Source organism: Arthrobacter crystallopoietes, assembly GCF_002849715.1.
Taxonomy (GTDB): domain Bacteria; phylum Actinomycetota; class Actinomycetes; order Actinomycetales; family Micrococcaceae; genus Crystallibacter; species Crystallibacter crystallopoietes.
Genome location: NZ_CP018863.1, coordinates 342176 through 398550 on the forward strand (window position 1 = coordinate 342176; position 56375 = coordinate 398550).

The window sequence follows — 56375 nt, forward strand, 5'->3', positions numbered from 1 at the left end:
TTGCCCGTCTTGTCCGACTTCAGGGCCTTGATCAGCGCGAAGTCGGCGTGGATCGGCGTCTCGTAGACGTAGCCCCGGCCGTCGATCTCGCGGGTTTCCTTGCCCTCGGCCAGCATGGTGCCGTAGCCCGTGGGCGTGAAGAAGCCGCCGATGCCGGCGCCGGCGGCGCGGATACGCTCGGCGAGGTTGCCCTGCGGCACGAGTTCCAGCTCGATCTCGCCGGCCCGGTAGGCGGCGTCGAAGTGCCAGGAGTCGGACTGCCGCGGGAAGGAGCAGATGATCTTCTTGACCCGGCGCTCCTTGATCAGCAGCGCCAGGCCGGCGTCGGCCTGGCCCGCGTTGTTGTTGACCACGGTCAGGTCCTTCGCGCCGCATTCGAGCAGCGCGTCGATCAGCTCCATGGGCTGGCCGGCGTTGCCGAAGCCGCCGATCAGCACGGTGGCGCCGTCATGAACGCCCGCCACCGCTTCTTGGGCTGTTTGTGCAATGTTGAGCATGCTCAAGCCTCTCTTGATTACTTACTTGGCGTTGACGTTTTCAAGCACGACGGCGAGGCCCTGGCCCACGCCGATGCAGATTGCGGCCACGCCCCAGCGCTGGCCGCTGGCCTGCAGGCGGCGGGCCAGGGTGCCGAGAATACGGATGCCGGAGGCGCCCAGCGGGTGGCCGATGGCCACGGCGCCGCCCCAGGCATTGACGATCGCCGGGTCGATGTCCCAGGCGTCGATGCACGCCAGCGACTGCGCGGCGAACGCCTCATTGAGTTCGACGGCGGCAACGTCGCTCCAGCTGATGCCTGCGCGCTTGAGGGCCTGGTTGGCGGCCTCGACCGGCGCGAACCCGAAGAACTGCGGTTCCAGGGCGGCGGCGCCGCGGCCGGCAATGCGGGCCAGCGGCTCCACGCCGAGCACCTCGGCGCCGGCCTCGCTGCCCAGCAGGGCCGCGGAGGCGCCGTCGTTAAGCGGTGACGCGTTGCCGGCGGTCACGGTGCCGCCCTCGGGGCCGTCGCCGACCGGGCGGAACACGGTCTTCAGGCCTGCGAGAACGTCCGGCGTGCTGGTGGGGCGGATGCTCTCGTCCCGCGTGAGGTCGGTGCCGGGGACGGGAACCACGAGGTTCCCGTACTTGCCTTCATTCCAGGCGGCGTCGGCCAGCTTGTGCGAGGCGGCGGCGAATTCGTCCTGGCGTTCGCGGCTGATGCCATGGCGTTCGCGCAGCTGCTCGGTGGCCTCGCCCAGCGAGACGGTCCACTCCTTGGGCATGTTCTTGTTCACCAGGCGCCAGCCGAGCGTGGTGGAAGCCAGCGTCATGTCGCCGGCCGGGTAGGGCTTGGCGGTCTTCGGCAGTACCCAGGGAGCGCGGCTCATGGACTCCACGCCGCCGATCAGCGTGACGTCGGCTTCACCGGCATTGATCTGGCGGGAGGCGATGATGGCTGCGTCCAAGCTGGAGCCGCAGAGCCGGTTCACCGTAGTGCCCGGAATGGAGGTGGGCAGGCCTGCCAGCAGGGTGGCCATGCGGGCCACGTTGCGGTTCTCCTCGCCGGCACCGTTGGCGTTACCGAAGATGACTTCGTCAATGCGCTCCGGATCCAGGCCCGGCGCCCTCGAGACGGAGGCCTTGACCACCTCGGCGGCCAGATCGTCAGGCCTGACGCCTGCCAATCCACCGCCGAATTTGCCGAAGGGGGTGCGGATAGCGTCATAGAGGTACGCCTGGTTCACTACGGGCTCCTTAGACCGCGGCCCTTCGCTCGGGGCGCGGATTCAGTCCCGGCCCCGGCCGCGCAGCCTTGCTCAGACTGTGCGGCCGGGCCGGGTGAAGTGCTGAAAAAGTTCTCGCCTCTGTCCGCCGGCTAACCCTGGAACGGATGTTCGCTGCACGAACAGATGTACGTGATATGAACTATAGCTACTTCGCGTGATCCTCGTCAAGGGTGGCGAACACGCCCTGGGCCACCTTGAAGGCGACATTCGCGGCGGGAACACTGCAGTAAATGGCGGACTGGAGGATGACCTCCTTGATCTCGTCCCGGGTCATGCCATTGGTCAGTGCGGCCCGCACATGCATGGCCAGCTCCTCCCAGTAGCCGTTGGCGATCATGGCGGTCAGCGTGATGGCGCTGCGGGTGGTCCGCGGCAGCCCTTCGCGCGTCCAGATGGTCCCCCAGGCGTACCGCGTGATCAGTTCCTGGAACTCCTGCGTGAACTCGTCGACCGAGCTGTTGGCCCGGTCCACGTGTGCATCGCCGAGCACTTCGCGGCGCACCTTCATGCCGCCGTCGTACACATCCTGCTGGGTCTGGGCCGGATCGAATGTCGGGGTTGTTTCGCTCACCGGTAGTACTCCTTGTTGGCTTGGTGGTGGTGGTTCTCGTGAGGTGGCTTGCGCTGGTTGCTAGCCGGCGAGGAAGAATTCGCGCAGCAGCTTGGCCGTTTCCTCCGGCGCCTCCAGCGGTGCCTGGTGGGCTGCCGAATCGACGACGGCGGCGCGGCCGTTGCGTACGCCGGCCGCCGTTGCTTCGGCGAAGTGCGGCGGGCAGACCTCGTCCTGGCCGCCGGCAATCGCCAGCACCGGGGTGGAGATTTCGCCGAGCTGCTCGCGCACGTCGAAGCCGGCCAGCGCCTCACAGCAGTGCGCGTAGGCAAAGCGGTCCGCGTCCTGCAGGGTGTGCAGCAGGCGGGTGGTGGCCTCCGCGTTCTTCTCGATGAAGCCCGGGGCGAACCAGCGCTGCGCCGATCCGGTCACCATGGTGGGTGTGCCCGAAGCCCGGACGGTCTCCGCGCGGTCCAGCCAGGACTGCGGCTCGCCGATCTTGGCGCCCGAGCAGATGACGCCGATGCCGGCGAAAAACTCCGGGTAGTCCAGGCCAAGCTGCAGCCCCAGGGCGCCGCCCAGCGAGACGCCGGCGTAATAGACCTCCTGGTCCGCGGCGATGTCGCCGGCAGCGCGCAGCTTCTCCACGGCATTGACGACGCCGGCGGCGAGCTCGGCCATCGTGAAGGTTTCGGTGGAGGCAGGGCTGGCACCGTGGCCGGGCAGGTCCATGCCGACTACCTGGAAGTCATCCAGGAACGGCACGGCGTCGATCCATAGGGCCTTGGCGCCGGTGCCCAGGCCGGCGCCGGCAATCAGGACCGGCTTGCCGCGGCCCTCGGACAGCAAGGTGGGGGTGATCTGGGGAATGCTCATGCTTGGCTCCAATCTGAAAAATGTTCGATGATCCGGGTGATCAGTTCGTCGCTTTGGCCCAGGTAGCCGGCCGGGTCCAGCAGCGCCTGCAGGTCCGCATCCGACAGCTTGTCCTCCGGCACGGCACCGCGCAGCAGCTGCGCGAACGGTGTTCCGCCGGAGAGGGACTCGTTGACCAGGGCCTGCACCTTGGGCTTGCCCGTTCCGGGCACTCCGTCGTCCAGCAACGGGGCGACCGTGGCCATGATCTTCTCGCTGACGACCAGCGGACCGGTGATGGCCAGGTTCTCCTGCATCCGGTCCGCGTGCACCACCAGGCCGGCCGAGAGTTCGGCCAGTTTGGCTGCCGCTCCCCCGGCCAGGCGCAGCAGCTGGCGCAGGGCCTGCCACTCCAGATGCCAGGAACCGTCCGGCCGCTCGTCGATGGCTCCCGCCGCGGCGGCCTGGACCTGGGCCAGGTGGCCCGGGGCGGCCAGCGCGGCGCTGCGGATCAGGACGGAGAGCACCGGATTCTGTTTCTGCGGCATGGCCGAGGAAACTCCGCGCCCTTCCGCCCGGGGCTCGGACAGTTCGCCGAATTCCGGTCGGCTCAGCAGCAGCACGTCATTGGCCACCTTGCCGGCCGCGGCGAGCACATCGGCCAGGGCTGCGGCCAGCGCGGTGACCGGCAGCCGGTTGGTCTGCCACGGCGCCACCGGATCGGCGAGCCCCAGACGTTCGGCGAGCTGCGCAGCCAAAGCCAGCGCCCCGCCGTCGTTGTTTGCGGTGTTGTTTTGGGCACCCTTCACGGCCACGGCGGTCAGCGCGGCCATGGTTCCGGCGGCGCCGCCCCACTGCAGCGGCAGCCTGCCGGCGACCTCGGACAGCTGGACGCCGGCCTGGCCGACGCCGGAAAGCCAGTTCGCGGCCTTGAGTCCGAACGTGCTCGGCAGCGAGTGCTGGGTCAGCGTGCGGGCCACCGTGACCGTGCCGCGGTGCGTCTCGGCCAGCCCTGCCAGCGCCGCCGCGGCGGACTTGAGGTCCGCGAGAATGACTTCGAGGGTGCGGCTGGCCATCAGTAGCAGGGCGCTGTCCAGGATGTCCTGGCTGGTGGCGCCCTTGTGGATTGCCGCCGCGGCCGCCGGCGAGGACTCCTTCACCCGTGCGCGCAAGTCGCCGAGCAACGCAATAACCGGGTTGCCGCCGCCCTGGGCGCGTTCGGCCAGGGACGCCGCATCGTACTGCTCGGCGGTGGAGGCCGCTTCGACTGCGGGGATGAGACCGGCGTCGACATAGCCCGCGGCGGCGAGGACGCGGACCCACTCGAGTTCGACGTCGAGCATGGCCTGGATGAACTGGTAATCGCTGGTTAAACGGGACGCTGCTGTCCCGGCCGAAGCCGGGGACAGCAGCCCGAAATCAGCGTTATCCGCTGGATTCATGTGTAGTTATGCTCCCGGGTAGCTCAGGAAGACCGTCTCGTTTTCACCCTGCAGCCGGATGTCGAAGTACAGGTCTCCATTGGCCTCGCGGGTGGCGACCAGGGTCTTGCGGCGCTCCTGGGTCAGCGAGGAAAGCAGCGGATCGTTGGCCAGTGCCTCGGTGTCTTCGGGCAGGTAGATGCGGGTGTGCAGCTTGTTCAGCAGGCCGCGGGCGAAAACCACCAGCGAGATGAACGGGGCTTTGCCCTCCTGCGTGGCGCCCGGATTGACCGTTGTGAAGGTGTAGTGGCCTTCGTTGTCCACCGCCACGCGGCCGAAGCCGGTGAAGGTGTGGTTATCGCGCACCAGCGAGCCGGTCTCCCGGGAAATGACACCGCTTTCGTCGGCCTGCCAGATTTCCAGCAGGGCGTCCGGGATGGGTGTGCCCTGGCCGTCGTAGACCACGCCGTGCAGCCGGATGGAGCCAGCGTGCGCGCGGTGGACCAGCTGGCTGTCCTTCTCGTACGGCAGCGCATAACCGTAGAACGGGCCGATGGTCTGGCCGGGGGTTGCTACAAGCTGTGTGGAGTTCTGCGTCATTACTCTGCGTCCTCGTCTTCCATCCAGGTGCGGTTGCTGCCGGAGAGCACAATGTCCCATGTGTAGCCGGTGGCCCACTCGTGGCTGGTGACATTGTGGTCGTAGGTGGCGACCAGGCGGTCGCGGGCCTTCTGGTCCGTGATGGACTGGTAGATCGGATCCAGGGAGAAGAGCGGATCGCCCGGGAAGTACATCTGCGTGATCATGCGCTGGGTGAAGTCGGTGCCGAACAGCGAGAAGTGGATGTGCGCCGGGCGCCACGCGTTGTGGTGGTTCTTCCACGGGTACGGTGCCGGCTTGATGGTGGTGAACTCGTACGAGCCGTCGTCGCCGGTCAGGCAGCGGCCCACGCCGGTGAAGTTCGGGTCGATCGGGGCCGGGTGCTGGTCGCGCTTGTGGATGTAGCGGCCGGCGGCGTTGGCCTGCCAGATTTCCACCAGCTGGTTGCGGACCGGGCGGCCGGCGCCGTCGAGCACCTTGCCGCGGACCACGATGCGCTCACCAAGCGGCTCGCCGTTGTGCTGGATGGTCAGGTCCGCTTCCAGCGCGTGCACGTCGCGGTGGCCGAAGGCGGGCGACCACAGCTCGATGGTCTCCGGATCCGCATGGTGCAGGTCCTTGGTGGGGTGGCGCAGCACGGAGCTCCGGTACGGGGCGAAGTCGATCCGCGGCTGCGTTTCCTCCGGCTTCCCCTCGGCCTTGCCCTGCTGGTACTCATCGTGGATCTGGTTGATCTGCTTGGTGATGAAGTCCTGGCTGTCAGCGGCTGCGTCGGAATCAATCACGGCGCTGTCATTTTCAATCACGTGGCTCTCGTCGAACGTCTCGTCGGTATTTGCTGTCATGGTCTCGCTCCTTTCCTAAAGTGATTCAGTAGTCTCGGTTAGCTGTGCGGCCAGCCCGTGTAGGACTCGGCAAGGTACTGCTGCCCGTAGCGCGAACTCGTCACGGTCTCCAGCTCCCCGAGCGCCCGCTTGAGCGAGAACGGGTCCGCGTTCGGCGAGGTGTGCAGCATGGAGGTCATCCAGTAGGAGAAGTTCTGCGCCTTCCAGACGCGCTTGAGCGCCAGGTCGGAGTACCCCTGCAGCAGGGCGTCATCCTTCGTGGAGTAGAAGGAATCGATTGCCTCGAAGAGGACCTTCACGTCAGCCAGCGCGAGGTTCAGTCCCTTGGCGCCGGTCGGCGGAACGGTGTGGCCGGCGTCGCCCACCAGGAACATACGCCCGTGGCTCAGCGGTTCGCGGACGAAGGAGCGGAAGCCCAGCACCGTCTTGTCGAAGATCGGGCCGGTCTTCAGCTGGAAGCCGTCCGGGCCGTCCACGCGCTTCTGCAGCTCGGTCCAGATCCGGTCATCGCTCCACTGGTTGACGTCCTCGTCCGGGCTGCACTGGAAGTACATGCGCTGCACGGTCTCGCTCCGCTGGGAGATCAGCGCGAAGCCGTGCGGGGAATTGGCGTAAATCAGTTCCGGGGCGCTCTTCGGTGCTTCGGTGAGGATGCCGAACCAGGCGAAGGGGTATTCGGTCTTGTAGTCTTGGGTGCCGGGGACGGCGCGGCGGCAGAAGCTGCGGGAGCCGTCTGCGCCCACGAGGATGTCGCAGTGCACCTCGAACGTGGCGCCGTCTTTGTCGGTGAAACGGAACTTCGGGGTCTCGGTTTCCAGGTCAAATACCTCGGTGACCTCGGATTCGTAACGGACGTCGCCGCCGTCGCGCTTGCGGGCCGCCGCCAGATCGACGAAAACCTCGTTCTGCGCGTAGAGGGTGACGGTGGCGTCAACCAGATCACGGAAGTCCAGCGGGTGCGACTCGCCGTTGAACCGCAGGTCGATGCCTGCGTGCTCGTCGCCCTCGGTCAGCACGCGTCCGTCCACGCCAGTATCGGTGAGGAGCTTGACCGAGCCTGCTTCGAGAATGCCGGCCCGATGGGTGTGGGTGATCGTGTCGTGGTCGCGGGATTCAACCACGATGTTCTCGACGCCGCTCTTCGCCAGCAGGTGCGAGAGCAGCAGGCCGGCCGGGCCGCCGCCGACAATCCCGACCTGGGTCTTGATGATCTGAGCATTGGCAGCCATAGGAATCTCCTCAGGAATGTGGGGCACGTCTTGAACCAGTGTGACTGCGGCGACAGCCTACCCGCGCCCCTGTTCGCATTGAATGAGAATTACGACGACGGCGGCCGGCCTTCAGTCCGGCAGCTCCCCCACCGCGCGGGCGATGCCACGGGCCCCGGCCATCAGCACCGGAACGATCGCGGGCAGGTTTTCCAGGCCCAGCGGCAGCACCACGCCGATCGCGGCGATGGCCTGCCCGTGCTTGCCCAGGACGGGAACAGCCAGACCGGTAGTGTCCGTGTCCACCCTGCCGTCGAAGGAGGCATAGCCCCGCTTGCGGATGCCCGCCAGATGCCGGCGGAAGTCGAAGGAAACCGCGTCCACCACGGCCACCGCCTCGGGGTGCCGGGCGAGGTAGGACTCCTGGACGTGGTTGGGCGCATAGGCCAGCAGCGCCATGCCCATCGCCGTGCGGTGCACCGGCATCCTGCCGGCGATCTTGGCCTGGTTGACCACCGATCCCCTGCTTGAGAGCCGTTCGATGATCAGCACTTCATCGTCTTTGAGCACTGCCAGCTGGGTGTGCTGGCGGACCACGGACTGGATGTCTTCCATAAAGGGCATGGCCGCCTGGCGCAGGTCCACCGCGGGCGAACTGCGGTTGGCCAGCTCCCACAGCCGCAGGCCGAGCCGGACCTCCCCCGACGGCTCCCGGCTCAGCAGTTCATGACGGGCCATTTCGTCCACCAGCCGGTAGGTGGTGGCCAGCGGCACCTCGGCACGCCGTGACAGGGTGGACACGCTCATCGAGGACCGAGTGGCGTCGAAGGCGCTGAGGATGCGCACAAACCGCTCCAGCATGGAGTCACCCGAACGCGAATTGGCCATGGCAACAGGTTCTCACAAGTGCCAGTTCACGCGGGAACGTCCCTGCCGGTCGGCTCCGCGGTTTAACGCAGAACACCCCTTGCACCCGTTTCCGGGTACAAGGGGTGTCCTGTTGCTACGTGCCTAGCGGTAGTCGTTGCCCATGTCGTAGTCATCCAGCGGGATGGCGTGGAACTCGGGGGTCAGACCGCCGTCGACACCGGGGTAATCGAAGTCGCTGAACGCGCTCGGGCCGGTGAACAGGTTGGCCTTTGCTTCCTCAGTCGGTTCAACGGTGACGTTGTTGTAGCGGTCCAGGCCGGTACCGGCCGGGATCAGCTTACCGATGATGACGTTCTCCTTCAGACCCAGCAGCGGATCCGACTTGCCTTCCATGGCCGCCTGCGTCAGGACGCGGGTGGTCTCCTGGAAGGAAGCCGCGGACAGCCACGACTCGGTTGCCAGCGAGGCCTTTGTGATACCCATGAGCTCGTCACGGCCGTTGGCCGGGGTCTTGCCCTCGGATACCGCCTTGCGGTTCTCCTTCTGGAAGCGGCTGCGCTCTGCCAGTTCGCCCGGCAGCAGATCCGTTTCACCGGATTCGATGACGGTCACGCGGCGGAGCATCTGGCGGACGATAACCTCGACGTGCTTGTCGTGGATACCAACACCCTGGCTGCGGTACACCAACTGGACCTCGTCGACCAGGAACTTCTGTGCCTGGCGCGGGCCGAGGATACGCAGAACCTGCTTCGGGTCGATGGCACCGACCACCAGCTGCTGACCGACCTCGACGTGCTGGCCGTCTTCGACCAGCAGACGCGCACGGCGCAGCACCGGGTAGGCGATTTCCTCAGAGCCGTCATCCGGAGTGACGATGAGACGCATCTGGCGCTCCCCGTCCTCGATGGTGACACGGCCGGCAACCTCGGAGATCGGAGCAACACCCTTGGGGGTACGTGCTTCGAAGAGCTCCTGGATACGCGGCAGACCCTGGGTGATATCGCCTGCAGAGGCAACACCACCGGTGTGGAAGGTACGCATGGTCAGCTGGGTACCGGGCTCACCGATGGACTGTGCCGCGATGATGCCGACGGCCTCGCCGATGTCCACGGTCTTACCCGTGGCCAGGGAGCGGCCGTAGCACAGTGCACAGGTACCGACGGCGGACTCACAGGTGAGTACGGAGCGGACCTTGATGTCGGTGATGCCGGCGTTGAACAGTTCGCGGATGAGCACGTCGCCCACGTCGGAACCGCCCGCAGCCAGTACCTTGCCGTCGGCGTCAACGACGTCGGTGGCGAGGGTACGTGCGTACGCCGAGTTCTCCACGTCCTCATGCAGGTGCAGCTCGCCGTTGGCGTCCGCTACTGCAATCGGGGTGTTCAGGCCGCGCTCGGTACCGCAGTCCTCTTCGCGGACGATGACGTCCTGGGACACGTCCACCAGACGACGGGTCAGGTAACCCGAGTTGGCGGTACGCAGAGCGGTATCGGCAAGACCCTTACGGGCACCGTGGGTGGCGATGAAGTATTCCAGAACCGACAGGCCCTCACGGTAGGAGGACTTGATCGGACGCGGGATAATTTCACCCTTCGGGTTAGCCACCAGACCACGGATACCGGCAATCTGGCGGACCTGCAGCCAGTTACCACGTGCACCCGAGGACACCATGCGGTTGATGGTGTTCTCCTTGGTCAGGTTCTTGCGCATCGCGTCGGCAACCTCGTTGGTGGCCTTGTTCCAGATGTCGATCAGTTCCTGGCGGCGCTCGTCATCCGCGATCAGGCCCTTGCCGTACTGGGACTCAACCTTTGCAGCCTGCGCTTCGTAGCCCTCCATGATGGCGGGCTTCTCGGCCGGCGCCTCGATGTCGGAGATAGCCACGGTCACACCGGAACGGGTAGCCCAGTAGAAACCGGCATCCTTCAGGTTGTCCAGCGTTGCCGCGGTAACAACCTTCGGGTAGCGCTCGGCCAGATCGTTGACGATCGTGGAGAGCTGGCCCTTGTCCGCAACCTTCTCAACCCAGGGGTAATCATCGGGCAGCGTCTGGTTGAAGATGACCTGGCCCAGCGATGTCTCGAGGAGCACCGGCTGGCCGTCTTCCCAACCTTCCGGAGCCGGCTGGTCTTCGCTGGGCACGTAGCCGCTGGAGATCCGGATCTTGACCACGGAGTTCAGGTGCAGCTCCCCGGCGTCGAACGCCATGATGGCTTCGGCCGGCGAGGTGAACACGCGGCCTTCGCCTGCGGAACCTTCGCGCTTGGTCGTCAGGTGGTGCAGACCGATGATCATATCCTGCGAGGGCAGGGTGACCGGACGGCCGTCCGACGGCTTCAGGATGTTGTTCGAGGACAGCATCAGGATGCGGGCTTCAGCCTGCGCTTCGGGGCTCAGCGGCAGGTGGACTGCCATCTGGTCGCCGTCGAAGTCAGCGTTGAACGCGCCACAAACCAGCGGGTGCAGCTGGAGTGCCTTACCTTCAACGAGCTGCGGCTCGAAGGCCTGGATGCCCAGGCGGTGCAGGGTTGGTGCACGGTTCAGCAGGACGGGGTGCTCGGTGATGATCTCTTCGAGCACGTCCCAAACCTGCGGACGGTAACGCTCCACCATGCGCTTGGCGCTCTTGATGTTCTGCGCGTGGTTGAGGTCAACCAGGCGCTTCATCACGAACGGCTTGAAGAGCTCTAGCGCCATCTGCTTGGGCAGACCACACTGGTGCAGCTTCAGCTGCGGGCCGACGACGATGACGGAACGGCCGGAGTAGTCAACGCGCTTACCCAGCAGGTTCTGGCGGAAACGTCCCTGCTTGCCCTTGAGCATGTCGGACAGCGACTTCAGCGGACGGTTGCCCGGTCCGGTGACCGGACGGCCGCGGCGGCCGTTGTCGAACAGCGAGTCAACAGCTTCCTGGAGCATGCGCTTTTCGTTGTTCACAATGATCTCGGGGGCACCGAGATCCAGCAGGCGCTTCAGTCGGTTGTTGCGGTTGATCACGCGGCGGTACAGGTCGTTCAGGTCCGAGGTAGCGAAACGGCCACCGTCGAGCTGGACCATCGGGCGCAGTTCCGGCGGGATCACCGGGACGGCGTCCAACACCATGCCCAGCGGGCTGTTGGTGGTGGTCAGGAACGCGTTGACAACCTTCAGGCGCTTCAGGGCACGCGTCTTGCGCTGGCCCTTGCCGTTCTTGATGGTGTCGCGCAGTGACTCTGCCTCGGCGACCATGTCGAAGGTTTCCAAGCGCTTCTTGATCGACTCGGCGCCCATGGAGCCCTCGAAGTACAGACCGTAGCGGTCACGCAGTTCGCGGTACAGGCCCTCGTCACCTTCGAGGTCGGCGACCTTGAGGTTCTTGAAGCGGTCCCAGACCTGCTCGAGGCGCTCGATGTCGGCATCCGCACGCTTGCGGACGTTGGCCATCTGGCGGTCGGCGGAGTCGCGGGCCTTCTTCTTCTCGGGTGCCTTGGCGCCTTCGGCCTCGAGACGGGCAAGCTCGTCTTCCAGGTCGCGGGCGATCGCGGCGATGTCCGAGTCGCGGGTGTCGGAGAGCTGCTTCTTCTCCAGGTCGTGTTCGGCCTGGAGGTTCGGCAGTTCTTCGTGGCGGCGCTCTTCGTCCACGCTGGTGATCATGTAGGCGGCGAAGTAGATGACCTTTTCGAGGTCCTTCGGTGCCAGGTCAAGGAGGTAGCCCAGGCGGGAGGGAACGCCCTTGAAGTACCAGATGTGCGTGACAGGTGCGGCCAGTTCGATGTGGCCCATGCGCTCACGGCGTACCTTGGCGCGGGTGACCTCAACGCCACAACGCTCGCAGATGATGCCCTTAAAGCGCACGCGCTTGTACTTACCGCAGTAGCATTCCCAGTCCCGGGACGGGCCGAAGATCTTCTCGCAGAAGAGTCCGTCCTTCTCGGGCTTGAGGGTGCGGTAGTTGATGGTTTCCGGCTTCTTGACCTCGCCGTAAGACCAGTCGCGGATTTCTTCCGCGGTGGCAAGGCCAATTCGCATGAGGCCGAAGGAGGATTCGCTGGACATATGGTCCCTGTTCTCTCTTGTTCTCTAAATCTGAATGTCTTGTGTCGGGTACGGAAAGAGGTACGACGGCGGCAGCCGGCACGGGTTCCGAAGGTTCCGTGCCAGCCCGCTCATCTAGACCTCTTCGACGGAGCTGGGCTCTGCGCGGGACAGATCGATACCCAGTTCCTCCGCGGCCCGGAAGACTTCTTCATCCGAGTCACGCATTTCAATCGTGGTGCCGTCGGTGGAAAGGACTTCCACGTTCAGGCACAGCGACTGCATTTCCTTGATCAAGACCTTGAAGGACTCCGGAACACCCGGTTCAGGGATGTTCTCGCCCTTGACGATGGCTTCGTAGACCTTGACGCGGCCGTGGATGTCATCGGACTTGATGGTCAGCAGTTCCTGCAGGGTGTACGCAGCACCGTAGGCTTCCAGCGCCCACACTTCCATCTCACCGAAGCGCTGGCCACCGAACTGGGCCTTACCACCAAGCGGCTGCTGGGTGATCATGGAGTACGGACCGGTGGAGCGTGCGTGGATCTTGTCATCGACAAGGTGGTGCAGCTTCAGGATGTACATGTAGCCCACGGAGATCGGGTCCGGGAACGGCTCGCCGGAGCGGCCGTCGAACAGACGCGCCTTGCCGGAGGAACCGATCAGGCGTTCGCCGTCGCGGGTCACATTGGTCGAGTCCAGCAGACCGGTGATCTCATACTCGGAAGCACCGTCGAAGACCGGGGTGGCCACGGTGGTGGAACCGATTTCGCGGGGCAGGTTCGGCAGGTTCTTGACCCATTCCGGGTCCCCTTCGATGGTCCAGCCCTGCTTGGCGGCCCAGCCAAGGTGGATTTCCAGTACCTGGCCGACGTTCATACGGCCCGGAACACCCAGCGGGTTCAGGACGATGTCGACCGGAGTGCCGTCTTCCATGAACGGCATGTCCTCGATCGGCAGGATCTTGGAGATGACGCCCTTGTTACCGTGGCGGCCGGCGAGCTTGTCGCCGTCGGTGATCTTACGCTTCTGTGCCACGTAGACGCGGACGAGCTGGTTCACGCCCGGGGGCAGTTCGTCGTCGTTGTCGCGCTCGAAGATGCGCACGCCGATGACCGTACCGGACTCGCCGTGCGGAACCTTCAGCGAGGTGTCGCGGACTTCGCGCGACTTCTCACCGAAGATGGCGCGCAGCAGGCGCTCTTCCGGGGTCAGCTCGGTTTCACCCTTCGGGGTCACACGGCCAACCAGGATGTCTCCTGCTTCGACCTCGGCACCGATGTGGATGATGCCGCGCTCGTCCAGCTGGGAGAGGACCTCTTCGCTCACGTTGGGGATGTCGCGGGTGATTTCCTCGGCACCAAGCTTGGTGTCGCGGGCATCAACCTCGTGCTCCTCGATGTGGATGGAGGTCAGCACGTCGTCGGAGACGATGCGCTGGCTCAGGATGATCGCATCCTCGTAGTTGTGGCCTTCCCAGGACATGAACGCAACGAGCAGGTTCTTGCCCAGAGCCAGTTCGCCCTGGTCCGTGGAGGGACCGTCGGCGATGATGCTCTTGACCTCAACCCGCTGGCCTTCGGCAACCAGCACGCGCTGGTTGTAGGCGTTGCCCTGGTTGGAGCGCGCGAACTTCATGATCGGGTAGTGCGTTTCGGTGCCGTCGTCATTCAAGGTGGTGACCATGTCGGCCGAAACCTCGGTGACCACACCGGCCTTGGCGGCAACCACGGAGTCGCCGGCGTCAACAGCGGCGTAGCGCTCCATGCCGGTACCAACCAGCGGAGCCTCCGAACGCAGTAGCGGCACAGCCTGGCGCTGCATGTTCGCACCCATGAGGGCGCGGTTGGCGTCGTCGTGCTCGAGGAACGGGATCAGGGCGGTTGCCACGGACACCATCTGGCGCGGGGAAACGTCCATGTAGTCGATCTCGGCCGGCTCGGTCAGGATCGGCTCGCCACCGCCACCGCGTTCGCGGCAGAGGACCAGCTCTTCGGAGAAGCGGTTGTCCTCATCCAGCGGCGCGTTCGCCTGGGCGATTACGGCCTCGATCTCGTCATCCGCGGTGAGGTAGTCGATCTGGTCGGTGACCAGGCCGTCCACGACCTTGCGGTACGGGGTCTCGATGAAGCCGAAGGCGTTGATGCGGCCGTAGGAAGCCAGCGAACCGATCAGGCCGATGTTCGGGCCTTCAGGGGTTTCGATGGGGCACATACGTCCGTAGTGCGACGGGTGGACGTCACGGACTTCCATGCCTGCACGGTCACGGGACAGACCGCCCGGGCCCAGCGCGGACAGACGCCGCTTGTGCGTCAGGCCGGCCAGCGGGTTGTTCTGGTCCATGAACTGGGACAGCTGGGAGGTTCCGAAGAACTCCTTGATGGCTGCCACAACCGGACGGATGTTGATCAGGGTCTGCGGAGTGATGGCCTCCACGTCCTGGGTGGTCATCCGCTCGCGGACGACACGCTCCATACGGGAAAGACCGGTGCGGACCTGGTTCTCGATCAGTTCACCGACGGCGCGGATGCGGCGGTTGCCGAAGTGGTCGATGTCGTCGACCTCGACGCGGATCTCGTGGTCCTCGCCGTCGCGCTTACCCGGGATGGACTTCTCGCCGGCGTGCAGGGCTACGAGGAACTTGATCATGGCGACAATGTCGTCATTGTTCAGAACCGATGCGTCCGGATCATCCAGCGGCTTGTCGATGCCCAGCTTGCGGTTGATCTTATAGCGGCCAACCTTGGCCAGATCGTAGCGCTTCGGGTTGAAGTAGAGGTTGTCCAGCAGGGACTGGGCAGCTTCCACCGTGGGCGGCTCGCCCGGACGGAGCTTGCGGTAGATGTCCAGGAGTGCGTCTTCCTGGGTCTCGGTGGTGTCCTTCTCCAGGGTGGCGCGGATGGAGTCGTACTCGCCGAAGGTCTCCAGGATCTGGCCTTCGGTCCAGCCAAGGGCCTTCAGCAGGACGGTGACGGACTGCTTGCGCTTGCGGTCGAGGCGTACGCCGACCTGGTCGCGCTTGTCGATCTCCAGCTCGAACCAGGCACCGCGGGACGGGATGATCTTGGCGGTGAAGATGTCCTTGTCACTGGTCTTGTCGGCGGAACGCTCGAAGTAGGCGCCCGGGGAACGGACCAGCTGGGAGACGACAACACGCTCGGTGCCGTTGATGACGAAGGTGCCCTTGTCGGTCATCAGCGGGAAGTCGCCCATGAACACGGTCTGCTGCTTGATTTCGCCCGTGTTGTTGTTCATGAACTCCGCCTTGACGTACAGCGGAGCGGAATAGGTGGCGTCGCGGTCCTTGCACTCCGCCATCGTGTACTTCGGGTCAGCGAACTCCGGCTCGGAGAAGCTCAGGGACATGGTGCCCTGGAAGTCCTCGATCGGGGAGATCTCTTCGAAGATGTCCGCCAGACCCGACGTGGTGGCCATGCCCTTCTGGCCTTCGGCCAGCGCCTGCTGAAGGCGGGTCTTCCAGCGCTCGTTGCCGACCAGCCAATCGAAGCTGTGGGTCTGCAGGGCGAGAAGATTGGGAACGTCCAGAGGTTCGTGAATCTTAGCGAATGAGATCCTGCGGGTGGCGCCATCGTTCGATGAAGCGTCAAGCAGGCTGTTAGCGGTATCAGTATTAGAGGTGCTCGAGGCGACCAAGAGAGGGATCCTTCCACAGACCTTCAGGCTTGTACGCGCTTCCGCACTACCGGCATCATGAGATGCCAAGCACAACCAGACCGGATCCGCTATATGATCCAGGCCCGCCAGGATTCCTGTTAAATACAGGAAGGCGTGGCAAAGCCCACCGCTATATGAAGGCTGAAGGTTAAGAGGGAAGACGCAGATTTATACTCTACGCCACGTCCCCTAAATTGTCCAGCAGGCAGAATATCCCCTTGCCTGCCAGTGCCGGTGAACTGCTTCCGGCGTGTCGGGCGGCGGAAGCCGAATCGTAATCTCCGGTCCCGGCCCTGCTCCCCTGTCAACGGAGGGCTTTGTCTTCCGCGCGGCTCCCCTGCAGCAGCTTCCCTGCTTATCCTGCGGCGGCCATCCTGCGGAACATCTGCGGCTGTTGCCGCGTTCCACAGATTGGAAGCTTATCGAACTCCCGCGCCAGCTAACTGTAGCCTGTCGGGAACAGCTATTTCAAGGATGAAAGCGAGCACAGGACAGTGTCAGGTAACAGAAACGACGTGGTAATTCTCGGCGGCGCCCGCACTCCGCAGGGCCGGCTCAACGGACAGCTGGCGGGTTTCAGCGCCGTCGAGCTCGGCAGCAAGGCCATCGCGGCGGCCCTCGAGCGCTCCGGCGTGCCGGCGGAGAACGTCGACTCGGTCATCATGGGACAGGTAATCCAGGCCGGCGCAGGACAGAATCCGGCCCGCCAGAGCGCCATTGGAGCCGGCATCGGCTGGGACGTCCCCACCGTGACCATCAACAAGGTGTGCCTCTCCGGCCTCGCGGCGATCACCGATGCAGCCCGTTTGATCCGCGCCGGCGAGGCAGACGTAGTAGTTGCCGGCGGCCAGGAGTCCATGACCAATGGACCGCATGTGCTCCCCGGTTCCCGGCAGGGCTGGACCTACGGCAACATCAACGTCGTCGACTCGGTGGCCCATGACGGACTGACCGACGCTTTCGACCACGAGTCCATGGGCGCCTCAACGGAACGCCGGAATACAGAGCTTGCCATCGACCGCACCGCCCAGGACGAGGTTGCCGCGGCATCGCACCAGCGCGCCGCCGCTGCCGCCGAATCCGGAGTGTTCGATGCGGAGATCGTCCCGGTCACGGTCCCCCAGCGCAAGGGCGATGACCTGGTGCTGACCAAGGACGAAGGTATCCGTCCGCAGACCACTGTAGAGTCGCTGGCACCGCTGAGGCCGGCCTTCGACAAGGATGGCACCATCACGGCGGGCAACTCGTCACCGCTTTCCGATGGCGCAGCCGCCGTAGTGCTGGCGACCCGCGGTTATGCCGAAGACAACGGACTCGAGTGGCTCGCCGTCGTCGGCAAACCGGGCCAGGTGGCCGGACCGGACACCTCCCTGCATTCGCAGCCATCCAACGCAATTGCCCAGGCCCTGAAGCGCGCCGGTTGGAGCACCTCGGATTTGGACTTCATCGAAATCAATGAGGCCTTCGGTTCCGTTGCCGTGCAGTCGCTGAAGGATCTGGACTACCCGCTGGAGAAGTGCAACCTCCACGGCGGGGCCATCGCACTGGGGCACCCGATCGGTGCTTCCGGTGCACGGCTGGCGCTGCATGCGGCCCATGAGCTCAAGCGCCGCAAGCAGGGCAAGGCCGCCGTTTCATTGTGCGGCGGCGGAGGCCAGGGCGAAGCGCTCCTGCTGTACCGCGACGAGGAGTAGCCAGTGGCTGACACTGCTGTCGGCAAGGACAGGTTCCTTGCCGACGCGGGCGACCGCGGGCTGGACGTGGAGCTGATTGCACGTCCGGCGGCTCGGAACCTGGCGGAGGCGGCGCAGCTGCTCGGGATCGCACCTGCGGACATCGTCAAGTCCCTCGTGGTTAAGCACAAGGACGGCACGTTCCTGTTCGCGCTGATTCCCGGCGACCGGCAGATCTCCTGGCCGAAACTACGTGCCTTGCTCGGGGTGAACAAGCTGTCCATGCCTGCTGCCGACGTCGCTTTCGAGGCCACCGGCTATCAGCGCGGCACCATCACGCCGCTGGGCAGCACCACGGCCTGGCCCGTCTATGCCGATGCCGCGATCACCGGCCGCCGCATCTCCATGGGCGCCGGGGAGCACGGCTACTCGGCCTTTGTGGATTCGGATGCCCTGATCAAGGCATTGGACGCTACCGTCGCGGACATCAGCGAACCGGAATAACGCCTCGGCCTCGGCCAGTGCAGACAAAAGAGCCCCGCACCTGAGTGCGGGGCTCTTTTGGGTGTTGCGAAAAGCTTACTTGACCGTGACGGTGGCGCCGGCAGCTTCGAGAGCTTCCTTGGCCTTGTCGGCAGCTTCCTTGGTTGCACCTTCGAGAACAGCCTTCGGAGCGCTGTCGACAACGTCCTTGGCTTCCTTCAGACCCAGCGAGGTCAGGGCGCGAACTTCCTTGATCACTGCGATCTTCTTGTCGCCAGCAGCTTCGAGGATAACGTCGAATTCGGTCTGCTCTTCAGCAGCCTCAGCGGCGCCACCGGCAGCGGGGCCGGCAACGGCAACGGCAGCAGCCGTGACGTCGAAGGTCTCTTCGAAGAGCTTCACGAAGTCGGAGAGCTCGATGATGGACAGTTCCTTGAAAGCTTCAATGAGCTCTTCGTTGGTGAGCTTCGCCATGGTTGGCGTCCTTCCTATAGGTGGTGTTCAGCGCATTGGCCGCGCACCAAGAGTTGTGGATTGGGAAGAGAGTCTTACTTCTCTTCGGCAGCAGCCTCGGCCGGAGCCTCGGTTGCCTCGGCAGCGGGAGCTTCTTCAGCAGCAGGTGCTTCTGCTGCCGGAGCTTCGGCAGCAGCAGTGTCTGCCGCACCGCCGTTCTCCTCCTGCTTGACGCGCAGTGCCTCGACAGTGCGGGCCAGGGCAGCCATCGGGGCCTTGAGGACGCCGGCAACGCGTGCCAGCTGGAACTCACGGGACTCGAGTGCGGCCAGCGCTGCAACACCGGGTGCGTCCAGGGCTTTGCCCTCGAAGAAACCGGTCTTGATGACGAGCTGCGGGTTGGACTTTGCGAAATCCGTCAGGGACTTTGCGGCTGCAACAGCGTCACCCTTGATGAAGGCGATAGCAGTGGGTCCGGAGAGCTGGTCATCGAATGCATCGATGCCGGCTTCCTTGGCTGCAATGCCAGTCAGGGTGTTCTTGACGACGGAGAACTTGGTCTCCTGGCCGAGAGAAACACGCAGCTCCTTGAGCTGTGCAACGGTAAGCCCGCGGTATTCGGTTAGGACTGCAGCGTTGGATTCCTTGAAATCAGTGGTGATCTCTTCAACTGCTGCCACCTTGTTTGGCGTTGCCATAACCCTCCTTCCGGGGAATAGTGCCGGTGGTTCGGGTCGCACGCATAAAAAACGCCCCGGGCAGATGCACGGGGCTTGGCCTACACACACCCGGCAGCACCGGATATGGAGGATTGCTTCGTTCACCTGCGCAGGCCGTCCCAGGCATGGGACTTTCGGTTGAATTCTTAGGGGAAATCAACGACCGACGGTCTTTGGTAGTTCAAGGTTACGCGATGGGATGGCCATGGCCAAATCGGGCATAGCCTGGCGACCAGTCAGGCGCTGGCACCCAGCCTTTTCTGCCATGCCGCCTCATACCCGGCGGGGACAAAACCCAAGGCATCGTTGATGGCGAGCATGTGCTCATTCTCGGCCGCATTCCAGGTCAGCAACCGCTGCCCTTCCGGCCAGATCCTGCCGACCCGCAGCAGGTTATGCGCCTTCATAAGCATGCCCAGACTGTGGCCGCGGTGGGCACGCAGGACCAAAGTGTCCTCCTGGTAAATGACGTCGGGCTTCTCCGGGTAGTAATCCAAAAAAGTATGCCCGGCAAGTTCTCCGCTCGCCAGCTGCAGGGCAGCGATGACGAGGGAATGGCCACCTTTACGCCGGAGTTCCTCTTCGCCTTGGCGTACCCTCGCGCGGTCCCAAGCTTCCTCCTGATAATCGATCTCACCCAACGGCACGTCCGTGCTCATTCTCTGCCGCAGCAACGCATACTGGTCCACGAATTCCTCCGGGCAAACGTCTTCCCAGACCACCAGCCGGTACTCCGCCGCCTTCGCAGCCGCCTGCGACTCCAGCGACTCGATCCTGGCGTCGTCCGCCGGCAGCGCAAGTACGCTGAAGCGCTCCACCTGCTCCAACTCATATCCATGGGACCGGGCGAAGCAGACGGCCGCCGAACTGCCCGGCAGTGAGCCTGTACCCGTTTTCGCTCGCAGGACGTCCGCTGCCTCCGGGTCAAAGCCCGCCCGGTGTTCACTATAGGACTGCAGCACCCTTCTGCCGTGGTCCCGGGCGGAGGCTTCAGCAGTCCACAGCAGTTCGCGTGCAATCCCCTGTCGACGGAAGCCGGGATGGACCATGACGTACACAAAGGCACTGTGCAGGTTGTCTCGCTTCGTCATTTCCAGGACGGCGCGGCCAACATGCCTGTCCCCGTCCTTGGCCGCCCACAGCAACGACTGCTCGTAATCATTGGCGCGGGCGCCCTCCAACCGCACGGCAGGGCTGACCCAAAGGTCGTTATTGCCCCACAGCTGGCCGGTCACCAGATTGGCCAGCTCGGAGGAGGCAACGAAATCCTCTGCATCCGAGGTCTCCAACGATTCGGGAATTCGGATGGGCTGTATGGTGATCGACGTCGTCGACATAGCGCCCTTCACTCAGTGATTGATTTTCCCCAATCAGCTTACCTGCTCCACCAATTCGACACCAGCAGCGATCTGCATGTCCAATCTCCTGCGAAGCCTTTCCCCGGCATCCCTCAACGGCCCTACGATGCAGTATGGAGCTCTTGAGCGGACGCGCTGGAAAACGAGCGGTGGCATTCATCGGCCGCGGCATGCTGGCAGGAATGGCCGGAACCGTGGTCATGACAGCCTTCCAGAGGCTGGTAGAAATGCCGATCACCGGGCGCCCGGACAGTTATGCGCCCGCAGAGCTCACGGAGAAGTTCCTGCCGGTGACGGTCGAGTCCATCCGCGGACGCAAGCTGCTGAACTACAGTGCGCATTTCGCCATCGGAGCCATGTGGGGAGCAGCCTACGGCACCGCCGCGGCACTCGGGCTGCGCGGCCAGAAGGCCATCAATACCGTCTTCGCCGTCGTGTACGGGGGTGAACTGCTGGGCGGATCGCTGTCCGGTTTCTCCCGGCCATCTGAATGGAGCGCACAGGACTGGGCCGTGGACGTCGTGGACATCTATGTCCAGGCCCAGGCGACGGGGCTCGTCTTTGACCGCCTGCTGGCACCCAAGTCTTAGCCGCCTTGCGGGAGCGGCGGCCGCGTCAGGGCCGGCTAGTTAAGCGCCACTTAAACGAACAGAACGGCCGCAGCATGATGCTGGGCCGTTCTGTTGTAGAAGATCCCGTAGGGATTGCTTCCTTAGGCTTCGGTGGAAACCTTGGTGACGTTCGGGTCCATCGAGATGCCCGGGCCGAAGGTCGTTGCAACGGTGGCCTTCGAGATGTAGCGGCCCTTGGAAGCGGACGGCTTCAGGCGAAGCACCTCTTCCAGTGCGGCTGCGTAGTTCTCCACCAGCTTGTTGGTATCGAAGGAAACCTTGCCGATGATGAAGTGAAGGTTGGCGTGCTTGTCGACGCGGAAGTCGATCTTGCCACCCTTGATGTCGTTGACAGCCTTGGCCACGTCCGGGGTCACGGTGCCGGTCTTCGGGTTCGGCATCAGGTTACGCGGGCCGAGGACCTTACCGAGGCGTCCAACCTTGCCCATCAGGTCCGGGGTTGCCACGGCGGCGTCGAAGTCGGTCCAGCCGCCCTGGATCTTTTCGATCAGGTCATCGGAACCAACGAAGTCGGCGCCGGCCGCGATTGCGGCTTCAGCCTTATCACCGGTGGCGAAAACCAGGACGCGTGCGGTCTTACCGGTGCCGTGCGGCAGGTTGACCGTACCGCGGACCATCTGGTCAGCCTTACGGGGATCGACGCTGAGGCGCAGTGCAACCTCAACGGTGGCGTCGAACTTGGAAGGATTGCTTTCCTTCGCCAGGGTGATTGCCTCGACCGGGGCGTACTGCTTGTCCGCCTCGATCTTGGCTACAGCTGCCTCATATGCTTTGCTGCGCTTTGCCATCTGCTTTTTCTCCTTGTGCAGTTGTGGTCTGCGGACCGCGCCCGGCCCTGCCACTACGACGGCGTTGCCACCTTGAAAAGGTGACGTATGGCGCCGTCGTTCTTTAGTTTTGTCTTGTTTGCTTCCGGCCTGGGAAACCCTGTGGCCGTTCAGCGGTAACGCCTTGGGGAATTAGCCCTCGACGGTGATGCCCATGGAGCGGGCGGTGCCGGCGATGATCTTGGCAGCAGCCTGGATGTCGTTGGCGTTGAGGTCATCCATCTTGGTGGAGGCGATCTCTTCAACCTGAGCCTGGGTCAGCTTGGCTACCTTGGTGGTGTGCGGGGTTGCGGAACCCTTCTGCACGCCAGCAGCCTTCTTGATCAGTTCTGCAGCCGGCGGGGTCTTGGTGATGAAGGTGAAGGAACGGTCTTCGTAAACCGTGATTTCAACCGGGATCACATTTCCGCGCTGGGCTTCCGTAGCGGCGTTGTACGCCTTGCAGAATTCCATGATGTTGACACCGTGCTGACCAAGTGCCGGACCAATCGGCGGTGCCGGGTTGGCGGCGCCTGCCTGGATCTGCAGCTTGATGAGGCCGGTGACCTTTTTCTTCGGGGCCATATCGGGTCCTTCTCTAATTTACGTACCGCAGACACAGGAGCGTGCCGGCGGTGGTTTGGCCGCCATGGCGTGGCGGCCGCCCGCGCAGTTCCGGCTAAAGCGGGCCGGGCTGCGCGAAATCTTTACTACTGGATCTTGGTGACCTGGTTGAACGAGAGCGTAACCGGAGTCTCGCGCTCGAAGATGGTCACCAGAACCACCAGCTGCTGGGATTCCGGCTTGATCTCGGAGATCGTGGCAGGCAAGGTCTCGAACGGGCCGTCATTGACCGTGACCGATTCGCCGACCTCGAAGTCCACCGTGATCGGGGCCGAAGGCTGTGCAGCCTTGGAGGGCTTGCCACCCTCGGTCTTGCCGGCGGTGACGGTGTGCTCCAGCATGGAGAACACTTCGTTCAGGCTCAGCGGAACCGGGTTGTGGGCGTTGCCGACAAAGCCGGTCACACCGGGAGTGTGGCGCACGGCGCCCCACGAAGCATCCGTCAGTTCCATGCGGACCAGCACATAGCCGGGGATGCGCACGCGGTTGACGATCTTGCGCGTGGTGTTCTTGATCTCCACGACCTCTTCCATGGGGACCTGGATCTCGAAGATGTAGTCCTCCATGTTCAGGGTCTGGATACGGGTCTCCAGGTTGACCTTCACACGGTTTTCGTAGCCGGCGTACGAGTGGATGACGTACCAGTCACCCTCCTGGCGGCGCAGCTTGGCGCGGAACGCCTCGACCGGATCCTCTTCAGGGGCTGCGGCGGGCTCCACTGCGGAAGCTTCCTCTGCGTCGGCGTCGGCAAGCTCTTCGCCTTCGGCCGGCTCTTCGCCTTCGGCCGGTGCGGTTTCAACGGTTGCTTCGTCGGCCGGTTCCGTTTCCTCGGAAACTTCCCCGGGAACGTCGGAAGCCGGTGCCTGATCGGCACCGGTCTCAGTAGCCTGATCCTCGGCTTCCAGATCAGCGGTTTCCTCGGTGGTCTGCGACTCGAGTTCCTGCTCGGACACTTAGCTTCCTGCTTTCTTCTTCAGCTCTGTTGATTCAATGGCGCCTGATTCTCAGGCCCGGCGCGTTGCCGTCTCCGGTGCACACGGCAGAATCCTGAGCAAAGACGCTACCGTTCGGGCGCTCCGTCACCGAAGATGTAGAGCGAGCCCTGGCCGAAAGCCAGATCCAAAACTGTCACGATCAGCATCATGATGACCACGAAGGCAATCACCACGAGGGTGTAATTCAGCAGTTCCTTGCGGGTGGGTGTGACCACCTTTTTCAGCTCACCGATTACCTGGCGGACAAAAAGGACGATCTTGCCGAAGAATCCGCGCTTGTCGGACTTCCTGCCTGAGGGGCGTCCCTTGGAGCTGTTGGCAGCCGTTTCGGTCAACCTGTGCCTCACTCATCTAGTCCGGTACACGGCCCGCCGGCGGAGACCGGCAACGCCGCTAGCTTCTACGTTGGATTGCTGAACTGCTGCTTCCCGTCCAAGACGGTTATGCGCAGGGCAGACAGGACTCGAACCTGCAACCTGCGGTTTTGGAGACCGCTGCGCTACCAATTGCGCCACTACCCTATGCGTTGAAACCAAGAGGTAAGCGTCCGGAATACGGGCGCAAACCATCATGGCGTTTTTCAACACCGAGGTCTAAGTCTACGTCAGGGAAACCCTCACGTCGAACCAGCCCTCATGCCGCCTTCACCAAGCGACTCTCCATTATGCAACATTTCCGCCGTCGTTATTAAACCGAACGGCTTGCAGGGCATTCATCTGGACGCTTTTCCCTGCCCAAGACAGGACAGGCCGCGGGGCAAGCCCCTAAACTGGGCCATGGACCAATTGTTCTGACGCCTCAAAGACGGGAAATCCATGCCTGCCAACGCGCGCATCTCACAGCGCATAGCCTCCATCGCCGAATCCGCCACCCTGGCTGTCGACGCAAAAGCCAAGGCACTGAAGGCAGCCGGACGTCCGGTCATCGGCTTCGGCGCGGGCGAGCCGGACTTCCCCACCCCGGATTACGTTGTCGAAGCCGCAGTGAAGGCCGCCCGCGAGCCGCGGTTCCACCGCTACTCCCCCGCCGGCGGGCTTCCGGAGCTGAAGCAGGCCATTGCCGAAAAGACGCTGCGGGACTCCGGCTACCAGGTCGACCCGGCCCAGGTGCTGGTCACCAACGGCGGCAAGCAGGCCGTCTACGAATCCTTCGCCACCCTGCTGGATCCGGGCGACGAGGTTCTGGTGCCGACGCCGTACTGGACCACCTACCCGGAAGCAATCCGGCTGGCCGGCGGTGTCCCGGTGGAGATTTTCGCCGGTCCCGAACAGGGCTACCTGGTGAACGTCGACCAGCTGGAAGCAGCGGTGACCAAGAACACCAAAGTCCTGCTGTTCGTGTCGCCGTCCAACCCCACCGGTGCCGTGTACTCGCCGGAGCAGGTTGCGGAAATCGGCCGCTGGGCCGCGTCCAAGGGCCTGTGGGTCATTACCGACGAAATCTACGAACACCTCACGTACGACGGCGTGCCGTTCACTTCCATTGCCACGGCAGCTCCGGAGCTCGGAGACAAGGTCGTGATCCTCAACGGTGTGGCCAAGACGTATGCCATGACCGGTTGGCGGGTGGGCTGGATGGTCGGCCCGAAGGATGTCATCAAGGCCGCCACCAACATGCAGTCCCACGCCACCTCCAACGTCGCGAACGTCTCGCAGATGGCTGCGCTGGCCGCCGTCTCCGGACCGCTGACGGCCGTGGACGAGATGAAGGTCGCCTTCGACCGCCGCCGCAAGGCCATGGTTGACGGGCTCAACGCCATCGAAGGCATCGAATGCCCGACGCCAAAGGGCGCCTTCTACGCCTACGCGGATGTGCGCGGGCTGCTGGGCAAGGAGATCGACGGCGTCCGCCCGTCCACCTCGGCCGAACTGGCTTCGCTGGTGCTGGACAAGGTGGAAGTAGCCATCGTTCCCGGTGAGGCCTTCGGTCCGTCCGGCTTCGTACGCCTCTCCTACGCGCTCGGCGACGAGGATCTGGCCACCGGCATCGGCCGCCTGCAGGACTTCCTCGGTACCGCCAAGTAAGCCAAGTTAGCCGCCTCATCGGGTGCCGGTCTCCTTCGGGAGGCCGGCACTCCGGCTTTAACCCCGTTCCTAGAATCCGGCGGTTTACAGGATCCGGCGGTCCACGGCCCAGCGCGTAAGCTCGTGGCGCGAGGACAGCTGGAGTTTCCGCAGCACCGCCGACACATGCGTTTCCACGGTCTTGATGGAGATAAACAGTTCCTTGGCCACCTCCTTATAGCTGTAACCACGGGCGATCAGCCGCATGACCTCCAGCTCGCGGGCCGAGAGCTTGTCCAGCTCGTCGTCAACGGAAGCAACAGCGGCCGTGCCGAAGGCATCCAGCACGAATCCGGCCAGCCGCGGAGAGAAGGCCGCGTCTCCCCCGGCCACGCGCACCACGGCATCCGAAATCTCCGCTCCGGAAATGGTCTTCGTGACATAGCCGCGCGCACCGGCCCGGATGACGGTCACAACGTCCTCGGCGGAGTCCGAAACACTTAGTGCCAGGAACCGGGTGGAGGCCAGCAGATCCGCACAGCCGGCAACCACTTCGGCACCCCCGCCGCCGCGGCCGCCGGGCAGATGCACATCCAGAAGAACGACGGCGGGCCTCACCTCGTGGATGACGGCAATGGCTTCGTCCACGGTTGCGGCCTCCGCAATGACGTCGATCCTGGAATCCAGGTCCGCTTTCAAGCCCGACCTGAAAATGGCGTGGTCATCGACCACGACGATGCGGATGGGGTCGGTCATGAGTGGTTTCCTTCCTCAGGATGCTTCAGGCTCAAATGTACTTCGGTGCCGTTTCCGGTGTTGCGGATACGAGCCTCGCCGCCATGGCGCTCCATCCTGCGGATCAGTGATTCCCGGACGCCCAGCCGGTCGGCGGGCACATTGGCCAGTTCGAAACCGGGGCCGCGGTCGCGGACGAAGACGTCCGTGCTGCCCCGGGTCTTTTCCAGGTAGACCGAGATGCTGCCGCCGGCGTGCTTGGCCGCGTTCTGCACAGCTTCCCGGGTGGCATGGATCAGGGCCTCGTGCTGTTCCGTCATCGGCGCATCGCCCACCGCCACCACGTCGATCGGATGACCGTACGCGTCCTCGATTTCCGCAGCGACGGCTTTGATCCGGTCCACCAGATTGCCTTCTTCCTTGCGCTTGTCCCGGTACAGCCATTCGCGCAATTCGCGTTCCTGGGCACGGGCCAGCCGCGTGACGTCCTGTTCCGAGGCGGCCCGGTTCTGGATCAGGGCCAGCGTCTGCAGTACCGAATCGTGCAGGTGCGCCGCAATTTCGGCCCGTTCAGTCTCCCGGATCCTGCCGGAGCGTTCGGCTTCGAGATCGGTCCAGTACTTGACCACCCACGGGGCCAGGACCAGCCCGACGCCGGCCAGGACGGCCAGCGTGGCCAGCAGCGTCGGCCACATCACGTCCCAGCTGATGGAACCGGAGATCAGGATGAAAATGCCGGCCACCACGAACACGAGTCCTGCGATGAGCCGTACTACCCCCTGCGCGCCGGTGGCCCCCGCACGGTCCATGATGCCGTTGCGCCGGGAGTTATCCAACTGCATCCAGGCGAGCACGGCCCCGGTGACAATGGCGAGCATTGGCAGCCAGGTTTCCCACGGTACGTTGAAGCCTGCCAACTGGGCGACGAAGGCTCCGCCGGCCAGGACCAGCGCCGCGCCGACAGCGATCTCCCAGCCGCCGCGCTGCATGAGTTCGGCGGTGCGGGTCCTGCCGCCGGGGCCAGCAGCAGAGGTAGCCGCAGCCGGAGTGCCGATCGGGCGTTGCGCAGGCGGCACGCCGGTTCCCGGCAGGAGGCCAGTCGGCGTTGGACCCGCCGGCCTCGGTCCGCCGAAGTTGCGGGCGAAGTTTCCGGCGATGTTGCGCGGGTTGAAGGCCGCGTTGTCGGCCCGGGCTGCCTCGTCCGCCGTCGGAACCAGCAGCCAGAGCCAGGCATAGAGCAACAGCCCGGCGCCGCTGGCGAGGGTGAGTACGGCCATCGAAATCCTGACCGACTTGACCGAAAGCCCCAGATGGGCGGCCAGCCCGGAGCAGACGCCCGCAATAATGCGGTCGGCGGGACGGACAAGAGGTGCGTACATGCCTTAATCCAAGCACGCCCGGCGGCGGGTCTGAACCAATCCGCGCGGATCTCAGGGCCCCTCGGCCACCGCTCAGGGAAGCTTCAGGGTAGCCCCCCATAGAACCAACCGGCGCGGCTTGGAATGATCGGACTATGACCTCACACCCCTCTGAACCATCCCGACCGGAAGGCTCCACGGACCGTCCCGGCGACGAGGATGTCCGCGGCACGGAATCGCCGGCGCCTCCTGCCTACACGCCCCCGCAGCCGTCCGGCAGCAACAGCTTCTTCGACTGGTTCCGCAGTCTGGGCACACCGCGCGGACAGGACCGCTGGGTCGGTGGCGTGGCCTCCGGCATCGCCCACCGGGTCGGGCTCGATCCGATTCTGGTCCGCGGCATCTTCGTGCTGCTGTTCATCTTCGGCGGCATCGGCGTCCTGCTGTATGGCCTTGCGTGGGCACTGCTGCCGGAACCGGACGGCAGGATCCACGCCGAGGAAGCCGGCCGGGGCCGCTGGACCTCGGGCATGACCGGAGCACTGATCGTCACCGTCCTCGGGCTGTTTGCCTGGCCCTTCGGCTTCTTCGCCGAAGGCTGGGACTTCGGCGGCTTCCTCTGGGCGGTGATCTGGCTGGGAGCCATCGTCTACTTCATCTACTGGCTCGCTACGCGTAACCGCGCCACGCCGCCGCCGGCATACGGCCCGTACGGTCCTGCACCGCAGGGCTTCGCCCCGGCCGCTCCCGGAGCTCCGGTTCCGCCTGCTTACGGCCCGGCCGCCGGCTCAGCCGCCGGTTCAGCCTATGGCCTGCCCACTGAGGGCGTGACGGGACGGGAGCAGGATCCGACCATCCCGCTGGATCCGGTTGGCATGCCGCACGCCGCCGCCGGCGATCCCTACACCACTGGGGCCCAGCCGGCAACGGAACAGCAGTGGCCCGTTTACACACCCCGGCCGGTTCGTCCTCCGGTGCCGCCGAAACCGCGGCGGCGCGGGCCCTCCGGTGCCGATATCGCCCTCACGCTGGGAGCAGCGCTGCTGGCGGGCGGCATCCTGCTGGCCCTGAACCAGCTGGGCTACCTCACCCTGGCCGGCGCCTGGCTGCCGGTAGCCACAGCGGCCGCACTGTTGTGCATCGGACTGGGCATCGTGGTCCTGGGCCTCCGCGGCCGCACCTCGGGCGTCCTCGGGTTCCTGGCTGCCGTCGGCGTCGTTCTCTCACTGGTCTTTACCGCCGGTGTGCAGTGGCAGACCGCCAACTATGCGGTCGGTACGAACTCCACCTGGACTCCCGAAGCGGGGGCACCTGCCAGCGAGGGCTACAGCGTTGTAGCCGGCAACGGAACCGTGGATCTGACCGACGTCACCGCCAGCACCTTCGGCGGCCCCGTGGTGGTGCCGGTGAACGCGGCGGCCGCGTCCGTGACGGTGATTGTGCCCGAGGACGTTCCGGTAGAAGTCCAGGCCGCCGTGGCGATGGGCAACGTTGAATACGAGGCGGACGGCCAAAGCCGGCAGACCGCTGGCATGTGGCAGCCGGGGTCCTTCATCATCAACGACGACGGCTCCGGGCCGGACATCATCCTGCAGATCAAGGGCGCAGCCAGCGATGTGAACATTGTTGAAGCCCAGGGAAGGGAAGGCTCGCAATGAGTACTGAAAACAACGACGGCGGCATCACCGGCCCGAGCACGGGAACCATTGTTTGGGGCCTGATCGCTGTAGCAGTGGGCCTGCTGGTCCTGCTCAGCGTGCTCTGGGAAATCAGCTTCGACGTCGGCCACGTCCTGATTGCCCTGCTGATCGGTTCCGGCCTCGCGCTGGTGGCCGGGGGCATCTGGAGCGTCCTGCGCAACAAGGACAATTCGGCCGACGCCGACGACAAGTGACAATCGAACCCAAACACGAAAGCATTGATCCCATGGACACCCTTTACAAGACTCTCCGTTCCATCCCGGTCCGCCGCGGCCCCAACCGCTGGGTAGGAGGTGTCTGCGGCGGCATTGCCGAGAAGTTCGGCTGGGACGCCACCGTGGTCCGCATCGTTACCCTGCTGCTCTTCCTCTTTCCCGGCATTGGCGTCGCCGCTTATTTGGTGGCCTGGCTGCTGCTGCCCAAGTATGACGGCAGCATCGCGCTGGAGAGGTTGCTCCAGAGCAAGGGCACCCGCCGCCGCTGAGAGCAGTTATCGCCGGCTGCTGCCGCTGGCTGTTGCCGCCGGGTGCCGCCGACACGGCCGAATGAAGGTCCCCGCGAGATCCGCCGCGGGGACCTTCTGCTGTTCCGGTGTATCGATTTTTTGCCTCTGCAGCAGGCGCATGCAGCGTCAGGGGTGCCCTCGTCAGTGGAGTTGCCTAGAATCGAAGGGAGCCCGACGGTGCGCTCTGGAGACGATCGGCAATTCCCGCGACGAAAGTTGGACCTGAGTGAAAATCGGCATCATGACCAGCGGTGGCGACTGCCCCGGCCTGAACGCGGTGATCCGCGGCGTTGTGCTCAAAGGCATCAAGTCCCATGACCACGAGTTTGTCGGCTTCCTCGATGGCTGGCGGGGCGTCGTCGACGGGGACATTATCGAACTGCCCCGCCAGCGCGTGCGCGGCATTTCCAAACAGGGCGGAACCATCCTCGGTACCTCCCGCACCAATCCCTACGACGGACCCAACGGCGGTCCGGAGAACATTGCGGCCACGCTGGACCGCCTGGATGTGGATGCGCTCATCGCCATCGGCGGGGAAGGGACCTTGGCGGGCGCTCGTGAACTGACGGACGCGGGCCTGCCGATTGTCGGAGTGCCGAAAACCATCGACAATGACCTTGACGCCACGGACTACTCGTTTGGTTTCGATACAGCCGTCCAGATCGCCACCGAGGCCATCGACCGGCTGCGCACCACCGGTGAATCGCACCACCGGTGCATGATCGCCGAGGTCATGGGCCGCCACGTCGGTTGGATTGCCCTGCACGCCGGGATGGCTTCCGGCGCCCATGCCATCCTCATTCCGGAGCAGAAGGTGAGCACCGCCCAGGTCGCCGAGTGGGTCCGCGAGGCTCACGACCGCGGCCGTGCCCCCTTGGTAGTGGTGGCCGAAGGCTGGGTTCCGGAGGGCGACGCCGAGCCCTGGGCCGAACGCGGCACGGACGCTTCCGGCCGTCCCCGGCTGGGCGGCATCGGTGAACACCTCGCGCCGGAAATCGAGGCCCTGACCGGCATCGAAACCCGGGCCGCGACCTTGGGCCATATCCAGCGCGGCGGCGTTCCCTCGGCCTATGACCGCGTCCTGGCCACCCGGCTCGGCATGGCTGCCGTCGACGCCGTTTCGGACAAACGCTGGGGAACCATGGTCTCCCTGCACGGCACCGACGTCGTCGTTGTTCCGTTCGAAGAGGCGCTCGGAAACCTGAAGACCGTGCCGCAGCACCGCTACGACGAGGCGGCAGTTCTCTTTGGCTGAGCCGGTCAGGAACTGGGTAGATGTAGGGTGGCAAACATGAAACTGGACTCAGGCACCGCGGATATTGTGATGCTGGCCTGGGCACGCATGCTCGGCTTCGAGGATTCCGCCTTCGCGTCGCCGTCGGGCCGGTTGACCCGGATAGACAACGACGCCGACACCCTCACCTTTGTGCGGCTGTTCGGCAGATCGGCGCTGGTCGGTCCGGAATGGGCCGTGGAGGCCGCGGCAGGCCATACCGACGCCGAGCTGGCCGAGTACCAGACGCTGCTCCAGCTGACCAAGGGCCACGGCGGCCACGGCCTGGGCAAGTCCCGGCTGTACTTTGCCGATGACCTGCCGATGGTCCAGCCGGACGAGGAAGTCACGGTTTCCACCGCCGTTCAGGACGCCTCCCGGCTGGAGTCGCTGTGCCCGCCGGATGACATCCACGAGGTGGCACTCACCGCGATGGACAAGTCCTTTGTCCTGGTCAACGGAACCGAACCCATAGCCGGCTCCGGTTACAAAGAGTGGCAGCAGATCCTGGGCCATATCGGGGTGCTGACCGCGCCGAGATACCGCCAGCGCGGGATCGGAACGTTGATCGGGGCCATTGCCGGCCACGAGGCGCTCACGGCCGGACTCATCCCGCAATGGCGCTGCCACGAAACCAACGAGGCCTCTCGCGCCACCGCGCTGGCACTGGGCTTCATTGAATCCGGCACACAGACGTCTGCCCACCTGCAGGCAGGCGGCCAAAGCTAGATCCCGGCCGCCGCCTGCACGGGTGGGTCAGCGGGGTCCGCCGCGCAGCAAGCCCTTGGGCCGGCCTACTACCGAGCCGGCGTCCGGCGCCACGATGACCTCCTGGGCCGCGTCGTAGTGCGAGTCCTCGTCTACCACCAGCAGCTGGGTCTCCGGGTCCACGGAGCGCTTAATCACGGCCAGCGCCACCGGGCCCATCTCAAAGTGCAGGGCCGCGGACGTTACCGTCCCGACCTTGCGCTCGCCCAGCCGGACTTCGCTGCCGGCGGCGGGGAGGGTGTGCTGCGACCCGTCCAGCTGCAGGAAGACGAGGCGCCGCGGCGGGTGGCCCAGGTTGTGCACCCGGGCAATCGTCTCCTGGCCCTTGTAACAGCCCTTGTCCATGTGCACGGCGGTGCGCATCAGGTCCAGCTCGTGCGGGATCGTCTTTTCGTCGGTCTCGGTCCCGAAACGCGGCCGCCAGGCGGCAATGCGCAGCGCTTCCACTGCCAGTGAGCCTGCCAGTTCCTTGCCGTCCACCGCCGATTCGAGTTCCGCTGCGGGAACGAGATATTCGAACCAGGTCCGCTCCCGGCCCGGGTGCTGCGGTTCTTCAATCCTCGTGTAGGCGAAGCCGCCGGCGCCGACCTCGGGCCACGGGTCCTGCCACACCAGCCGCTCCTCAAAGCCGGCAACAGCCTTCGCTGCCCCGACAACAGCCCACTGCGCCGAGACGTCCGCGATCTCCACGCGGAGCATGAACTTCATTTTGTTCAGCCACTCGGCCAGGCCCTCGGCTTCGAAGGCCTCCACGATGAGCCACGTTGTTTCGCCGTCGTCGATCACGCGGGTGTCATATTCAATCCGGCCTTGGACGGTCAACAGCAGGGCTTCGCTGGATTCACCGGGCTTCAATCCCAGCAGCAGCTGAGAGGACAAGGTGTTGAGCCAGCTCAGGCGGTCGGGCCCGGTAACCGTAACGACACCGCGGTGGGACAGATCGGCCAGGGCCTCGCCGCGCGCAAGCAGACGCTGCTCGCGCATTGGGTCCCCGTAGTGGGCGGCAACGCCGGCATCGGGGCCGGTGGCCTCGACGGCGCCGGGGCGGGACAACAGAGGGCTTTGATAAGTCATACCAGCGTCAACGTCCTAGCGGCTACGGTATTCCCCACGGCGTCGCTGCCAACGGGACAAGGGATGGTCAGGAGACCTTTTTGAGAATCGCCGAGGCATGGGCTTCGAGCTCTTTGCCCTGGGCTGCGGCGACGTCCCAGCGCCAGAACAGGTCCCCGTTGACCAGGCCGAAGATCCGGGTTGCGGCATTGTATTCCTTGGCCTGCGAACCGCGCATGACCATGTCCGTGGCCAACTGGATCTGCGGACCCTTGATCTGGCCGTAGTACAGCTCGGAAATGCCGCCCGGGTGGACGATGGTGGCCGTGATATCAAAGCCGCCGTTGCCGTTGCGGAGTTCTTCGACCTCGTCCGCCGACTTCAACGCGGGGACAATATCGGCCGGGACCAGGCCGGGTCCGACGTCGGCGTCGTTGAGTTTGCGTTCCAAAGCCCAGAAGCCTGTTTCCACGGTCAGCGGACGCAGCTTGGTCCCGTCCTCGTCCGTGAGCCAGCTCTCCGCGGTGTACTGCAGAAACGGCAAGCCATTGTGCTTGAACTTGGCGGACTGGAAGAAATGTTCCGATCCCTCGTCACCGGCACCAAGCCGCCCCGAGCCCTCCCAGGTACCCAGAAGCCAGGACAACGGAACGATCTCCGGTGTCAGGTCAGTAGGTATTTCCATGGCCATGGCTTGAAGGGGAAACCTTTACTTCTGGCCCTTGAACAGGCGCCAGACCACCAGACCGGCGAACCAGGCCATGGACAGACCCGCGACAACGAGCAGGCTAATGAAGAAAATCTCAAGTGCTAGATGCGACATGCCTCCATACTAACCGGCGGCTGCCGGTGCTGCCGCCGCATTACGCACCGCGCCGTGTGACCTCGGTCAACCCGTGTCTTCGGCGCGTGAGTCAGCGAAGCAGCAGCTTTTCGAGGAAGTACACCAGCGCTCCGGAGGCCATGATCGGGGCGGATCCGATGGCGAGGATGGCCGGGATTTTGTTCGGTCCGCCGTCCGCGAGGACCAGCCGGCGGAAACAGACAATGACCGTGCCGCCGAGCGCGCCCACCACCGCGGCCGGCAGGAGCGAGATGCTCGAACTCAGCGCGGCACCCAGCGGCGCTGCCAGCGTTGCGAGGACGACGCCGAGCGGCGCCACGAGCCGGTCGGGCCAGGGCAGCACACACACGCCGATAGCTACCAGCATGCTCACGCCGGTGATCAGCATCATGCCCGAGTTCGCCGAGTTGGCGGCCAGCCGTTCCGCCGCCACCCAGCCCGCCCCGAGGGTCGCCAGGACCAGGCCGGTGCTCGCCCCGAAGGTGGATTCGAGCCGGTGCGGCTGTCCCGTCCCGCGGACCAGCTGGATCAGGAAGACCGTCATCACCCCCAGCGCGACCACCACCACGGTCCAGGCCATCGACATGCCGGTAGGCGCCGCCGCGGCGAGCAGGACAGCGGCAATGCCGCCCACCGAGATGACGGTAGCCAGCGTCTTCTTGGCCGGCACGCCGAGCAGTTGCGGCCAGCCGATGCCGACCAGCAGGACTCCTACGCAGGCGATCACGACAACAGCCGTCTGCGACCAATAGGAGGCACCCACCAGGGCACACAACACTGCGGCTGAAGCGACCGCCACCATCCAGATTCTCACCCTTGTCATCCTGCCTTATCTCAAGAATCCGTGCGAGAACTCGGTGACGCGGGCCACCGCGGCGTTATACTAGTGCGCAACCGTCCGGCAACTCCCACGGTCACAAGCAGGTATCTGCCGGGCGTTCGCCCGATGGTGTGCGCCTAAATGATCCCTGGAGGAAAATATGCCGCACATTCTGCTCTTGACCAATGCCCCAGGCCCTTCCATTGGCGTCCTCCCTGCCCTCGAGCTGCTCAACCACAAGGTGCACGTCCTCCCCGCGGAACCGACCGCACTGCTGGAGACCGACCCCTCCGACGTGGTGATGGTCGATGCCCGTAAGGATCTGGTGGGTGCCCGGTCCTTGACCCAGCTGCTCAAAACCACGGGCCTGGCGGCACCCCTGATGCTGATCCTGACCGAAGGCGGTATGGCCGCCGTCTCGGCGAACTGGCTCGCGGACGACGTTCTGCTCGACAGCGCGGGCCCGGCCGAGGTGGAGGCGCGGCTGCGGCTGGTCATCGCCCGGGCCAACCAGCACGATGAGGAGGCCAACAGCGAAATCCATGCCTCCGGCGTCGTTATTGATGAAGCCAGCTATACAGCTCGCGTGGGCGGGACGCCGCTGAACCTGACCTACAAAGAGTTCGAGCTGCTCAAGTACCTGGCCCAGCACCCGGGCCGGGTGTTCACCCGCGACCAGCTGCTCCATGAGGTCTGGGGGTATGACTATTACGGCGGCACCCGCACCGTGGATGTGCACGTACGGCGGCTGCGGGCCAAGCTCGGCTCGGACCATGAGCAGCTCATCGGAACCGTGCGCAACGTGGGCTACCGGTTCACGCTGGCACGCAACCCCGAGGCCAACGCCGCGGACCTGGAGCAATCCGCGTAAAGGTTCCTCCCGCCGCAGCGGTACGCGGGTTACGCTGAAGGCATGAGTGCACAGACTTCTGCTGAATGGCCCGTGTTGAGCATCAAGGGCTCGCCGGATCCGGAGGTGCTCGGCGACATCCGTGCGCTGACCGACGCTGCCTCGGAGGCGGACGGCAACCCGCCGCTGTCGGAACAGACCTGGGTCAACCTGAAATCCGTCGACCCGGACAATCTGCTGGTGCTCGCCTCCTATGCCGGCGAGGAACGCTCCGATCCGTCCACCGCCACCTCGCTGGCCGGCGTCGCCGTCGTTAATCTGCCGGCGCATGGCGAGTCCAACGGAGTCCTGGAGCTGGTGGTGCACCCGACCTACCGCAACCAGGGCGTGGGCACCGGGCTGGTCGCCGCGCTGCAGGAACACACGGACCTGCCTGCGCTCAAGGCCTGGTCCCACGGCGACCACGAGGGAGCCGCCAAGCTGGCCGGCCGGTTCGGTTTCGCCCCGGTGCGCGAACTCTGGCGGATGCGGCTGACCCACGCCCCGCAGCTGCCCGACGTCGTGCTTCCGGACGGGGTGTCGATCCGCGCCTTCGTTCCCGGCAAGGATGAGCAGGCCTGGCTGGCAGCCAACGCCGCGGCGTTTGCGTACCACCCGGAGCAGGGCTCCACCACGCTCGCGGATCTGCAGGCACGGATGGCGGAAGACTGGTTTGATCCCGCGGGTTTCCTGCTCGCGGTGCGGAACAACGACGACGCCCTGCTGGGCTTCCACTGGACCAAGGTGCATCCGCGCACGGGCACGCATCCGTCCATCGGCGAGGTGTACGTGGTCGGAGTCACCCCCGAGGCGCAGGGCACCGGACTGGGCAAGGCGCTGACCATTGCCGGCATGAAGCATCTGCACGAACAGGGGCAGCAGGCGATCATGCTGTACGTGGATGCGGACAACGAGGCTGCGGTCGCGCTCTACCGCAAACTCGGCTTCACCCGCTGGGATACTGACGTCATGTACGGACCGGCCGGGACCGAGGGTAGCTGAAAAGCGGTTAATGTTGTAGGTACTGCTGCCCCACACAATGAGGGCTCCCCCAGCAACAGCACAGGAGACGCCATGGCCACTGAATCGGTAACCCCGGCCCCGGTACGGTTCGGATCCTCGGAAGTGGCACCGGCCCGCGCCACACAGGACCGCATTGACATCCCGGAATTCGCGCCCTCGCTCCTGCCCGACGGCAACTTCAGCCTGGACGACCGGTTCCTGGACCGCGAAATGAGTTGGCTGGACTTCAACGCCCGGGTGCTCGAACTGGCCGAAGATCCGGACCTGTTCCTGCTAGAGAGAGTGAATTTCCTCTCCATCTTCGCCTCCAATCTGGACGAGTTCTTCATGGTCCGCGTGGCCGGTTTGAAGCGGCGCATCGCGGCCGGTCTGGCCGTGCCGTCCGCTGCCGGGCTCAGCCCGATCGAGCAGCTGGAACAGATCATGGTGGAGGCCCACAAGCTGCAGGTCCGCCACGCCCGGATCTTCGCGGAGATCATCAGGCCGGAACTGGCCTACGAGCACATCTACATGGTCCGGTGGGAAGAACTCACCGACGGCGAGCGCGACTGGCTGACGAAGATGTTCCGGGAAAAGGTGTTCCCGATCCTGACCCCGCTGGCGGTGGACCCTGCCCACCCGTTCCCCTACATTTCGGGACTGTCCCTGAACCTGGCCGTGGTGGTCCGGAACCCGGTCAGCGAAAAGGAACTCTTTGCCCGCGTCAAGGTTCCCGACCAGCTGCCGCGCATGATCTCGCTGGACGGTCCCCGCGCCGGCTCGATACCGGGGCGGACGGCCCGCTTCATTCCGCTTGAAGACGTCATCGCCCAGCACCTGGATCTGCTGTTCCAGGGCATGGAGATCCTGGAACACCACAGCTTCCGCGTGACCCGCAACGAAGACCTCGAAGTGGAAGAGGACGACGCCGAAAACCTTCTCCAGGCGCTGGAGAAGGAACTGTTGCGCCGCCGTTTCGGGCCACCGGTCAGGCTCGAAGTCACCACGGACATCAACCCGAGCATCCGCGAACTGCTGGTGCGCGAGCTCGGCGTGGAGGAGTCCGAGGTCTATGCATTGCCGACGCCGCTGGACCTCCGGGGCCTGAGCGTCATCTCCAACATCGACCGCAATGACCTGCACTACCCGAAGCAGCTGGCGCATACCAGCCGCCACTTGAACGAAAGCGAAACGTCCAAGGCAGCCAACGTCTTTGCCGCCATGCGCCGCCGGGACATTCTGCTGCACCACCCGTACGATTCCTTCTCCACCTCGGTGCAGGCCTTCCTGGAACAGGCGGCATCGGATCCCAAGGTCCAGGCCATCAAGCAGACGCTCTACCGGACCTCCGGCGACTCCCCCATCGTCGATGCGCTGATCGATGCCGCTGAGGCCGGCAAGCAGGTCCTGGCACTGGTCGAAATCAAGGCCCGTTTCGACGAGCAGGCCAACATCGACTGGGCCCGCAAGCTCGAGCAGTCAGGTGTGCACGTGGTGTACGGCATTGTCGGGCTCAAGACGCATTGCAAGCTCTCGCTGGTGGTGCGCCAGGAAGGCGACCGACTGCGCCGCTACAGCCATATCGGCACCGGCAACTACCACCCCCGCACCGCCCGCTACTATGAGGACCTGGGTCTGCTGACCTCCAGCGACCAGGTGGGCGAGGACCTGTCCAAGCTGTTCAACCAGCTCTCCGGCTACGCACCCAAGTCCACGTTCAAACGCCTGCTGGTGGCACCCCGGTCAGTGCGCAGCGGACTCATAGACCGGATCGAGAAGGAAATCACCAACCGCAAGGCCGGTCTGCCGGCCCGCGTGGTCATCAAGGTCAACTCGATGGTGGACGAAGCAATCATCGACGCCCTGTACCGCGCTTCCCAGGCGGGCGTGCAGGTGGATGTCATAGTCCGCGGCATCTGCGCCGTCCGGCCCGGTGTGCCGGGCCTGAGCGAGAACATCCGGGTCCGCTCCATTTTGGGACGGTTCCTGGAGCACTCACGCGTGTTCGCGTTCGCCAACGGCGGCGATCCGGTGGTGTACATCGGGTCGGCGGACATGATGCACCGGAACCTGGACCGCCGGGTGGAAGCGCTGGTGCAGCTCAGTTCGCGTGAAGACGTCGCCGATCTGGTGGCCTTAATGGACCGGTACATGGACCCGGGCACGGCGAGCTGGCACCTGGACAATCAAGGCAGGTGGACCCGGCACCACAAGGACGCCGAGGGCAATCCGCTCAGCGACGTGCAGTCATGGTTGCTGGCTTCGCGCGCGCGCCAACGTGCAGTGACGCGCCGGTGATGACGGACTTGAAAACAACGGACCTGACCGAAGCCCCCGCCAAAATCAGCGTCACCGCGGCCGGCGCATTGTGTTGGCGTGTCAGCCAGGGCCGGCTGGAACTCTTGCTCATCCACCGGCCGCGGTACAAGGACTGGTCCTGGCCCAAGGGCAAGCTGGACAGCGGCGAAACCAATCCCGAGTGCGCTGTCCGCGAAGTCGAGGAAGAAGTCGGCGTGCGGGTGAAACTTGGCATCCCCCTGCCCACTATCCATTACCAGGTGCCCTCGGGGCTGAAGGAAGTACTGTACTGGGCTGCCAAATTGGACAAGGCGACGCCGAAACCGGACGGCAAGGAAGTGGACAAGGTCCGCTGGAGCACCCCGGAGGAAGCAGCCGAGCTGCTGAGCAACCCCTCGGATAAGGAACCGTTGGCTGCTCTGGTCAAGGCCTACGAGAACGGTGACCTGGAGACCTACCCCTTCATCGTCGTCCGCCATGCCAAAGCAAAGCCGCGGTCGTCCTGGACCCGGGCTGAAGGTGAACGACCGCTTGCTGCCACCGGCCTGCGGCAGGCGCTGGCGGTCTGCCGCTTGCTCGCCTCCTGGCAGCCCAAACGGGTGGTTTCCAGCCCTTGGCTGCGCTGCATGCAAACCATCACGCCGTACGCCAATTCGCAAAAAAGCAAGATCCGTACGGTCGAGGCCATCACGGAGCACAGCGCCCACCGGAACCCGCAGAAGGCCCGCTCGGCCATCGAGTATCTGTTGGACAAGCGCAAATCCACGGCAGTCTGCACCCACCGGCCTGTCCTGCCCCAGGTCATCAAGGTCCTGCGTGACCGGTTGCCTGAGGAACTGGCAGAACAGCTGCCCTCGAGAGATCCGTATCTGAAGCCCGGGGCGATGCTCGTCTGCCAGATCAGCGTCAAGAATCCGAACAGAATCGTCTCCCTGGAACACTTCGACGCCTACGACGACTGACGCTTTCCGGCGTGCTGAACGTTCAGCGGATGTGCCTTTGTGAGGTTCGGCTAAGGGAAATCTGGCTAGCCTAACCTGCCTATCCAAGACCAAATTGAGGTCCTAGAGTGCTTGCATGAGCACATTCAACGAACTTCTCGCGGACCAGGTCGGCAACGAATTCGCTGCCTCGCAGCAGTACATCGCCATCGCTGTCTGGTTTGATAACGAAGACCTGCCCCAGCTGGCCAAGCACTTCTATCGGCAGTCGCTCGAGGAGCGCAACCACGCCATGATGCTGGTTCGCTACATGCTGGACCGGGACCTCAAGGTGACCATTCCGGCCATTAACCAGGTCCACAATGATTTCAGCAACGTGGTGGAGCCGATCAGCCTGGCCCTGCGGCAGGAAAAGGAAGTCACAGCCCAGATCGAGGCGCTCTTCGCAGCCGCCCGGGCCGAGACTGATGCCCTGGGCGAACAGTTCATGCTGTGGTTCCTCAAGGAGCAGGTCGAAGAGGTGGCCTCGATGTCCACCCTGCTGGCCATCGCCGAGCGTGCGGACAACCTGTTCGACATCGAGAATTTCCTGGCCCGCGAATCCGTGGGCGATGAGGGCCGTGACTATGGCGCACCGGAAGCTGCCGGCGGCGCCGTCTAGGTACCGGTTGGGCATCACAGCTGGCCAGTCCGGATCCCATTGCCGGCTGGTCTAGACTGGTCAGCGTGAATGCCATTCCCACTCCGTACGAAGACTTGCTGCGTGAGGTCATGGCCTCCGGCACCGAAAAATCGGACCGTACCGGCACCGGAACGCGCAGCGTTTTCGGCCGGCAGATCCGGTTCGATCTGGCCGAAGGTTTCCCGCTGATCACCACCAAGCGGGTGCATTTCAAATCCGTGGCATTGGAGCTGCTCTGGTTCCTGCGCGGTGATTCCAACGCCAAGTGGCTGCAGGAACGCGGCGTGAAAATCTGGAACGAGTGGGCAGACGAGAACGGCGAACTGGGCCCCATCTACGGTGTGCAGTGGCGCTCCTGGCCAACGCCGGACGGCGGGCATATCGACCAGATCGCGGACCTCGTCGAGGGTTTGAAAAACAACCCGGACTCGCGCCGGCACATAGTTTCAGCCTGGAACGTGGCCGAGATCAAGAACATGGCACTGCCGCCGTGCCATGCGTTCTTCCAGTTCTATGTGGCGGACGGCAAGCTGTCCTGCCAGCTGTACCAGCGCAGTGCCGACATGTTCCTGGGCGTCCCGTTCAACATCGCTTCCTATGCGCTGCTGACGCTGATGCTTGCCCAGCAGGCGGGCCTGGAACCCGGGGAGTTTGTCTGGACCGGTGGCGACGTCCACATCTACGACGACCACGTGGACCAAGTGACCGAACAATTGGGCCGCGAACCGTATCCCTACCCGCAGCTGAGGATCCTGCGGAAACCGGCCAGCATCTTCGACTACAACTGCGAGGACTTCGAATTGCTGAACTACCAGCATCATCCCGCTATCAAGGCACCGGTGGCCGTATGATCCCCGCCGACACCCCCTCGGGCACGCATGCAGGCCGGAAGGAACCGGTACTGGGCCTGATCTGGGCGCAAAGCTCCAATGGCGTGATCGGCAAGGACGGCGACTTGCCGTGGCACCTGCCCGAAGATCTGGCCCACTTCAAACGGACCACCAAGGGCCACCCGGTCATCATGGGCCGCAGGACGTGGGATTCCTTCCCCGCAAGGTTCCGGCCGCTGCCGGGCCGGACCAATATCGTCATTAGCGGCAGCCCGGAACGGCGGGAAGAGCTGGCCGCTTCCGGCGCCGTCGCCGTCGGGTCCCTCGAGGACGCTCTGGCGGAGGCGGCTTCCAGTCCCGGCAGCGAAGAGGTCTGGATTATCGGTGGCGGCGAAATCTTCCGCAACGCCACCGCTTTGGCGAACACCGCCGTCGTTACCGTGATCGATCTGGAGACGGACGGCGACACCTTCGCTCCAAAGCTGGGCCCGGGTTGGACATTCGACGCCACCGAGCCCGCCGAGGGCTGGCTCACCTCGTCGAACGGCACCCGGTACCGCATCGCATTGTGGACGCAGCAGGTGGATCCGGCCAGCTGAAGGACCAATCCGGCTGCCGGAGCCGCGGCAGGCTAGATTGCCCCTGCCGCCGGGCCGCGGAAGTGGCTAGGATCGGTGGACGGGCGCCAACAGTGCCGCCGGTCCGATGCGCAGGAGGAACCATGTCTGTTTCACACGAGAACCTCACTCTGGTCCAGGACTCGAGCCGGGGCCGTTATGAGCTCCACTGCGGCGATACGTTTATCGGATTCGAAGGCTTTGAAACCGACGACGACGGCGTCATCACTCTGCAGCACACCATCATCGACGAGAAATACGGCCGCCGGGGCTTTGCCCGCGCCCTGGTCACCATGATCCTGACGGACATGCGGGCCAAGGAGCAGAGGATGGTCCCGCTGTGCACCTACGTCCAGTCGTATCTTGAGCGTTTCCCGGAGTACAGTGACCTGGTCATCGAACATGCCCGCTAAGCTGCCGGCGCATGCACAGCGGCAGGTCGTCAGGGGCGGCAAATTCGTGGTATACGTCACCTATTTGGGGGTCGGACAGCATACTGGCCTAAAATGGAGTGTATGACTTCTCCCGCAGCAAGTTCCACTGTCCAATCAGTCGGCCTTATCGGCTGGCGCGGAATGGTCGGCTCAGTCCTTATGCAGCGCATGCAGGACGAGGGCGATTTTGATCTGATCAACCCGGTCTTCTTCTCCACGTCCAACGCCGGCGGCCAGGCCCCCGCGTTCGCCGAAGGAGCCGGCACTCTGCAGGATGCCTTCGATATCGAAACGCTGGCCAAGCTGCCGATTATTGTCACGGCCCAAGGCGGAGACTACACCGCCGAGGTCTACCCCAAGCTGCGCGACGCCGGCTGGGACGGTCTCTGGATTGACGCGGCTTCCACCCTGCGGATGGACCAGGATTCCATCATCGTGCTGGATCCGGTCAACCGCGAAGTAATCGACTCCGGCCTGGCCCGTGACGTCAAGAACTACATCGGCGGTAACTGCACCGTCTCCGCCATGCTCATGGGCCTCGGTGGCCTGTTCCGGAACGGCCTCGTCGAGTGGGGCACCTCCATGACGTACCAGGCCGCTTCCGGCGGCGGCGCCCGGCACATGCGCGAACTGCTCAACCAGTTCGGCAGCCTGAACTCCGTGGTGTCCGATGAGCTGGCCCATCCTTCCTCCGCCATCCTGGAGATCGACCGGAAGGTGCTGGCCGAGCAGCGGAACCCGGAGCTGGATGCCTCCCAGTTCGGCGTGCCGCTTGCCGGTTCAGTGATCCCGTGGATCGACAAGGATCTCGGCAACGGCCAGTCCAAGGAAGAATGGAAGGCCGGCGCAGAAACCAACAAGATTCTCGGCCTCGACGTTGCCGAAGGCAGCCGGATCCCGTTCGACGGGCTCTGCGTCCGGATCGGTGCCATGCGCTCTCACTCCCAGGCGCTGACGCTGAAGCTCCGGGAAGATCTGCCCGTGTCCGAGATTGAGCGGCTGATCGACGCCGACAACGAGTGGGCCAAGGTGGTTCCCAATACCAAGGAAGCCACCATGGAGCAGCTCACCCCCGTTGCTGTCAGCGGCACCCTGGAGATTCCGGTCGGCCGTATCCGAAAGCTTGAAATGGGACCGGAATACATCAGCGCCTTCACCGTCGGCGACCAGCTGCTGTGGGGTGCGGCCGAGCCGCTGCGCCGCATGCTGCGGATCGCCACCGGCAACCTCTAACCTTCGGGGCAACGAGAGCCGCCCTTAGCGCTAACGCAGTCCGTTCCCTTCGGGGAGCGGACTGCCGCCGTTAACGGCCAACACCTCCACGGCATGGATCCAGCGGCCGCCCCCCGTTCCTCCACAGACCGGGTCAAGACCACGGCGGTCCACATACTTCGAATACCCGTTCTATCCTAGTTGTCCCCCGACATAGCGTGAAGGAATATCAGAATCCGCACGCCGGGAAGGGGCCATCCGATGAAAACGCCAACAGCAGGCGAACTGCTGCACCAGTTTCTGGTTCAGTCGAGCGCTTGTAAACAGGAGGCGACGGCAGAGCGGTACCTGCTGGTTCATGCACAGCTGCACCGCTATCTGGAAAAAACCGGACACCGCATCCTGGAGACACAGCAGCTCCCCTATTTCCGCCGGGAACAGCAGAAGGATCCTGCCGATGCCTTCTGCCGATCGTTCTACGCCGAGGAGGTCATCTACGCTCTGCCCGGCTTCCTGGTCCTGCCTTGGCTCTACAGCAACCCGACGGACCGTCGTATCCAAATCAGCCAGACCGCGCGCCTGGCGGCATGGTTGTGCAAGAGCGGTTACGTTGACCGCCGCTGGCACAGCTGTGCCGTGCTGGAGGTGGAGGGAGCAGTCCGGCGAGCACGGGCTGAATCATGACTGGCAGCCCTAGCGTCGACAAGTTGCTCAGGATGTTCTTCCTCAGGTACAACCTGAGCCAGAAACCGGTGACCGTAGACCGGTGTAACCGGATCGAACTCCATCTCCGGCACTTCCTGGATCTCTGCGGCGAAGACTACCTGGCATCCGAGCAGCGTCAGCTGCTGGAGCTGGAACGCCAGTTCCAACCGCACGGTTCGGCTTTCGCGCGACTGATGTATGCCGGCGAGCTGCTTGCGGCACTGCCGGAATTCCTCGCCCCCGAATGGCTGATGAACCATGGCGTAGACCGCAAGGTACAGATCAGCCACAGCGACCGGCTGGTGCGCTGGCTCTGCGGGGAGCGGTTGGTGGACTTCCGGGCTCACCGGATGGATCTGCTGCACTTCCGCAGCGCCCATGACCAGGCGCTACGGGTGCAGCCGTGATCCACGGTCCAACGCCAGCGTCAGAGGGCGCAGCCGATCAGCAGCGGTTCCGGAACGAGCCGGATTCCAAACTTGTCCTGGACGCCATCCCTGACCGTACGGGCAATAGCCACAATGTCCTCGGCGGAAGCGCTCCCACGGTTCGTGATGGCCAACGTGTGCTTCGTGGACAGCGACGCCCTGCCTCCGGCGATGGAATATCCGTCCACGCTTCCGTTGGCCGTGCCCTCAAGTCCGAAGCCCTTGCCGAAACCGGATTTGTCGATCAACCACGCGGCACTTAGCTTCATCTGGTCGCCCACGGGCCACCGGGGCGCCGTTTCAGGCAGTTGGTCGGCCACTTCAGCAGCAACGATCGGGTTGGTGAAGAAGGAACCGGTGCTGTAGGTATCCCGGTCGGCGGGGTCCAGGACCATGCCCTTCGAGGCCCGCAGTCGGAGGACCTCGCTGCGCACGTCGTTGGCCTTCGCCCGCTCTCCGGCTTCGACGGCGAGGGACCGGGCCAGTTCGGCATAGCGGATGGGCGCGCTCATCCGGCTCGGGGACAGCTGGAACTGGACCGTCAGGACCACGAAGCGCGGCGACCCGTTGGTTGTCGTTCGCTTCAGGACCGAGTCACGGTAGCCGAACCGGAGGTCCGAGTTGGCGAACGTCTTAACCACGTTGGCTTCCCGGTCCCACGTCCGTACGCTGGCTACGGTCTGGGAGACGTCCGCTCCGTAGGCTCCGACGTTTTGGACGGGCGTAGCTCCGGTCAGGCCGGGAATTCCCGACAGCGCCTCCAGCCCGGACCACGCATGCAGAACAGTGGCTTCCACGAGTTCATCCCACGGCTGTCCGGCCTGGACAGTGACCATGACGCCGCCGCAGGTTGCATCGGCGTCGTCCACGTCGTAGCCGGTGCTGGCAATCCGCAGAACCGTTCCCGGGTACCCCTCATCCGCAATCACGAGGTTGGATCCGCCGCCGATAATCAGCAGGCCTTCGCCTGCCTCATCCGCGGCGCGGACGCCCTCAATGATTTCCCGCTCCGTGGTGGCTTCGACATAGCGCCGGGCGGGTCCGCCGACTCCTACCGTAGTGAGAGGCGCCAGTTTGATGGCGGCTTCACCAGGCACGGACAACGGCCTGCGCTTTTACCAGGACCTTCTGCCCGGCAGCAGTCACGGTCAGATCCACGCGGACCGATGAGTTCGCCTCGTCGACAGCGCCGATAACTCCGGCGACCTCGAGAGTAGCGCCGCCTGCATCCAGATTCTCCACAACCACCGGCTTGGTGAATCTCGTCTGGTAATCGACGACCGCCGCCGGGTTGCCCGCCCAGTCGGTTACGAGCTGCACGGCAGCTCCCATCGTAAACATGCCGTGGGCGATCACTCCGGGTAGTCCGACCTGCTCGGCGAACCGGTCATTCCAATGGATCGGGTTGAAGTCGCCGCTGGCACCGGCGTACCGCACCAAATCCGCCCGCGAAACATCGATGGATGTGGAACCGATTTCCTGTCCGACGGACAGATCGCTCAAAGCTGGCATCACTGGCCTTCCCCTCTCACCAGAATCGAAGACGTTGCAGTGGCAGTCTTCTCACCATCAGTAGTGCTGATCTCCGCGCGGGTGGTAATCATGGCTCCGCCACCCATCGCCCGCACCTGGTCCACATGCAGTTCGGCTACCAGCTGGTCGCCTGCCACGATGGGACGGTGATGGACGAACCGCTGGTCGGCATGGACAACACGGGAGAAATCGATGCCGGCCTCGGGGTCTTCGATCAGTTGTGCGTCTGCCCGCTGCGCAACAATGATCGCGAAGGTCGGTGGAGCGATCAGGTCCGCGTAACCGAGGTCCTTTGCGGCTTCCACCTCGAAGTGCGCCGGATGGGTTGCCTTAACAGCCCGCGCAAACTCCCGGATCTTCTCACGGCCTACGGTGTAGGCTTCCCCGGCCGGATAAACGCGGCCGGCCAGCTGCGGGTTGACCCCGATCTGTTCTGACATGGATCTCCTTCTCAAGGGCAGAAAGTCTCTTCAAAGCGTAGTGCAGGGGGTGTATCAATTCTTCTGCGGCCGGGCGGCTGCCCGGCGGGCCCTGGCGTCCCGCGCCCGCACCACCAGGCCGGCGAGATGCGTGAGCAGGCCGGTGATAATAATGGCCAGCGCCGCCCATACGAGGGGCTGCAGGCCGGCACTGGCAGCGATAATGGACAGCAGGATACCGGCACCGATTAGAACCATTGCTGAGATGACTAGTTTGCGGTAGAGCGGTGAGCCAATATCCCAGGGGTTCATACTTCAAGGTTAGCGGTTCAGAACAACGAAACCTGCACCGGGGGCAGCTGTGACTGATAGGGCCCCAACTCGATACGCCTGCCTTTGAGCCCGTTCAGGTCGGCCAGATAGGCCGGGCCGCCCTCCACGGTCCGGATCAGCGCAATACTGCCCAGAAGCGCCTCCAGCAGCAGTCCGTGAGTGCCGGCCGCCAGCTCCAGCGGATAAGCCGTGCGTGAATCCGATCCGATCACCCGCCTGCCGGGTCCCGGCAGTTCCCATGTTTGGTCGACGGCGGCAAAGCCTTCCAGCTCCACGCGTGCCAGCAGATTGCGGACAGTGCGCGCGTGGTCAGCGTTGATGTCGTCCAGCTCGGCCAGGCTCCGCGGAGCCTGCAAACCGGTCAGCTTCGCTGCGGAACGCACAGCCTGGGTCAATTCCGTTTGCTGGGAAACCATGTCCTCCAGCACGCGGACAATCCGGCCATCCTCGGCCCTGGCCACATAGCGGGCGGCTACGGCTCCTTGCTCGGCAAGGCGGAGCCGCTTGCGCAGGTCAGAGGCGGTGCCTACCTTGCTCGTGCCGGAGGCGAACGTAGCCACGTACAGCCAGTGCGGTTGGGCGAGGTAGGCGCGCAGTCCTTCCGGAGCGGCACCGCTGCGGTGCGCGTCATGAAGGAAGCGCAGATCATCGTTCAGAAAGCAGTTGATGCATTGGCCGCCCCGTTCGGCGGGGACTTGAAGGGGGCACGGCACGTGCTGCCTGGCCTGTGGCCCCTGAACCCGGTGGCTGCCCAAGCAGAACCTTCCCGCTTCTAAAATCCGGAAGCCGAGCAAAGTCCCTTCGCGTACATCCACAGCCGCAGGGATGCCGTCCGGGCTGGCCAACGCCAGCCGTGGCCCCGCCGCGTTCCACACTATGCCGTGGCACAGGAAAGTACCTCTCATGTAGCTACCCTAAGACGCGGGCTTGCCTGTCATGCACCCGGCATCACGACACGGCAACGTCCGACGACGGCGCACTCGTGAGGCGTCCGCCGTCGGGCGTTGAAAGTCCTTGGCCTTGAGGCATGAAACCCTACGCGGTCTGGCCCCGGTGCTTGCCTTCGGCTATTTCTTCAACCAGTTTGGCGTTGAAGGCGGGCAGATCGCCAGGATTCCGGCTGGTCACCAGCCCTTGGTCCACCACTACTTCCTCGTCCACCCACTTGGCTCCGGCATTCTTCAGGTCGGTGGCCAGGGTGTGATAGGAAGTCAGTTTGCGGCCATCGGTCACCCCTGCCTCGATGAGAATCCAGGGACCATGGCAAATCACGGCCACGGGCTTCTGGTTATCGAAGAAGGAACGGGTGAAGTCCACTGCCGCCTTTTCCGCGCGCAGATGGTCCGCATTCACGACACCGCCGGGGATTACCAGCGCGTCGTAATCGTCGGCCCGGGCCTGGTCGGCGGTCACGTCCACCGGGAAGGTGTCAGCCTTATCCGTGCCTTTGAACCCTTGCAAGGTCCCGGATTTGGGCGCGACGAGGACGGGCTCTCCGCCGGCGTCCTTGACCGCCTGCCAGGGGCTGGTGAGTTCGACTTGTTCCACGCCGTCCGTGAGCAGGAAGGCTACTTTCTTACCGGAAATATTCTGTTCAGACATCATTCCTCCACTTCCCAGGGGCCGAATCGGCGCCAGCCCCATACCCTCCACGCTAGCCACAGATGGATTCGGTAAGCAAGCTGATCATTGCGCCGGGCAAAGCTTCGACACCGACGGCTGGATTGCCCCCTGGGGACTCCACCCGGTGAATAGTTGAATCTTCTCAACATGTAGCCTTTTGAGAAACCCCAGCAAGGGAGACCATGAAAAAAGGCTTTGCCGTAGTAGCCGGTTTGATACTGGTCGCGGGATGTTCGGCACCGGCCGAAGAGGCGCCTGCGCCAGCGGCTGCAGGAACGTCCCATCACGCGGAACCGAAACAGGAGCCGGCTGAGCCGGAACCTTCGGCCGGGCCGACGCCAGGACCCAACGTTCTCGATGCCCCTAACGGGCGGGGAATTGAACCGGGCGACTATGATGTGTTCCTCGCCGAGTACAAAACCACTCTGGAATCGGGCCTGGAGAAGCGTGTAGAGCAACAGCGCACCGATCAGGAGGCTATGGACCTCGCGGCCGATATCTGCCGACTATTCACCGGCGGCGAGGACCCTGCACGGCTCAGGCTCGTCTACTCCATGGGCGCCGTTGACCCGGAACCAACAGAAGACATGGTCCGAGACTATTCTGCGATTCTATTGGCGGCAGAGGAAACACTGTGCGGCCACGAGGACGAATTCTAGCGCTGGCCTCACATCCGGATCACAGCGCCCGTCTACGGCGGGCGGCCTAGCCGGGCCGCAACCGTTCCCCATGGCGCCGCATCGGGCTACGCTCTGGTTATGGCAGGACGTGCGCTGGCGCGCTTCCCCACGTGGATGTTCTCGGTGCTCATCGTGGCGTCCGGGCTCGCAGGTTGGTACCTGCTGTCCGGCGTACTGCATGCCGAGTTGCCAGTCATCCTCTGGCTCTACTGGCTGAGGCTGGTCCTCGGGCTGCTGGCCTACGGTCTCTGCGCGTCATCGGCGTGGCTGTGGCTCAGGCGAGGCATCGATAAGGCATACCGACAGGAATAAGAGGCCATGCCTGGGCATGCGGCTTTCCCGCCCCAGTCCCGCACGCCAAAAAACAAAGCGCAGGCCCGAAGTAGAAGCTACTTCGGGCCTGCGCTTTCTTGGTAGCGGTGCCCGGACTCGATCCGGGGACCTCACGATTATGAGTCGTGCGCTCTAACCAGCTGAGCTACACCGCCACGAATAGGAACGCCCGCGCTGCGTCTTTGCGACACAGACGCGGGCTTCGCTATTCAGAGCCCCCCACCGGAATCGATCCGGTGACCTCGTTCTTACCAAGAACGCGCTCTACCACTGAGCTAGGGGGGCAACGGAGAAAAACTTTACCAGCAGTTTAGCTCCATGTGAAATCGGAACCGGCAGTTGTGGCCAGCCCCACATTCGGGGCCCTAACACCGCCGCTGTTTCGCCTGTTGAAAGGCGCCAACAGCGGCGGCTAGTCGTCTCCGCCGTCGTCGTCCCAGTCATCGTCGGCACCGTCATCCCAATCGTCGTCGTCAACAACAACCGGCGGCGCAGGCGCGACCTGTTCCGGCACCGGGGCCGGAACCGGCTGTTGCTTCGGGGCAGAGTCCTGCGCCGGCTTGGCCGGCTCATCCTTGCCCTTGGGCTCCTGCGGTTCATTGTCGGGCGAAGGTTTCAGCGGCGCTTCGGGGGCGGGATCTGCGCTGGCTTCGGGATCGGCAGCAGGGGTCGGTTCCGGCGGCGACGAGGCCTGCTGCAGGTGCGAGACGTCGATGGTGGAATCCTCCGGCTGGGCCACGGCGACGTTCCACAAAATCACGCTCGCTGCGCCGACCAGCAGCAAGGCCAGTATGGACGAAAAGATTTTCACGAGAGTCCCTTTCTTGTCTGCGGCGCCAGCAAGCTGTCCAGCCACGACTGGGCAAGTTGCTGCCATTGCGGACGGAAGGCGTAGACGCAGACCAACCGCAGCTCGGTGGCCACGGCGTAGAGATGCAGCCGGCCGGCCGGCACCGACAGGTCTGCCGCCGCCGTATCCACCGCCGTTTCGGCCGTCTTACGGGCCTCCGCGGTGACGGTGCCCTGGTCCGCCCGCAACCGCAGGTGGACGGCCAGGTTTGCCAGATCCAGCGCAGGCTCGGCCAGCGCAGCGGTGTCGAAATCCAGCAGTCCAAGCGAAGCCGTATCGGCACAATAGAGCAGCTGTTTGTCGTGCAGGTCCCGGTGTGCAAGGCCTGCTTCCCCGCGGCCGCACCCCTTCGACAGTGCCCCACACACCTCATCAGCGAGGCTCCGGACGGCAGCCGGATCGGCATCCAGCGCGCCGAAGTCCAGCAGCTGAGCCACCCACTTGCGTACCGTAGCCGCTTCTGCCGCGCCGTCATGCAGGGGTATCTCCTGCACTCCGGCGGCGTCCCGGACCAACGACGGCCACCGCTCCGCCCAGAGCTGCCAGGCGTGGTCCCACGCGCCCGCGGTATCCGGGGCCCCGAGTTCATGGAGACTGCTGCCGGCCAGCGCTGCGGAAACCACGCGGTCCGGCCCGCTCCCCAGCACCTCGGGCACCGCGAAGCCTGCGCGGGTTCCTGCTTCATGCATCAGCGCCGACTGCCCGGCAACCATGGCAGCCTTACCCGGGGCCAGCAGCTTGGTGTAGTGGGCTCCGTCCTCGGACCGCAGCACAGCGCGGCGTTTATAGCGGTGGACCAGGAGCTTCCCGCCGGCCTCCCCCAGCCCTGGCAGCGCAGGGTCCGTTCTGAAGCCGGCAACCGTGGCTTTTCCGCCGTCGTCAATCATGCCCGCCCGCAGGCGGCCGTATTGATCCATAGCTTCGAAGGTGAGCCGGCGTCCGCTCTTGGGCCACGCGCGGTGGACCGACAGGGGTGCGCCGGCCTGATCGTAGACTGTTGAAGGAACGACGGCGGTCATGCCAGCATCCCTTCAATCCGCGCCAGCCGGTCGAGGATGTGCTGCCGCCAGTCCGGCTCGCACGCACGGAACGGCTCCAGAATCCTCGAGAACAGGTGGCAGGCCGTCCAGACGTTCAGCTCGTCGGCATCCAGCCCGGCGCCGGACCTTCCGCGCTGGCCTTCCTGGTATCCCTCGAGCAGGGCGGCAGTCAGGGTTCCCGTGCCGGTGTCCAGCAGCTCGACCGCTGCGAAGCAGCCCAAATCCGAGACCACCGCACCGTAACCGAACCGGTCCAGATCGATGATGCGCAGGCCTTCGTTCCCGACCAGGATCTGGTCGGCGGAGAAATCTCCGTGCACAAAGCCGGCCCGACCCGGCCGGCGCAGCCGAATGGTCAGCAGGTCGGCGGCATGATCCAGGCGTTCAACAGCTGCGGGCACCAGCTGGCCGGTGTTGGCTGCCAGTTTCTGTAGTCCCGGCATGGCAATGTGGCCGGGCGCGGGAACCTTGGCATCTGCACCGGTATCGCCCTCGCCGGCCCTCGGCAGCTGGAGAAGGTCCGGGCCCGCCCACGGTGGCTGGGTGTGGAGCAGCGCCAGGAACCGCCCCGCTTCGGCCGCGAGCGCCAGCGAATCGGGCTGGCCCTTCTCCGCTGCACCCTGATCCTGCTGGTGCAGGCGCTGCAGGTCGGTGTCGCCGAACCACGGGTAGTAGACGGCGTGCCGGGCCTCGGCGCCTTCCGGCCCGGCATCCGCACCGTCCCCGGAAGATTGTTGTTCCAGGACCGGGATGCCGGCGCCCTGCAGCCGCCTCAGCATGTCTGCGTGCACCCGCGCCGGTCCGGCCGTGACCTTGGCGACCCGGCGCTGCGCGCGCTGGCCGAACGCTGCGACCAGCCGGCGGTGGGGGTTGTAGTTCAGCACGTCGATTTCACCGGCGCGGCCGGACAGCAGTCCGGTCCCGGCGAGGGCCCGGTGCAGTTTGCCGTCCAGCGCCAGCGGCCCGGACACCAGCAGATGACCGGGGGCTTCGGGGAGCTCCGCCGATTCAAGCTGCACTCCCTGCTGCTCGGCGCGCTTGAACGTCTTGGCCAGCTTCGAGTCCTGGCTGCGGGAGTACCCGGCGATCCAGGCCGGTCCGTCGCTTCCGGAAAGCCGGGCCACCACGGACACACCGGGCTTGTAACGTACATGCGCCGCGGCGACGGGGCGGCCGAACAGGCTGCTGAGCCGCTCCGGGTCCATCACGGCATCCAGCGCCGGGAGGGCAGGATCAACAACGGAACCGGCCACCTAGACCACCTCCGCCACGGCGGCGCCGGCGGAATGGCCGGCGTCGACCTGTGCCTCGCTGGCATTGGCCGCCTGCTGCTGTTCCACCCAGGCCTTGAAGGTGCCGGAAGGATGATCGAGCAGTTCTGCAGGTGTGCCGTCCAGCACCACATTGCCGCCCTGGACCCAAAGAACACGGTCGGCGGCGAGTGCCGGTCCGGCGTCGTGCGTAATCGTCACAGTGGTACGTCCTTCGGTCAGGGTGCCCAGAGCTGCGAGCACTTCACTTGCCGCTTCGGGATCCAATCCAGTGGTGGCCTCATCCAGCACTACCACCGGGGCGTGCCGCAGCAGGGCACGGGCGATGGCCAGCCGCTGACGTTGTCCGCCGGAGAGCGTGCTGCCGCGCTCCCCCACCACAGTGTCATAGCCGTCCGGCGAAGCCACGATGAAGCCGTGGGCTTGGGCACGCCGAGCAGCCTGCTCCACTTCCTCGTCCGTGGCCTCCATCCTGCCGTACCGGATGTTGTCGCGGATGGTGCCGGTGAAGAGCACCGAGTCCTGCAGCAGCAGGCTGACCTGCGAGCGCAGCGAAGCCAGCGTCACCTCCCGCAGGTCGTGGCCGTCCACGCTGACGCAGCCGTGCACGGGGTCCATCATGCGCACCAGCAGCGAAGCCAACGTGGACTTCCCGGAACCGGATGGCCCGACCACGGCAACCTTCTGCCCGGCCGGAATATGCAGGTTCACGTGGTGCAGCACGGGTCGTCCGTCGCCGTAGGCGGCCCGCACGCTTTGCAGGCGGATCTCGCCCCGGACACCGGACAGCTCCACCGCGCCCGGGGCGTCCTGAATGTCCACGCGTTCGTCCAGCAGGTCGGCGACGCGTTCGCCCGAGGCCGTGGCACGGGCGATCCGTCCGGTGTACTTGGCCAGATCGCGCAGCGGCTTCATGGCTGTCTTCAGGTAGGTCAGGAAGATGACCAGGTCCCCGGGCGTCATCGCGGCTTCGGCCACCCGCATGCCGCCGCCGAAGAGCACTGCCGCCGTCGCGACGCCGACGATCACGTCGGTGCGGCGTTCCAGCCCGGCGGCCAGCCGGCGGGCCTGCACGCCTTCGGTCAGGGCCTGTTTGTTGCTGTTGGAGAACTTGCCGGCGAGGATACCCTCCAGTCCATACGCCTGCACCACGCGGATGGCACCGAGGCTCTCCTGGGCGGTGTTGGCCAGCGCGCCTTCACCCTTGCGGGTCTTCCGGGAAGCAGCGGTGATCTTGCCGGTGCTGCCGCCGGAAATCAGCAGGAACGCGGCCGCGGCAAGGACCACCACAAGGGCCAGCAGCGGATCCAGCCAGAACATCACGCCGGCCATCACCACCAGGGTGATCACGTTGGCCACCAGCGGCAGTCCGGCCGTGACCGCAACTTCCTGGAGCCGGCCGATATCACCCACCAGCCGCTGCACGGTATCGCCGGTGCGCGCCGAGGAGTGGTATCGGTCGGACAGTGCCTGGACATGGGAGAAGACGCGCACGCGCAGCGCCGCGGCGACCCGCGAGCCGGCGAGTGCGAAGGCGACGGTCGCCAGATAGTTCGCCAGCGCGCGGAAGCCGACAATGCAGATGGTGGCCAGGGCGCAGGAAAGCAGCAGCGCCGGAGTAGCCGTGGGCCCGCTGCCGGCCAGGTCCGCGCCGAGGCTGCGCGTGACCGCGTCCACCACAAACTTGACCGGCCACGGCTCGAGCACCCGGAACACCACCTCGAACAGCAGGGCAGTAATGCCGCCGCCCATCAGGAGCTTGTGCCGGCCCACGTGCGGCCGGATGATGCCCAAGGTGCGGCGCAGGGCCGCGGGGCTGGCTTGTTTCCGGCTCATACCGTCAGCTCCTGGTTCTTGTCCGGCAAGCGTATTCCGGCCAGGCTGTGCTCCAGCACCTGGTGCCAGCTGTGCCGCGCGACCGCCTGCTCCCGGGCGGCCAGTGCCATGGCCAGGCGCCGCTCAGGGTGGGCCACCAAGCGGTCGATTGCGGCGGCCAGGGCGGCCGGATCCGAGGGTTCCACCAGCAGCCCGGTTCCGCCGTCGTCGATAATTTCCGGAACCTGGCCTACGTCCGAGGCCACCACCGGCAGCGCCGCGGCAAGGTACTCGTAAATCTTCAGCGGCGAGAAGTACTGGTCCGCGTCCGAGTCCATCGCCGGGTACGGCGCGGCGGCCAGCGAGCAGTCTGCGAGCACCGCGGGAATCCGTTCGGGCACCACTGCGCCGGTAAAGTCCACCGTCAGGCCCAGTTCCGCCGCACGCCGCTGGAGTTCGGCCGCCAGCGGGCCATCGCCGACAATGCGCAGTTGCCACGCCTGCGAGGCCAGCGCGGCGGCTTCCAGCAACACCTCCACCCCGTGCCACGGTTTGAGCGTGCCGACAAAGGCCACTACCGGCGCGTCCTCGGGGTCGGGGCAGGCAGGCAGGATCCGGTCCGTGTTCACACCATTAGGTACGACGGCGATGCCGCCATGGTGGGCAGCTTCCATTTTGCCTTCCACCCACCGGGCGACAGGTGCGGAGACGCACACGGTCCGGTCCGCAGCGGCAACCTGGGCGCGCAGTGCTGCGGCGGCAGCGGCTTCGTCATGCAGGTAGCGGTGGGTGCGCTGCTCGTCGATCAGCGGGGCGTTGACCTCGAGGATGCCGGGAATGCCCAGTGCCGCGGTGGCCTGGGCCAGCCCGGTGCTGAAGAGGCTGTAGCGCTCGTAGACGAGGTCTGCGCCGTCGTCGATAATTTTCCCGGCCAGCTCCGCGGCCGCCGCGGCCTGGGCGGTTTCGCGCTCGGGACCCTGGCTTTTGGGTACCTTGAGCAAGGTCACCGGGAGGTCGGCCAGGTCCGCGGGGACGTCGTCGCCGGTGCGCGTGCAGTAGACGCTCACCTCGGCGCCGCGAGCCCGCCAGGCGCGGATGATCTCCTGGACGTGGACCGAGGCTCCCTTGGTGCCGAAGACCGGAATTCCCGGGTCCGCACACAGATATGCCACTCGCATTACGCCACCTCCACGCTCTCCCCGGCAGCTACTGTGAGCGCCGGCGCCTCCGCCAGCTGCCGCAGCCGCTGTGCCTGCTTGGTGGAGTCGAAATTCGCTTCGATGCGCCGCCGGGCAGCTGCGGCGATGCCCTCCCGGTCAAAGTCCGGCCGGGCGGCCTCCTCGAGCGCGTCCGTCAGGTCCGCCGCCACACCGTTGCGGACCAGGGTGCCGGTCCGGGCGTCATCGCCTTGGGCCGGATGGATGACCTCCGGAATGCCGGTGACATCGCTGGCGATGGCGGGCACTCCCATGGCCATGGCTTCCAGCAGGACCGTGGGCAGCCCGTCGGCGTTGCCGTCCTCTCCAACCACGCAGGGCGCGGCAAAAACATCGGCCCAGCGCAGCAGGTCGGCGACTTCCCGCTGGGTCCGCGGGCCCAGCAGCCGGACCGTGCCTTCCAGGCCTAGCGAGGAGATCTGTTCGGCCAGCTCGGTTTCGAGCATGCCGCCGCCGGCAATCCGGACATCCAGCCGCAGGCCGCGGCCGCGCAGTTCGGCCGCCGACTCAATCAGCAGGCCGAAGCCCTTCTTCTCCACGAGACGTCCGACGGCGGCAACCCGGAGCGTCTGTACGGGTACCTGCGGCGCGGTGTAGGGAAAGCGCTCGAGTTCCAA

At 64.9% G+C, this 56375-nt stretch carries 57 protein-coding genes and 3 tRNA genes (2 of these 60 running past the window's edge); 22 read left to right on the forward strand and 38 right to left on the reverse strand.

What is annotated here, in order from left to right; genetic code table 11:
- The 11 genes from AC20117_RS01620 to rpoB all read right to left on the reverse strand — a co-directional run.
- Positions 1-497 carry the 5' portion of a 3-oxoacid CoA-transferase subunit A gene (locus tag AC20117_RS01620; protein ID WP_074701276.1) on the reverse strand. It extends 202 nt beyond the left edge of the window, so 497 of the gene's 699 nt are visible here — the first part of the coding sequence; it begins with the start codon at positions 495-497; its stop codon lies beyond the left edge, outside the window.
- 21 nt (positions 498-518) lie between these two features.
- Positions 519-1724: a thiolase family protein gene (locus tag AC20117_RS01625; protein WP_074701275.1), complete on the reverse strand. Its 1206-nt coding sequence runs from the start codon at positions 1722-1724 to the stop codon at positions 519-521.
- A gap of 187 nt (positions 1725-1911) precedes the next feature.
- Positions 1912-2337, reverse strand: coding sequence for a 4-carboxymuconolactone decarboxylase (gene pcaC, locus AC20117_RS01630; RefSeq protein WP_074701274.1), 426 nt, complete (start codon positions 2335-2337; stop codon positions 1912-1914).
- Between the two features lie 60 nt (positions 2338-2397).
- Positions 2398-3192, reverse strand: a complete 795-nt coding sequence (locus AC20117_RS01635) for an alpha/beta fold hydrolase (protein WP_074701273.1) — start codon at positions 3190-3192, stop codon at positions 2398-2400.
- The gene (locus AC20117_RS01640; protein WP_074701272.1) at positions 3189-4613 is read right to left on the reverse strand and encodes a lyase family protein; all 1425 of its coding nucleotides are present in this window, start codon (positions 4611-4613) and stop codon (positions 3189-3191) included. Before AC20117_RS01640 ends, AC20117_RS01635 begins: the two co-directional genes overlap by 4 nt.
- A gap of 6 nt (positions 4614-4619) precedes the next feature.
- The gene (gene pcaG / locus AC20117_RS01645; RefSeq protein WP_074701271.1) at positions 4620-5192 is read right to left on the reverse strand and encodes a protocatechuate 3,4-dioxygenase subunit alpha; all 573 of its coding nucleotides are present in this window, start codon (positions 5190-5192) and stop codon (positions 4620-4622) included.
- Complete coding sequence (pcaH, locus tag AC20117_RS01650) at positions 5192-6037, reverse strand: protocatechuate 3,4-dioxygenase subunit beta (protein WP_074701270.1); 846 nt, start codon at positions 6035-6037, stop codon at positions 5192-5194. Before pcaH ends, pcaG begins: the two co-directional genes overlap by 1 nt.
- A 38-nt stretch (positions 6038-6075) precedes the next feature.
- Positions 6076-7266, reverse strand: a complete 1191-nt coding sequence (locus AC20117_RS01655) for a 4-hydroxybenzoate 3-monooxygenase (protein ID WP_074701269.1) — start codon at positions 7264-7266, stop codon at positions 6076-6078.
- A 111-nt stretch (positions 7267-7377) separates the two neighbouring features.
- A complete protein-coding gene (locus AC20117_RS01660) occupies positions 7378-8133 on the reverse strand; it encodes an IclR family transcriptional regulator (protein WP_074701268.1) in 756 nt (251 codons plus the stop codon).
- Between the two features lie 123 nt (positions 8134-8256).
- Positions 8257-12150 (reverse strand): DNA-directed RNA polymerase subunit beta', encoded by a 3894-nt coding sequence (locus AC20117_RS01665; RefSeq protein ID WP_074701267.1) that lies wholly within the window; start codon positions 12148-12150, stop codon positions 8257-8259.
- A 114-nt stretch (positions 12151-12264) separates the two neighbouring features.
- The gene (gene rpoB / locus AC20117_RS01670; RefSeq protein ID WP_074701266.1) at positions 12265-15783 is read right to left on the reverse strand and encodes a DNA-directed RNA polymerase subunit beta; all 3519 of its coding nucleotides are present in this window, start codon (positions 15781-15783) and stop codon (positions 12265-12267) included.
- A 515-nt stretch (positions 15784-16298) separates the two neighbouring features.
- On the opposite strand from rpoB, the gene AC20117_RS01675 reads away from it, so the two are divergent.
- Positions 16299-17498 carry an acetyl-CoA C-acetyltransferase gene (locus AC20117_RS01675; RefSeq protein WP_074701265.1) on the forward strand — a complete coding sequence of 400 codons (1200 nt, stop codon included), beginning with the start codon at positions 16299-16301 and terminating at the stop codon, positions 17496-17498.
- Between the two features lie 3 nt (positions 17499-17501).
- Positions 17502-17981: an aminoacyl-tRNA deacylase gene (locus AC20117_RS01680; protein ID WP_074701264.1), complete on the forward strand. Its 480-nt coding sequence runs from the start codon at positions 17502-17504 to the stop codon at positions 17979-17981.
- Positions 17982-18056: 75 nt separating this feature from the next.
- Here AC20117_RS01680 and rplL read toward each other — a convergent pair whose 3' ends face one another.
- The 3 genes from rplL to AC20117_RS01695 all read right to left on the reverse strand — a co-directional run bounded on the left by rplL (position 18057) and on the right by AC20117_RS01695 (position 20469).
- The gene (gene rplL / locus AC20117_RS01685) at positions 18057-18434 is read right to left on the reverse strand and encodes a 50S ribosomal protein L7/L12 (protein ID WP_074701263.1); all 378 of its coding nucleotides are present in this window, start codon (positions 18432-18434) and stop codon (positions 18057-18059) included.
- A gap of 74 nt (positions 18435-18508) precedes the next feature.
- Complete coding sequence (gene rplJ / locus AC20117_RS01690) at positions 18509-19111, reverse strand: 50S ribosomal protein L10 (RefSeq protein WP_074701262.1); 603 nt, start codon at positions 19109-19111, stop codon at positions 18509-18511.
- A gap of 257 nt (positions 19112-19368) precedes the next feature.
- Positions 19369-20469 carry a GNAT family N-acetyltransferase gene (locus AC20117_RS01695; RefSeq protein ID WP_074701261.1) on the reverse strand — a complete coding sequence of 367 codons (1101 nt, stop codon included), beginning with the start codon at positions 20467-20469 and terminating at the stop codon, positions 19369-19371.
- A 143-nt stretch (positions 20470-20612) separates the two neighbouring features.
- On the opposite strand from AC20117_RS01695, the gene AC20117_RS01700 reads away from it, so the two are divergent.
- Complete coding sequence (locus AC20117_RS01700) at positions 20613-21080, forward strand: hypothetical protein (protein WP_211482311.1); 468 nt, start codon at positions 20613-20615, stop codon at positions 21078-21080.
- A 122-nt stretch (positions 21081-21202) separates the two neighbouring features.
- Here the strand turns inward: AC20117_RS01700 and rplA are convergent, their stop codons facing one another.
- From rplA to AC20117_RS01725, 5 genes are all read right to left on the reverse strand, one after another.
- Positions 21203-21910, reverse strand: coding sequence for a 50S ribosomal protein L1 (rplA, locus tag AC20117_RS01705; protein ID WP_074701259.1), 708 nt, complete (start codon positions 21908-21910; stop codon positions 21203-21205).
- A 171-nt stretch (positions 21911-22081) separates the two neighbouring features.
- Positions 22082-22513: a 50S ribosomal protein L11 gene (gene rplK / locus AC20117_RS01710; protein WP_074701258.1), complete on the reverse strand. Its 432-nt coding sequence runs from the start codon at positions 22511-22513 to the stop codon at positions 22082-22084.
- Positions 22514-22638: 125 nt separating this feature from the next.
- A complete protein-coding gene (nusG, locus tag AC20117_RS01715) occupies positions 22639-23505 on the reverse strand; it encodes a transcription termination/antitermination protein NusG (RefSeq protein ID WP_074701257.1) in 867 nt (288 codons plus the stop codon).
- 107 nt (positions 23506-23612) lie between these two features.
- Positions 23613-23882, reverse strand: coding sequence for a preprotein translocase subunit SecE (gene secE, locus AC20117_RS01720; protein ID WP_083339782.1), 270 nt, complete (start codon positions 23880-23882; stop codon positions 23613-23615).
- A 113-nt stretch (positions 23883-23995) separates the two neighbouring features.
- Positions 23996-24068: transfer RNA gene (locus AC20117_RS01725), tRNA-Trp, on the reverse strand.
- Between the two features lie 294 nt (positions 24069-24362).
- On the opposite strand from AC20117_RS01725, the gene AC20117_RS01730 reads away from it, so the two are divergent.
- A complete protein-coding gene (locus AC20117_RS01730; protein WP_074701255.1) occupies positions 24363-25571 on the forward strand; it encodes a pyridoxal phosphate-dependent aminotransferase in 1209 nt (402 codons plus the stop codon).
- Between the two features lie 84 nt (positions 25572-25655).
- Here AC20117_RS01730 and AC20117_RS01735 read toward each other — a convergent pair whose 3' ends face one another.
- Positions 25656-26306, reverse strand: coding sequence for a LuxR C-terminal-related transcriptional regulator (locus tag AC20117_RS01735; protein ID WP_101632503.1), 651 nt, complete (start codon positions 26304-26306; stop codon positions 25656-25658).
- A complete protein-coding gene (locus AC20117_RS01740; RefSeq protein ID WP_074701254.1) occupies positions 26303-27664 on the reverse strand; it encodes a PspC domain-containing protein in 1362 nt (453 codons plus the stop codon). The genes AC20117_RS01735 and AC20117_RS01740 overlap by 4 nt, the downstream gene beginning before the upstream one ends.
- A gap of 134 nt (positions 27665-27798) precedes the next feature.
- Between AC20117_RS01740 and AC20117_RS01745 the strand changes: the two genes are divergently transcribed.
- The 5 genes from AC20117_RS01745 to AC20117_RS01765 all read left to right on the forward strand — a co-directional run bounded on the left by AC20117_RS01745 (position 27799) and on the right by AC20117_RS01765 (position 31850).
- Positions 27799-29301 carry a PspC domain-containing protein gene (locus tag AC20117_RS01745; RefSeq protein WP_074701253.1) on the forward strand — a complete coding sequence of 501 codons (1503 nt, stop codon included), beginning with the start codon at positions 27799-27801 and terminating at the stop codon, positions 29299-29301.
- Complete coding sequence (locus tag AC20117_RS01750) at positions 29298-29537, forward strand: hypothetical protein (RefSeq protein ID WP_074701252.1); 240 nt, start codon at positions 29298-29300, stop codon at positions 29535-29537. The genes AC20117_RS01745 and AC20117_RS01750 overlap by 4 nt, the downstream gene beginning before the upstream one ends.
- A 32-nt stretch (positions 29538-29569) precedes the next feature.
- Positions 29570-29827 carry a PspC domain-containing protein gene (locus AC20117_RS01755; RefSeq protein WP_074703294.1) on the forward strand — a complete coding sequence of 86 codons (258 nt, stop codon included), beginning with the start codon at positions 29570-29572 and terminating at the stop codon, positions 29825-29827.
- A 247-nt stretch (positions 29828-30074) separates the two neighbouring features.
- Complete coding sequence (locus AC20117_RS01760; protein WP_074701251.1) at positions 30075-31103, forward strand: 6-phosphofructokinase; 1029 nt, start codon at positions 30075-30077, stop codon at positions 31101-31103.
- 36 nt (positions 31104-31139) lie between these two features.
- Positions 31140-31850 (forward strand): GNAT family N-acetyltransferase, encoded by a 711-nt coding sequence (locus AC20117_RS01765; RefSeq protein WP_074701250.1) that lies wholly within the window; start codon positions 31140-31142, stop codon positions 31848-31850.
- A 27-nt stretch (positions 31851-31877) separates the two neighbouring features.
- On the opposite strand, the gene ygfZ is transcribed toward AC20117_RS01765, so the two are convergent.
- The 3 genes from ygfZ to AC20117_RS01780 all read right to left on the reverse strand — a co-directional run bounded on the left by ygfZ (position 31878) and on the right by AC20117_RS01780 (position 34600).
- Positions 31878-32963, reverse strand: a complete 1086-nt coding sequence (gene ygfZ / locus AC20117_RS01770; protein WP_074701249.1) for a CAF17-like 4Fe-4S cluster assembly/insertion protein YgfZ — start codon at positions 32961-32963, stop codon at positions 31878-31880.
- A 67-nt stretch (positions 32964-33030) separates the two neighbouring features.
- Positions 33031-33633, reverse strand: a complete 603-nt coding sequence (locus tag AC20117_RS01775; protein ID WP_074701248.1) for a nitrobindin family protein — start codon at positions 33631-33633, stop codon at positions 33031-33033.
- A gap of 223 nt (positions 33634-33856) precedes the next feature.
- Entirely contained in the window at positions 33857-34600 is a 744-nt protein-coding gene (locus AC20117_RS01780) for a hypothetical protein (protein ID WP_236777416.1), read from the reverse strand.
- Positions 34601-34766: 166 nt separating this feature from the next.
- Here AC20117_RS01780 and AC20117_RS01785 point away from each other — a divergent pair, with 166 nt between their 5' ends.
- The 11 genes from AC20117_RS01785 (at position 34767) to AC20117_RS01835 (ending at position 44623) form a co-directional block, all read left to right on the forward strand.
- Positions 34767-35477, forward strand: coding sequence for a winged helix-turn-helix transcriptional regulator (locus tag AC20117_RS01785; RefSeq protein WP_074701246.1), 711 nt, complete (start codon positions 34767-34769; stop codon positions 35475-35477).
- Positions 35478-35519: 42 nt separating this feature from the next.
- Positions 35520-36497, forward strand: a complete 978-nt coding sequence (gene mshD, locus AC20117_RS01790) for a mycothiol synthase (RefSeq protein ID WP_074701245.1) — start codon at positions 35520-35522, stop codon at positions 36495-36497.
- 72 nt (positions 36498-36569) lie between these two features.
- Positions 36570-38795, forward strand: a complete 2226-nt coding sequence (locus AC20117_RS01795) for an RNA degradosome polyphosphate kinase (protein WP_074701244.1) — start codon at positions 36570-36572, stop codon at positions 38793-38795.
- Positions 38792-39757 carry an NUDIX hydrolase gene (locus tag AC20117_RS01800; protein WP_418202234.1) on the forward strand — a complete coding sequence of 322 codons (966 nt, stop codon included), beginning with the start codon at positions 38792-38794 and terminating at the stop codon, positions 39755-39757. The genes AC20117_RS01795 and AC20117_RS01800 overlap by 4 nt, the downstream gene beginning before the upstream one ends.
- A gap of 115 nt (positions 39758-39872) precedes the next feature.
- The gene (locus tag AC20117_RS01805; RefSeq protein WP_074701243.1) at positions 39873-40397 is read left to right on the forward strand and encodes a ferritin; all 525 of its coding nucleotides are present in this window, start codon (positions 39873-39875) and stop codon (positions 40395-40397) included.
- Positions 40398-40507: 110 nt separating this feature from the next.
- Positions 40508-41269: a thymidylate synthase gene (locus AC20117_RS01810; protein WP_236777522.1), complete on the forward strand. Its 762-nt coding sequence runs from the start codon at positions 40508-40510 to the stop codon at positions 41267-41269.
- Positions 41266-41847: a dihydrofolate reductase gene (locus tag AC20117_RS01815; protein ID WP_074701241.1), complete on the forward strand. Its 582-nt coding sequence runs from the start codon at positions 41266-41268 to the stop codon at positions 41845-41847. The genes AC20117_RS01810 and AC20117_RS01815 overlap by 4 nt, the downstream gene beginning before the upstream one ends.
- Before the next feature lie 122 nt (positions 41848-41969).
- Positions 41970-42278, forward strand: a complete 309-nt coding sequence (locus AC20117_RS01820; protein ID WP_074701240.1) for a GNAT family N-acetyltransferase — start codon at positions 41970-41972, stop codon at positions 42276-42278.
- Between the two features lie 162 nt (positions 42279-42440).
- Positions 42441-43532 (forward strand): aspartate-semialdehyde dehydrogenase, encoded by a 1092-nt coding sequence (gene asd / locus AC20117_RS01825; RefSeq protein WP_236777524.1) that lies wholly within the window; start codon positions 42441-42443, stop codon positions 43530-43532.
- Between the two features lie 240 nt (positions 43533-43772).
- The gene (locus AC20117_RS01830) at positions 43773-44195 is read left to right on the forward strand and encodes a hypothetical protein (protein ID WP_074701239.1); all 423 of its coding nucleotides are present in this window, start codon (positions 43773-43775) and stop codon (positions 44193-44195) included.
- Positions 44192-44623 (forward strand): hypothetical protein, encoded by a 432-nt coding sequence (locus tag AC20117_RS01835; protein ID WP_074701238.1) that lies wholly within the window; start codon positions 44192-44194, stop codon positions 44621-44623. Before AC20117_RS01830 ends, AC20117_RS01835 begins: the two co-directional genes overlap by 4 nt.
- 20 nt (positions 44624-44643) lie before the next feature.
- Here AC20117_RS01835 and AC20117_RS01840 read toward each other — a convergent pair whose 3' ends face one another.
- The 6 genes from AC20117_RS01840 to AC20117_RS01865 all read right to left on the reverse strand — a co-directional run bounded on the left by AC20117_RS01840 (position 44644) and on the right by AC20117_RS01865 (position 48531).
- Positions 44644-45741 carry a UDP-N-acetylmuramate dehydrogenase gene (locus AC20117_RS01840; protein WP_236777417.1) on the reverse strand — a complete coding sequence of 366 codons (1098 nt, stop codon included), beginning with the start codon at positions 45739-45741 and terminating at the stop codon, positions 44644-44646.
- Positions 45731-46156, reverse strand: a complete 426-nt coding sequence (locus AC20117_RS01845; protein WP_083339781.1) for a MaoC family dehydratase — start codon at positions 46154-46156, stop codon at positions 45731-45733. Before AC20117_RS01845 ends, AC20117_RS01840 begins: the two co-directional genes overlap by 11 nt.
- Positions 46156-46605 carry an FAS1-like dehydratase domain-containing protein gene (locus tag AC20117_RS01850; RefSeq protein ID WP_074703291.1) on the reverse strand — a complete coding sequence of 150 codons (450 nt, stop codon included), beginning with the start codon at positions 46603-46605 and terminating at the stop codon, positions 46156-46158. The genes AC20117_RS01845 and AC20117_RS01850 overlap by 1 nt, the downstream gene beginning before the upstream one ends.
- A 66-nt stretch (positions 46606-46671) precedes the next feature.
- Positions 46672-46908 (reverse strand): hypothetical protein, encoded by a 237-nt coding sequence (locus tag AC20117_RS01855; protein WP_074701236.1) that lies wholly within the window; start codon positions 46906-46908, stop codon positions 46672-46674.
- A gap of 17 nt (positions 46909-46925) precedes the next feature.
- Positions 46926-47642, reverse strand: coding sequence for a DUF2797 domain-containing protein (locus AC20117_RS01860; protein WP_236777418.1), 717 nt, complete (start codon positions 47640-47642; stop codon positions 46926-46928).
- Positions 47643-47964: 322 nt separating this feature from the next.
- On the reverse strand, positions 47965-48531 hold the full coding sequence (locus AC20117_RS01865) for a type 1 glutamine amidotransferase domain-containing protein (protein ID WP_074701234.1): 567 nt from the start codon (positions 48529-48531) through the stop codon (positions 47965-47967).
- Between the two features lie 203 nt (positions 48532-48734).
- Between AC20117_RS01865 and AC20117_RS23195 the strand changes: the two genes are divergently transcribed.
- Together AC20117_RS23195 and AC20117_RS01875 are read left to right on the forward strand one after the other, a co-directional pair.
- Complete coding sequence (locus tag AC20117_RS23195) at positions 48735-49211, forward strand: hypothetical protein (RefSeq protein WP_139186799.1); 477 nt, start codon at positions 48735-48737, stop codon at positions 49209-49211.
- Between the two features lie 99 nt (positions 49212-49310).
- Positions 49311-49544, forward strand: a complete 234-nt coding sequence (locus AC20117_RS01875; RefSeq protein WP_139186798.1) for a hypothetical protein — start codon at positions 49311-49313, stop codon at positions 49542-49544.
- Between the two features lie 99 nt (positions 49545-49643).
- Here the strand turns inward: AC20117_RS01875 and AC20117_RS01880 are convergent.
- The 8 genes from AC20117_RS01880 to AC20117_RS01915 all read right to left on the reverse strand — a co-directional run.
- A tRNA-Met gene (locus AC20117_RS01880) sits at positions 49644-49720 on the reverse strand.
- A gap of 58 nt (positions 49721-49778) precedes the next feature.
- Positions 49779-49850 (reverse strand) — tRNA-Thr (locus tag AC20117_RS01885).
- Positions 49851-49977: 127 nt separating this feature from the next.
- Entirely contained in the window at positions 49978-50376 is a 399-nt protein-coding gene (locus AC20117_RS01890; RefSeq protein WP_074701231.1) for a hypothetical protein, read from the reverse strand.
- Positions 50373-51434 (reverse strand): phosphotransferase, encoded by a 1062-nt coding sequence (locus tag AC20117_RS01895; RefSeq protein WP_074701230.1) that lies wholly within the window; start codon positions 51432-51434, stop codon positions 50373-50375. The genes AC20117_RS01890 and AC20117_RS01895 overlap by 4 nt, the downstream gene beginning before the upstream one ends.
- Positions 51431-52708, reverse strand: a complete 1278-nt coding sequence (locus tag AC20117_RS01900) for a phosphotransferase (RefSeq protein WP_074701229.1) — start codon at positions 52706-52708, stop codon at positions 51431-51433. Before AC20117_RS01900 ends, AC20117_RS01895 begins: the two co-directional genes overlap by 4 nt.
- Positions 52709-54562 (reverse strand): ABC transporter ATP-binding protein, encoded by a 1854-nt coding sequence (locus tag AC20117_RS01905; protein WP_074701228.1) that lies wholly within the window; start codon positions 54560-54562, stop codon positions 52709-52711. It abuts the gene before it with no gap.
- Positions 54559-55719: a glycosyltransferase family 4 protein gene (locus tag AC20117_RS01910; protein WP_074701227.1), complete on the reverse strand. Its 1161-nt coding sequence runs from the start codon at positions 55717-55719 to the stop codon at positions 54559-54561. The genes AC20117_RS01905 and AC20117_RS01910 overlap by 4 nt, the downstream gene beginning before the upstream one ends.
- A protein-coding gene (locus AC20117_RS01915; protein ID WP_074701226.1) for a glycosyltransferase family 4 protein crosses the window boundary here: on the reverse strand, positions 55719-56375 show its 3' portion. Its footprint extends 621 nt past the window's final position; the window shows 657 of its 1278 coding nt (coding positions 622-1278); the start codon falls outside the window, past its right edge; its stop codon occupies positions 55719-55721. The genes AC20117_RS01910 and AC20117_RS01915 overlap by 1 nt, the downstream gene beginning before the upstream one ends.

Excerpts from the sequence above, each read along its gene's own strand:
- AC20117_RS01635 (WP_074701273.1), bottom strand. The coding sequence starts at position 3,192 with ATGAGCATTCCCCAGATCACCCCCACCTTGCTGTCCGAGGGCCGCGGC.
- AC20117_RS01640 (WP_074701272.1), bottom strand. The coding sequence starts at position 4,613 with ATGAATCCAGCGGATAACGCTGATTTCGGGCTGCTGTCCCCGGCTTCG.
- pcaG (WP_074701271.1), bottom strand. The coding sequence starts at position 5,192 with ATGACGCAGAACTCCACACAGCTTGTAGCAACCCCCGGCCAGACCATC.
- pcaH (WP_074701270.1), bottom strand. The coding sequence starts at position 6,037 with ATGACAGCAAATACCGACGAGACGTTCGACGAGAGCCACGTGATTGAA.
- AC20117_RS01655 (WP_074701269.1), bottom strand. The coding sequence starts at position 7,266 with ATGGCTGCCAATGCTCAGATCATCAAGACCCAGGTCGGGATTGTCGGC.
- AC20117_RS01660 (WP_074701268.1), bottom strand. The coding sequence starts at position 8,133 with ATGGCCAATTCGCGTTCGGGTGACTCCATGCTGGAGCGGTTTGTGCGC.
- AC20117_RS01665 (WP_074701267.1), bottom strand. The coding sequence starts at position 12,150 with ATGTCCAGCGAATCCTCCTTCGGCCTCATGCGAATTGGCCTTGCCACC.
- rplL (WP_074701263.1), bottom strand. The coding sequence starts at position 18,434 with ATGGCGAAGCTCACCAACGAAGAGCTCATTGAAGCTTTCAAGGAACTG.
- rplJ (WP_074701262.1), bottom strand. The coding sequence starts at position 19,111 with ATGGCAACGCCAAACAAGGTGGCAGCAGTTGAAGAGATCACCACTGAT.
- AC20117_RS01695 (WP_074701261.1), bottom strand. The coding sequence starts at position 20,469 with ATGTCGACGACGTCGATCACCATACAGCCCATCCGAATTCCCGAATCG.
- rplA (WP_074701259.1), bottom strand. The coding sequence starts at position 21,910 with ATGGCAAAGCGCAGCAAAGCATATGAGGCAGCTGTAGCCAAGATCGAG.
- rplK (WP_074701258.1), bottom strand. The coding sequence starts at position 22,513 with ATGGCCCCGAAGAAAAAGGTCACCGGCCTCATCAAGCTGCAGATCCAG.
- AC20117_RS01730 (WP_074701255.1), top strand. The coding sequence starts at position 24,363 with ATGCCTGCCAACGCGCGCATCTCACAGCGCATAGCCTCCATCGCCGAA.
- AC20117_RS01735 (WP_101632503.1), bottom strand. The coding sequence starts at position 26,306 with ATGACCGACCCCATCCGCATCGTCGTGGTCGATGACCACGCCATTTTC.
- AC20117_RS01740 (WP_074701254.1), bottom strand. The coding sequence starts at position 27,664 with ATGTACGCACCTCTTGTCCGTCCCGCCGACCGCATTATTGCGGGCGTC.
- AC20117_RS01745 (WP_074701253.1), top strand. The coding sequence starts at position 27,799 with ATGACCTCACACCCCTCTGAACCATCCCGACCGGAAGGCTCCACGGAC.
- AC20117_RS01750 (WP_074701252.1), top strand. The coding sequence starts at position 29,298 with ATGAGTACTGAAAACAACGACGGCGGCATCACCGGCCCGAGCACGGGA.
- AC20117_RS01755 (WP_074703294.1), top strand. The coding sequence starts at position 29,570 with ATGGACACCCTTTACAAGACTCTCCGTTCCATCCCGGTCCGCCGCGGC.
- AC20117_RS01765 (WP_074701250.1), top strand. The coding sequence starts at position 31,140 with ATGAAACTGGACTCAGGCACCGCGGATATTGTGATGCTGGCCTGGGCA.
- ygfZ (WP_074701249.1), bottom strand. The coding sequence starts at position 32,963 with ATGACTTATCAAAGCCCTCTGTTGTCCCGCCCCGGCGCCGTCGAGGCC.
- AC20117_RS01775 (WP_074701248.1), bottom strand. The coding sequence starts at position 33,633 with ATGGCCATGGAAATACCTACTGACCTGACACCGGAGATCGTTCCGTTG.
- AC20117_RS01785 (WP_074701246.1), top strand. The coding sequence starts at position 34,767 with ATGCCGCACATTCTGCTCTTGACCAATGCCCCAGGCCCTTCCATTGGC.
- mshD (WP_074701245.1), top strand. The coding sequence starts at position 35,520 with ATGAGTGCACAGACTTCTGCTGAATGGCCCGTGTTGAGCATCAAGGGC.
- AC20117_RS01795 (WP_074701244.1), top strand. The coding sequence starts at position 36,570 with ATGGCCACTGAATCGGTAACCCCGGCCCCGGTACGGTTCGGATCCTCG.
- AC20117_RS01805 (WP_074701243.1), top strand. The coding sequence starts at position 39,873 with ATGAGCACATTCAACGAACTTCTCGCGGACCAGGTCGGCAACGAATTC.
- AC20117_RS01810 (WP_236777522.1), top strand. The coding sequence starts at position 40,508 with ATGGCCTCCGGCACCGAAAAATCGGACCGTACCGGCACCGGAACGCGC.
- AC20117_RS01815 (WP_074701241.1), top strand. The coding sequence starts at position 41,266 with ATGATCCCCGCCGACACCCCCTCGGGCACGCATGCAGGCCGGAAGGAA.
- AC20117_RS01820 (WP_074701240.1), top strand. The coding sequence starts at position 41,970 with ATGTCTGTTTCACACGAGAACCTCACTCTGGTCCAGGACTCGAGCCGG.
- asd (WP_236777524.1), top strand. The coding sequence starts at position 42,441 with ATGGTCGGCTCAGTCCTTATGCAGCGCATGCAGGACGAGGGCGATTTT.
- AC20117_RS01830 (WP_074701239.1), top strand. The coding sequence starts at position 43,773 with ATGAAAACGCCAACAGCAGGCGAACTGCTGCACCAGTTTCTGGTTCAG.
- AC20117_RS01835 (WP_074701238.1), top strand. The coding sequence starts at position 44,192 with ATGACTGGCAGCCCTAGCGTCGACAAGTTGCTCAGGATGTTCTTCCTC.
- AC20117_RS01845 (WP_083339781.1), bottom strand. The coding sequence starts at position 46,156 with ATGCCAGCTTTGAGCGATCTGTCCGTCGGACAGGAAATCGGTTCCACA.
- AC20117_RS01855 (WP_074701236.1), bottom strand. The coding sequence starts at position 46,908 with ATGAACCCCTGGGATATTGGCTCACCGCTCTACCGCAAACTAGTCATC.
- AC20117_RS01865 (WP_074701234.1), bottom strand. The coding sequence starts at position 48,531 with ATGTCTGAACAGAATATTTCCGGTAAGAAAGTAGCCTTCCTGCTCACG.
- AC20117_RS23195 (WP_139186799.1), top strand. The coding sequence starts at position 48,735 with ATGAAAAAAGGCTTTGCCGTAGTAGCCGGTTTGATACTGGTCGCGGGA.
- AC20117_RS01875 (WP_139186798.1), top strand. The coding sequence starts at position 49,311 with ATGGCAGGACGTGCGCTGGCGCGCTTCCCCACGTGGATGTTCTCGGTG.
- AC20117_RS01895 (WP_074701230.1), bottom strand. The coding sequence starts at position 51,434 with ATGACCGCCGTCGTTCCTTCAACAGTCTACGATCAGGCCGGCGCACCC.
- AC20117_RS01905 (WP_074701228.1), bottom strand. The coding sequence starts at position 54,562 with ATGAGCCGGAAACAAGCCAGCCCCGCGGCCCTGCGCCGCACCTTGGGC.
- AC20117_RS01910 (WP_074701227.1), bottom strand. The coding sequence starts at position 55,719 with ATGCGAGTGGCATATCTGTGTGCGGACCCGGGAATTCCGGTCTTCGGC.